The organism is Microbacterium sp. NPDC060132 (assembly GCF_042729675.1).
Taxonomy (GTDB): Bacteria; Actinomycetota; Actinomycetes; order Actinomycetales; family Microbacteriaceae; genus Microbacterium; species Microbacterium sufflavum.
In genome coordinates, this window is record NZ_JBHWXU010000001.1 from 1,053,606 (window position 1) to 1,109,316 (window position 55,711).

55 protein-coding genes and 1 pseudogene (2 of these 56 only partly in view) are annotated in these 55,711 nt (G+C 65.8%); 29 read left to right on the forward strand and 27 right to left on the reverse strand.

Annotated elements, in window-relative coordinates; translation table 11 throughout:
- On the reverse strand, positions 1-544 hold the start of the coding sequence (locus ACFWCH_RS05275; RefSeq protein WP_247982465.1) for a CCA tRNA nucleotidyltransferase. 884 nt of this gene lie to the left of the window's left edge; only the first 544 of its 1,428 coding nucleotides appear in the window; its start codon is at positions 542-544; its stop codon lies off the left edge, out of view.
- Between the two features lie 131 nt (positions 545-675).
- Here ACFWCH_RS05275 and ACFWCH_RS05280 point away from each other — a divergent pair, with 131 nt between their 5' ends.
- From ACFWCH_RS05280 to ACFWCH_RS05325, 10 genes are all read left to right on the forward strand, one after another.
- A complete protein-coding gene (locus ACFWCH_RS05280) occupies positions 676-3,249 on the forward strand; it encodes a fibronectin type III domain-containing protein (protein WP_378803064.1) in 2,574 nt (857 codons plus the stop codon).
- A 107-nt stretch (positions 3,250-3,356) separates the two neighbouring features.
- Positions 3,357-4,382, forward strand: a complete 1,026-nt coding sequence (locus ACFWCH_RS05285) for an Lrp/AsnC family transcriptional regulator (RefSeq protein WP_136045693.1) — start codon at positions 3,357-3,359, stop codon at positions 4,380-4,382.
- Positions 4,383-4,497: 115 nt separating this feature from the next.
- Entirely contained in the window at positions 4,498-5,988 is a 1,491-nt protein-coding gene (locus tag ACFWCH_RS05290; RefSeq protein WP_378803066.1) for an aldehyde dehydrogenase family protein, read from the forward strand.
- Positions 5,985-6,743 carry a gamma-glutamyl-gamma-aminobutyrate hydrolase family protein gene (locus tag ACFWCH_RS05295; RefSeq protein ID WP_378803067.1) on the forward strand — a complete coding sequence of 253 codons (759 nt, stop codon included), beginning with the start codon at positions 5,985-5,987 and terminating at the stop codon, positions 6,741-6,743. The genes ACFWCH_RS05290 and ACFWCH_RS05295 overlap by 4 nt, the downstream gene beginning before the upstream one ends.
- Entirely contained in the window at positions 6,740-7,207 is a 468-nt protein-coding gene (locus tag ACFWCH_RS05300) for a DUF3830 family protein (RefSeq protein ID WP_136033794.1), read from the forward strand. Before ACFWCH_RS05295 ends, ACFWCH_RS05300 begins: the two co-directional genes overlap by 4 nt.
- 46 nt (positions 7,208-7,253) lie before the next feature.
- Complete coding sequence (locus ACFWCH_RS05305; protein ID WP_378803068.1) at positions 7,254-8,339, forward strand: ABC transporter substrate-binding protein; 1,086 nt, start codon at positions 7,254-7,256, stop codon at positions 8,337-8,339.
- Entirely contained in the window at positions 8,336-9,163 is an 828-nt protein-coding gene (locus tag ACFWCH_RS05310; protein ID WP_136037433.1) for an ABC transporter permease, read from the forward strand. The genes ACFWCH_RS05305 and ACFWCH_RS05310 overlap by 4 nt, the downstream gene beginning before the upstream one ends.
- A gap of 2 nt (positions 9,164-9,165) precedes the next feature.
- Positions 9,166-9,966, forward strand: coding sequence for an ABC transporter permease (locus tag ACFWCH_RS05315; protein ID WP_206252167.1), 801 nt, complete (start codon positions 9,166-9,168; stop codon positions 9,964-9,966).
- Positions 9,966-11,009 (forward strand): ABC transporter ATP-binding protein, encoded by a 1,044-nt coding sequence (locus ACFWCH_RS05320; protein ID WP_136045690.1) that lies wholly within the window; start codon positions 9,966-9,968, stop codon positions 11,007-11,009. Before ACFWCH_RS05315 ends, ACFWCH_RS05320 begins: the two co-directional genes overlap by 1 nt.
- Positions 11,010-11,156: 147 nt before the next feature.
- Positions 11,157-12,926: an alkaline phosphatase family protein gene (locus ACFWCH_RS05325; protein WP_378803069.1), complete on the forward strand. Its 1,770-nt coding sequence runs from the start codon at positions 11,157-11,159 to the stop codon at positions 12,924-12,926.
- 32 nt (positions 12,927-12,958) lie between these two features.
- On the opposite strand, the pseudogene ACFWCH_RS05330 reads toward ACFWCH_RS05325, so the two are convergent.
- Positions 12,959-13,096: pseudogene (locus ACFWCH_RS05330) on the reverse strand (alkane 1-monooxygenase); the annotation flags it as partial.
- 31 nt (positions 13,097-13,127) lie between these two features.
- Between ACFWCH_RS05330 and ACFWCH_RS05335 the strand changes: the two are divergent.
- Positions 13,128-14,780, forward strand: coding sequence for a recombinase family protein (locus ACFWCH_RS05335; protein WP_378803070.1), 1,653 nt, complete (start codon positions 13,128-13,130; stop codon positions 14,778-14,780).
- 139 nt (positions 14,781-14,919) lie between these two features.
- Here ACFWCH_RS05335 and ACFWCH_RS05340 read toward each other — a convergent pair whose 3' ends face one another.
- Positions 14,920-15,369, reverse strand: coding sequence for a histone-like nucleoid-structuring protein Lsr2 (locus ACFWCH_RS05340; RefSeq protein WP_378803071.1), 450 nt, complete (start codon positions 15,367-15,369; stop codon positions 14,920-14,922).
- 410 nt (positions 15,370-15,779) lie between these two features.
- Between ACFWCH_RS05340 and ACFWCH_RS05345 the strand changes: the two genes are divergently transcribed.
- From ACFWCH_RS05345 to ACFWCH_RS05365, 5 genes are all read left to right on the forward strand, one after another.
- A complete protein-coding gene (locus ACFWCH_RS05345) occupies positions 15,780-16,211 on the forward strand; it encodes a hypothetical protein (RefSeq protein WP_378803072.1) in 432 nt (143 codons plus the stop codon).
- Positions 16,212-16,282: 71 nt separating this feature from the next.
- On the forward strand, positions 16,283-16,477 hold the full coding sequence (locus ACFWCH_RS05350; protein ID WP_378803074.1) for a hypothetical protein: 195 nt from the start codon (positions 16,283-16,285) through the stop codon (positions 16,475-16,477).
- Positions 16,478-16,493: 16 nt separating this feature from the next.
- Positions 16,494-16,973 (forward strand): hypothetical protein, encoded by a 480-nt coding sequence (locus ACFWCH_RS05355; RefSeq protein WP_378803075.1) that lies wholly within the window; start codon positions 16,494-16,496, stop codon positions 16,971-16,973.
- Positions 16,970-17,245: a hypothetical protein gene (locus tag ACFWCH_RS05360; protein ID WP_378803076.1), complete on the forward strand. Its 276-nt coding sequence runs from the start codon at positions 16,970-16,972 to the stop codon at positions 17,243-17,245. The genes ACFWCH_RS05355 and ACFWCH_RS05360 overlap by 4 nt, the downstream gene beginning before the upstream one ends.
- Positions 17,242-17,484, forward strand: coding sequence for a hypothetical protein (locus ACFWCH_RS05365; RefSeq protein ID WP_378803077.1), 243 nt, complete (start codon positions 17,242-17,244; stop codon positions 17,482-17,484). Before ACFWCH_RS05360 ends, ACFWCH_RS05365 begins: the two co-directional genes overlap by 4 nt.
- Before the next feature lie 195 nt (positions 17,485-17,679).
- Here the strand turns inward: ACFWCH_RS05365 and ACFWCH_RS05370 are convergent, their stop codons facing one another.
- From ACFWCH_RS05370 to ACFWCH_RS05390, 5 genes are all read right to left on the reverse strand, one after another.
- On the reverse strand, positions 17,680-17,847 hold the full coding sequence (locus ACFWCH_RS05370; protein WP_378803078.1) for a hypothetical protein: 168 nt from the start codon (positions 17,845-17,847) through the stop codon (positions 17,680-17,682).
- Between the two features lie 67 nt (positions 17,848-17,914).
- Positions 17,915-18,154, reverse strand: a complete 240-nt coding sequence (locus ACFWCH_RS05375; protein WP_301111301.1) for a hypothetical protein — start codon at positions 18,152-18,154, stop codon at positions 17,915-17,917.
- Positions 18,155-18,520: 366 nt separating this feature from the next.
- The gene (locus ACFWCH_RS05380; protein ID WP_378803079.1) at positions 18,521-19,468 is read right to left on the reverse strand and encodes an FtsK/SpoIIIE domain-containing protein; all 948 of its coding nucleotides are present in this window, start codon (positions 19,466-19,468) and stop codon (positions 18,521-18,523) included.
- A 148-nt stretch (positions 19,469-19,616) separates the two neighbouring features.
- The gene (locus ACFWCH_RS05385; protein ID WP_378803080.1) at positions 19,617-21,320 is read right to left on the reverse strand and encodes an FtsK/SpoIIIE domain-containing protein; all 1,704 of its coding nucleotides are present in this window, start codon (positions 21,318-21,320) and stop codon (positions 19,617-19,619) included.
- Positions 21,317-22,402 (reverse strand): hypothetical protein, encoded by a 1,086-nt coding sequence (locus ACFWCH_RS05390; protein WP_378803081.1) that lies wholly within the window; start codon positions 22,400-22,402, stop codon positions 21,317-21,319. The genes ACFWCH_RS05385 and ACFWCH_RS05390 overlap by 4 nt, the downstream gene beginning before the upstream one ends.
- A gap of 484 nt (positions 22,403-22,886) precedes the next feature.
- Between ACFWCH_RS05390 and ACFWCH_RS05395 the strand changes: the two genes are divergently transcribed.
- From ACFWCH_RS05395 to ACFWCH_RS05410, 4 genes are all read left to right on the forward strand, one after another.
- Entirely contained in the window at positions 22,887-23,309 is a 423-nt protein-coding gene (locus ACFWCH_RS05395) for a hypothetical protein (RefSeq protein WP_378803082.1), read from the forward strand.
- Between the two features lie 115 nt (positions 23,310-23,424).
- Positions 23,425-24,219, forward strand: a complete 795-nt coding sequence (locus tag ACFWCH_RS05400) for a DUF5677 domain-containing protein (RefSeq protein ID WP_378803083.1) — start codon at positions 23,425-23,427, stop codon at positions 24,217-24,219.
- Between the two features lie 274 nt (positions 24,220-24,493).
- Positions 24,494-25,120 carry a hypothetical protein gene (locus ACFWCH_RS05405; protein WP_378803084.1) on the forward strand — a complete coding sequence of 209 codons (627 nt, stop codon included), beginning with the start codon at positions 24,494-24,496 and terminating at the stop codon, positions 25,118-25,120.
- Between the two features lie 658 nt (positions 25,121-25,778).
- Positions 25,779-25,982, forward strand: a complete 204-nt coding sequence (locus tag ACFWCH_RS05410; RefSeq protein WP_378803085.1) for a hypothetical protein — start codon at positions 25,779-25,781, stop codon at positions 25,980-25,982.
- A 232-nt stretch (positions 25,983-26,214) separates the two neighbouring features.
- On the opposite strand, the gene ACFWCH_RS05415 is transcribed toward ACFWCH_RS05410, so the two are convergent.
- Complete coding sequence (locus ACFWCH_RS05415; protein ID WP_378803086.1) at positions 26,215-26,523, reverse strand: hypothetical protein; 309 nt, start codon at positions 26,521-26,523, stop codon at positions 26,215-26,217.
- A gap of 929 nt (positions 26,524-27,452) precedes the next feature.
- Between ACFWCH_RS05415 and ACFWCH_RS05420 the strand changes: the two genes are divergently transcribed.
- From ACFWCH_RS05420 to ACFWCH_RS05430, 3 genes are all read left to right on the forward strand, one after another.
- Positions 27,453-29,405 (forward strand): hypothetical protein, encoded by a 1,953-nt coding sequence (locus ACFWCH_RS05420; RefSeq protein WP_271982995.1) that lies wholly within the window; start codon positions 27,453-27,455, stop codon positions 29,403-29,405.
- Between the two features lie 165 nt (positions 29,406-29,570).
- The gene (locus tag ACFWCH_RS05425; protein ID WP_271982992.1) at positions 29,571-29,732 is read left to right on the forward strand and encodes a hypothetical protein; all 162 of its coding nucleotides are present in this window, start codon (positions 29,571-29,573) and stop codon (positions 29,730-29,732) included.
- Between the two features lie 30 nt (positions 29,733-29,762).
- A complete protein-coding gene (locus tag ACFWCH_RS05430) occupies positions 29,763-30,056 on the forward strand; it encodes a hypothetical protein (protein ID WP_271982989.1) in 294 nt (97 codons plus the stop codon).
- 830 nt (positions 30,057-30,886) lie between these two features.
- Here the strand turns inward: ACFWCH_RS05430 and ACFWCH_RS05435 are convergent.
- The 3 genes from ACFWCH_RS05435 to ACFWCH_RS05445 are packed head-to-tail and all read right to left on the reverse strand — an operon-like array spanning position 30,887 to position 32,812.
- Positions 30,887-31,543 (reverse strand): cation diffusion facilitator family transporter, encoded by a 657-nt coding sequence (locus ACFWCH_RS05435; RefSeq protein WP_271982982.1) that lies wholly within the window; start codon positions 31,541-31,543, stop codon positions 30,887-30,889.
- Complete coding sequence (locus ACFWCH_RS05440; protein WP_271982979.1) at positions 31,540-31,893, reverse strand: helix-turn-helix transcriptional regulator; 354 nt, start codon at positions 31,891-31,893, stop codon at positions 31,540-31,542. The genes ACFWCH_RS05435 and ACFWCH_RS05440 overlap by 4 nt, the downstream gene beginning before the upstream one ends.
- A 55-nt stretch (positions 31,894-31,948) precedes the next feature.
- Complete coding sequence (locus ACFWCH_RS05445) at positions 31,949-32,812, reverse strand: hypothetical protein (RefSeq protein WP_271982975.1); 864 nt, start codon at positions 32,810-32,812, stop codon at positions 31,949-31,951.
- A 165-nt stretch (positions 32,813-32,977) separates the two neighbouring features.
- On the opposite strand from ACFWCH_RS05445, the gene ACFWCH_RS05450 reads away from it, so the two are divergent.
- Both ACFWCH_RS05450 and ACFWCH_RS05455 read left to right on the forward strand, forming a co-directional pair.
- Entirely contained in the window at positions 32,978-33,736 is a 759-nt protein-coding gene (locus ACFWCH_RS05450; protein ID WP_271982972.1) for a recombinase family protein, read from the forward strand.
- Positions 33,729-34,358: a helix-turn-helix domain-containing protein gene (locus ACFWCH_RS05455; protein ID WP_378803087.1), complete on the forward strand. Its 630-nt coding sequence runs from the start codon at positions 33,729-33,731 to the stop codon at positions 34,356-34,358. Before ACFWCH_RS05450 ends, ACFWCH_RS05455 begins: the two co-directional genes overlap by 8 nt.
- A gap of 562 nt (positions 34,359-34,920) precedes the next feature.
- Here ACFWCH_RS05455 and ACFWCH_RS05460 read toward each other — a convergent pair.
- The 4 genes from ACFWCH_RS05460 to ACFWCH_RS05475 all read right to left on the reverse strand — a co-directional run bounded on the left by ACFWCH_RS05460 (position 34,921) and on the right by ACFWCH_RS05475 (position 39,379).
- Positions 34,921-35,580: an MAE_28990/MAE_18760 family HEPN-like nuclease gene (locus ACFWCH_RS05460; RefSeq protein WP_378803088.1), complete on the reverse strand. Its 660-nt coding sequence runs from the start codon at positions 35,578-35,580 to the stop codon at positions 34,921-34,923.
- On the reverse strand, positions 35,580-36,674 hold the full coding sequence (locus ACFWCH_RS05465; RefSeq protein ID WP_378803089.1) for a DUF262 domain-containing protein: 1,095 nt from the start codon (positions 36,672-36,674) through the stop codon (positions 35,580-35,582). Before ACFWCH_RS05465 ends, ACFWCH_RS05460 begins: the two co-directional genes overlap by 1 nt.
- A gap of 112 nt (positions 36,675-36,786) precedes the next feature.
- Positions 36,787-37,842: an LLM class flavin-dependent oxidoreductase gene (locus ACFWCH_RS05470; RefSeq protein ID WP_378803090.1), complete on the reverse strand. Its 1,056-nt coding sequence runs from the start codon at positions 37,840-37,842 to the stop codon at positions 36,787-36,789.
- A gap of 28 nt (positions 37,843-37,870) precedes the next feature.
- A complete protein-coding gene (locus ACFWCH_RS05475; RefSeq protein ID WP_378803091.1) occupies positions 37,871-39,379 on the reverse strand; it encodes a class I SAM-dependent methyltransferase in 1,509 nt (502 codons plus the stop codon).
- Positions 39,380-39,475: 96 nt separating this feature from the next.
- Here ACFWCH_RS05475 and ACFWCH_RS05480 point away from each other — a divergent pair, with 96 nt between their 5' ends.
- The 4 genes from ACFWCH_RS05480 (at position 39,476) to trxA (ending at position 44,749) form a co-directional block, all read left to right on the forward strand.
- Entirely contained in the window at positions 39,476-41,671 is a 2,196-nt protein-coding gene (locus ACFWCH_RS05480) for a DUF6049 family protein (RefSeq protein WP_378803092.1), read from the forward strand.
- The gene (murJ, locus tag ACFWCH_RS05485; RefSeq protein WP_378803094.1) at positions 41,668-43,284 is read left to right on the forward strand and encodes a murein biosynthesis integral membrane protein MurJ; all 1,617 of its coding nucleotides are present in this window, start codon (positions 41,668-41,670) and stop codon (positions 43,282-43,284) included. The genes ACFWCH_RS05480 and murJ overlap by 4 nt, the downstream gene beginning before the upstream one ends.
- A gap of 98 nt (positions 43,285-43,382) precedes the next feature.
- Entirely contained in the window at positions 43,383-44,357 is a 975-nt protein-coding gene (gene trxB, locus ACFWCH_RS05490; RefSeq protein ID WP_136033775.1) for a thioredoxin-disulfide reductase, read from the forward strand.
- A gap of 68 nt (positions 44,358-44,425) precedes the next feature.
- On the forward strand, positions 44,426-44,749 hold the full coding sequence (gene trxA, locus ACFWCH_RS05495) for a thioredoxin (RefSeq protein ID WP_136033773.1): 324 nt from the start codon (positions 44,426-44,428) through the stop codon (positions 44,747-44,749).
- A gap of 66 nt (positions 44,750-44,815) precedes the next feature.
- On the opposite strand, the gene ACFWCH_RS05500 is transcribed toward trxA, so the two are convergent.
- From ACFWCH_RS05500 to ACFWCH_RS05550, 11 genes are all read right to left on the reverse strand, one after another.
- Positions 44,816-45,466 carry a GNAT family N-acetyltransferase gene (locus ACFWCH_RS05500; RefSeq protein WP_378803095.1) on the reverse strand — a complete coding sequence of 217 codons (651 nt, stop codon included), beginning with the start codon at positions 45,464-45,466 and terminating at the stop codon, positions 44,816-44,818.
- On the reverse strand, positions 45,463-46,149 hold the full coding sequence (locus ACFWCH_RS05505) for a PIG-L deacetylase family protein (RefSeq protein WP_136033771.1): 687 nt from the start codon (positions 46,147-46,149) through the stop codon (positions 45,463-45,465). Before ACFWCH_RS05505 ends, ACFWCH_RS05500 begins: the two co-directional genes overlap by 4 nt.
- Before the next feature lie 24 nt (positions 46,150-46,173).
- Positions 46,174-47,061 (reverse strand): carbohydrate ABC transporter permease, encoded by an 888-nt coding sequence (locus ACFWCH_RS05510; protein ID WP_378803096.1) that lies wholly within the window; start codon positions 47,059-47,061, stop codon positions 46,174-46,176.
- Positions 47,061-48,035, reverse strand: coding sequence for a carbohydrate ABC transporter permease (locus tag ACFWCH_RS05515; protein ID WP_205812707.1), 975 nt, complete (start codon positions 48,033-48,035; stop codon positions 47,061-47,063). Before ACFWCH_RS05515 ends, ACFWCH_RS05510 begins: the two co-directional genes overlap by 1 nt.
- Positions 48,036-48,101: 66 nt before the next feature.
- A complete protein-coding gene (locus tag ACFWCH_RS05520; RefSeq protein ID WP_136033767.1) occupies positions 48,102-49,406 on the reverse strand; it encodes an extracellular solute-binding protein in 1,305 nt (434 codons plus the stop codon).
- A 24-nt stretch (positions 49,407-49,430) separates the two neighbouring features.
- Entirely contained in the window at positions 49,431-50,387 is a 957-nt protein-coding gene (locus ACFWCH_RS05525; protein WP_136045151.1) for a GNAT family N-acetyltransferase, read from the reverse strand.
- Positions 50,388-50,500: 113 nt separating this feature from the next.
- The gene (locus ACFWCH_RS05530) at positions 50,501-51,688 is read right to left on the reverse strand and encodes an exo-beta-N-acetylmuramidase NamZ domain-containing protein (protein ID WP_378803097.1); all 1,188 of its coding nucleotides are present in this window, start codon (positions 51,686-51,688) and stop codon (positions 50,501-50,503) included.
- Positions 51,689-52,145: 457 nt separating this feature from the next.
- The gene (locus tag ACFWCH_RS05535; protein ID WP_136033761.1) at positions 52,146-52,481 is read right to left on the reverse strand and encodes a tryptophan synthase subunit alpha; all 336 of its coding nucleotides are present in this window, start codon (positions 52,479-52,481) and stop codon (positions 52,146-52,148) included.
- 9 nt (positions 52,482-52,490) lie between these two features.
- A complete protein-coding gene (locus ACFWCH_RS05540; RefSeq protein ID WP_206252159.1) occupies positions 52,491-53,939 on the reverse strand; it encodes a sugar porter family MFS transporter in 1,449 nt (482 codons plus the stop codon).
- A gap of 60 nt (positions 53,940-53,999) precedes the next feature.
- Complete coding sequence (locus ACFWCH_RS05545) at positions 54,000-54,968, reverse strand: ParB/RepB/Spo0J family partition protein (RefSeq protein ID WP_136033759.1); 969 nt, start codon at positions 54,966-54,968, stop codon at positions 54,000-54,002.
- On the reverse strand, positions 54,968-55,711 hold the 3' portion of the coding sequence (locus tag ACFWCH_RS05550) for a ParA family protein (protein ID WP_378803845.1). 180 nt of this gene lie beyond the right edge of the window; only the last 744 of its 924 coding nucleotides appear in the window; its start codon lies off the right edge, out of view; its stop codon occupies positions 54,968-54,970. Before ACFWCH_RS05550 ends, ACFWCH_RS05545 begins: the two co-directional genes overlap by 1 nt.

Here is a 55,711-nt window from a genome sequence, read left to right on the forward strand (position 1 = left end):
CGCTGAAGCGGGCGGCCCGCAGCATGCGCAACGGGTCGTCGCCGAACGACACCCGCGGGTCGGCGGGCGTGCGGAGGACCCCGGCCACCAGATCCTCCACGCCTCCGGTCGGGTCGATCAGCTTCACCGCCGGCACCTGGAGGGCCATCGCGTTCACGGTGAAGTCGCGCCGCACGAGGTCGCCGTCGATCGTGTCGCCGAACTCGACCGTGGGCTTGCGGGTGACCCCGTCGTAGCTGTCGGCGCGGTACGTCGTGATCTCGACCTGCTCGCCCCGCACGCGCGCGCCGATCGTTCCGAACGCTCGACCGATGTCCCAGTGCGCCGAGGCCACGGGCTTCACGATCGCGAGGATCTGGTCGGGCGAGGCGTTCGTGGTGAAGTCGAGGTCGTGCGTCTCCCGGCCGAGCAGGGCGTCGCGCACCGGTCCGCCCACGACGGCGAGCTCGAACCCGGCCTCGGCGAACGCCTGCGCGAGGGTGCGGACGACGGGATTCTCGGCGAGCGCGCCGAGACGGGCGAGGCCGTCGGCCATGTTGAGCATGGGTTCCAGCGTACCGGGGCGCCCGCGTTCACCTCCCCGTCGTCTCGGCGTCAGGTGGCGGTCATCCGGCTTCGATGGGCTGGACGGGCCCCGTGCGGCTGAGCACGGAACCCCACCCACGAAGGACTGACATGACCTCCCCCACCCCTGCGGTGCGGTGGCGGCGTCGCGGACTCACGTCCGTCGCGCTGCTCGCCGTGCTCGGCGGCGCCGTCGTCGCTCCCGCGGCCCTCGCCGCACCCGACCCCGAGGTGCCCACCGGCTCGCTCATCACCGGCGACACCGCCTGGCACTATCTCGACGACGGCACCGACCCGTCGCCCGCCCCGGCCGCCCTGCGCGACTGGACCCTGCCCGCCTTCGACGACAGCGCCTGGAAGACCGCTCCGGGCAGCTTCGGCGCGAAGAACGGCAAGCTCGGCGCTGTCGGGCCGCAGACGCCGAAGACGCTCCTGAACCACTACCTCGACGGGGTGAAGGCGCCCGCGGTCCCGACGTACTTCTTCCGCACCACGTTCGAGCTCGAGGCCGGCGTCGCCGAGCAGGTCGCAGCCCTGCAGAGCACCGTCACCTACGACGACGCGCTCGTCGTGTGGATCAACGGCACGGAGGTCGCGCGCTACGTCGACGGCCGCATCACCGACACCACCAACGTCGAGTACGCGGGCGACTCCAACGGCGACCCGCTCACCAGCACGTTCAGCGCCGAGGGCGCACTGCTGCACGACGGCACCAACACCATCGCGGTGTCGCTGTTCCAGGACCGCGCCACCAGCTCCGACATCTTCTTCGACATGTCGTCGCTCACGCTCGTGCCCGCGTCCGACCCCGGCACCCCGGTGATCGCCCCGCCCACGCGGGTGATCCTCACCCCGACCGAGCGGCCCGAGGTGTCGCAGTCGTTCTCGTGGCTCGCGGGCGACGCCTCGCACACGGTCGGACAGGTCGAGATCGGCGCGGCGGCCGGCGGTGAGACGCGCGTCGTCGACGCGTACGACGCGGGGGTCGTGAACGGCAACCCGAACAAGCACTTCTCGGCCACCGTGACCGGACTCACCCCGGCGACGGAGTACCGCTATCGCGTGGGTCTCCCCGGCAGCTGGAGCGACTGGTTCACCTTCCGCACGGCCGACCCGAACGCCACCGACTTCCAGTTCCTGTACTACGGCGACGCCCAGATCGGTCTGGACACCACGTGGCCGAGCGTCGTGAAGCAGGCCGAGGCGAACGCACCGCGCTCGATCGGCTCCGTGCACGCGGGCGACCTGATCAACACGTCGAGCAACGAGAACGAGTGGCTCAACTGGTTCAAGGGCATGGAGGACTCGGCCGTCCGCACCAACGTGATGGCGGCCCCCGGCAACCACGAGTACTCCGGCGACAAGCTGCTCACGGCGTGGAAGGCCGCCTTCGAGTACCCGCACAACAACCCCTCGATGAGCTCGATCAGCGCCCTGGCCGACCTCGCGAAGGGCGACTCCCCCGTGGCGCAGCAGTACCGCGCGTTCTTCGAGCACTGGAGCGCGTTCGCCGCGGAGACCGCTTACTACACCGACTACCAGGGCGTGCGCTTCATCACGCTGAACGCGACGCGCGACACGACCTTCCTCACCCCGGCCGGCCTCCCGTCGTGCTCGGGCGCGGACTGCCCGTCGTCGCAGATCGGCACGCTGTGGACGCGGTTCCAGGCGGCGTGGCTCGACCTGCTGCTGCAGAACAGCCCGTCGAAGTGGAACGTCGTGACCTTCCACCAGCCGGTGTTCTCGGCGTCGGCCGGCCGTGACGAGCCGGTGCTGCGTGCCGAGTGGCTGCCCGTGTTCCAGCGCAACGACATCGACCTGGTGCTGATGGGCCACGACCACACGTACGCCCGCGGCTACGTGAACACCGACGCGACCGACACCCCCGGCCTCACCACGGGACCCGTGTACGTGGTGTCGAACTCGGGCGCGAAGCACTACGACCTGGAGACGCCGGAGAAGAACGTCTGGACCAACAACGGCGCCACCCAGGTGCTGCGCGGCGAGGGCGTGACCACGTACCAGGTGATCGACGTGTCGAAGAACCAGCTCGTGTACCGGTCGTACCTGGCGGAGAAGACGGCGTCCGCGTCGACCGACCTGCCCGTGGGCGCCGTGTACGACACGTTCACGGTGACCAAGTCCGACGCGGGCGAGAAGTGGGTGACCGAGGCCGGGGTCACTCCCCCGGTGACCGAGGAGCCGGAGCCCGAGCAGCCCGCGTCCGTCGAGCTGGGCGCGACCACGGTCGCGGCGGGCGGCACGGTCACGGTCTCGGGCAGCGGCTTCGCGGCGGGTGCCGAGCTGCAGCTGGAGCTCCGCAGCGACCCGGTGTCGCTGGGCACGGTGACGGCCGCGGCCGACGGGTCGTTCTCCCGCACCGTCACGATCCCCGCGGCCACCCCGGCCGGTGCGCACACGCTCGCCGTGATCCTGCCGGACGGCACCGAGGTCACGGCCGCGCTCACCGTGACCGCGGCCGCGGGCGGCGGGGCGACCACTCCGGGCCAGGGCGGCTCGGGCGGCGCGAGCGACGGCGATCTCGCGACGACCGGTGCCGACAGCGTGCCGTACATCGTCGCCGCGGTCGTGCTGCTCGCCGCGGGCCTCGGCCTGTTCGCGCTGCGCCGCCGTCGTGCGCTGGCGACGGAGGCCTCGACGGTGGAGTCCGCCGAGGCGGAGTAGCCGCCCGCGTGACCGAGGGCGCCGCCGGGGCTTCGGCTCCGGCGGCGCCTTCGCGCTTCGTGGTCCTGGGATAACCTTCACGTGCCCGAACCCGCGAAGGAGAACCCGTGCCCGCGAACGATGTGATGGCCGACGAGACCGACCGGATCGTGGCCGCGGCCCTGCAGGTGAACGGGCGGGCGTCGTGGGGTGAGATCGCGCGCGCCATCGACCTGCCGGAGCGCACGGTCGCCCGCCGTGGACAGCGTCTGCTCGACCGCGGCCTCGTACGGGTCTCCACCTACGTCGACCCGGCGAGGGTGCTGCACGCCCGGGCCGTGCTGTTCCGCATCACGACCGAGCCGCACGCGCTGTGGCACGTCGCCCGCACGCTCGCGCGGCGCACCGACGCCTCCTCGGTGTCGGTCCTGGAGGGCAGCAGCGACATCGCGGGCATGCTGCTCCCCCACGACGACGCGTCGATCCGCGAGCTGCTGTTCACCGATTTCCCGGAGGTCGACGGCATCGCGTCGATCAACGTCACCACGGTGCTGAAGTTCTTCCGCTCGGGGCACGACTGGCGGGTGGGCGTGCTGACCGACGAGCAGGTGCGCATGCTCGACGAGTCGTCGGGCTCGGAGGTCGATCCGGCCGATGCGCTGAGCGCCGACGAGGAGGCGCTGATCCGGCTGCTGCTGAAGGACGGGCGGATGCCGGTGGCGCAGCTCGCCCGCGCCCTGGGCCTCAACGTGACCACGACCCGGCGCCGCATGGAGTCGCTGAACCGGCGCGGCCTGATGCATCCGCGCACCGAGATCGTGCCGAGCCTGTTCGGGCTGGGCCTGGAGGCGCTCGTGTGGCTGCGCGTGCCGATGGACCGGCTGGAGAAGGTGGGCACGGCTCTGGCCGCGGCTCCGGAGGTGAAGTTCATCGTGGCGACGACGGGCACCTCGCAGCTGCTCATGAACGTGCTGGTGACCGATGCCGACGCGTTCTACGACTTCCTCACGGGACCGGCCGTCGCGGGGCACGACGGGCTCGAGGTCGTGGAGTCGCTCGTCGTGATCACCCCGGTGCTTCGCGGCTCGCTGATCGTCGACGAGGCGCCCGAGGCGCTGGCGCAGGACATGCCGACGGGAGCCATCCGACTATAGGCCGATTCTGTTACGGGAGTGTAAAGAAGTGGCGAGATCGTTCGCTATAGCTTGACCTAGTGGCGAAATAGGGCGAGTATCCTCTCCAGGGCCATCACCCCTGGAGAGGACGATCGTGTTCACGGCTACTGGAGACGACTGGGCGGACCGCGCGGCGACGCTCACCCTGCGCACCCGCATGTTCATCGACGGCGCGTGGGAGGACGGCACCGCCGAGCCGCTCGCCCCCGTCAGCCCGCGTGACGGTCGCGCCCTGCCGCCCATCGCCGCCGCCTCGGACGCCGACGTCGACCGCGCCGTCCGCTCGGCCCGCGCCGCGTTCGACTCCGGCGTCTGGTCGCGCGTCGCCCCCCGCGAGCGCGGGCAGCGCCTGATCGCGTTCGCGCAGCTCATCCACGACAACGCCGAAGAGCTCGCCCTCACCATCTCGCTGGAGATGGGCAAGCCCGTGCGCGAGGCCCTGCAGACCGAGCTGCGCGCCGTGGTGAACTGCTTCCGCTGGTACGGCGAGGCCGTCGACAAGGTGCTCGACGAGCTGCCCGTCACCGCGCCGGGCAGCCTCGCCCTCGTCACCCGCGAACCCGCCGGTGTGGTCGCCGCCGTCGTACCGTGGAACTTCCCGCTCACGATGACCGCGTGGAAGCTCGCCCCCGCGCTCGCGGTCGGCAACAGCGTGGTGCTCAAGCCCGCCGAGCACACCACCTTCTCCGCGCTCCGCCTCGCCGAGCTCGCGCACGAGGCGGGCATCCCCGCCGGCGTGCTCAACGTCACCCCCGGTGCCGGGCACATCGCCGGCCGGGCCCTCGGCGAGCACCACGACGTCGACGTCGTCACCTTCACCGGCTCCCCCGAGGTCGGCCGCCGGTTCCTCGGCTACGCCGCCGCCTCCAACGGCAAGCGGGTGTGGCCCGAGCTGGGCGGCAAGACCGCGAGCCTCGTGCTCCCCGACGCCGACCTGGAGCGCGCCGTGCGGGCGACCGCCGACGGCTGCTTCTACAACCAGGGCCAGATGTGCACGGCCTCGTCGCGGCTGCTCGTGCCGCGGGCGCAGCGTGACCGGGCCCTGGAGATCGCCGCCGACGTGGCCCGCACCACGCTCCCGGCCGACCCGTTCGACGTGGGCACCTCGATGGGCGCGATCGTCAGCGAGAAGCAGCTCTCCGGCATCGCCGGCTTCGTGGAGCGGGCACAGGCCGAGGGCGGCGAGCTGGCGGCCGGCAGCCCCGAGCGCTTCGCCGCGGTCGACGGCGGCAGCTACTTCGCCCCCGTCGTGCTCGGGGTCACCCCGCAGCACGAGGTCGCACAGCGCGAGGTGTTCGGCCCGGTGCTCTCGGTCATCGCGTACGACGACGTGGAGGAGGCCCTGGCCATCGCGAACGGCACCGAGTACGGGCTTGCCGCCGCGCTGTGGAGCACCGACCTCAACGCCGTGCACACCCTCTCGCGGCGCCTGCGCGCCGGGGTCGTGTGGGTCAACTGCTTCGAGGAGGGCGACATGACCATCCCGTTCGGGGGCGTCAAGGGCTCCGGCTTCGGGCGCGACAAGAGCCTGCACGCGATGGAGAAGTTTACCGACCTCAAGACCACCTGGATCGAGCTGTCGTGACCCGCCCGCTCATCGGCATCACCACGTGGCGCCGCCTCATCGACACCGACCTCGGCACGGGTCGCCCGGCCCACACGCTCGGTGCCGAGTACGCCGCGCCGGTCGAGGCGGCCGGCGGCGCCGTCGTCCTGCTGCCGCCGACCGGCGGGGTGGACGAGGTGCTCGACCGTCTCGACGGGCTGGTGCTCTCCGGCGGGGAAGACGTGCACCCCTCCCGCTACGGCGCCGCCCCGCAGGACGACAAGACGTACGACTCGGCCCGCGACGGCTACGAGATCGCCCTGGCCCTCGGTGCCCGCGACCGCGGCCTCCCCGTGCTCGCGATCTGCCGCGGCCTGCAGGTGAGCACCGTCGCCTTCGGCGGCTCGCTGATCGTCGACATCCCCGCCACCGAGCATCACCATCCGGTGCGCGGCGCCGACGAGCAGCTCTCGGCACGGCACCCCGTCGTGTTCGCCGAGGACAGCCGCCTCGCCGCCCTGTACGGCACGACCGAGCGGATCGTGAACACCATCCACCACCAGTCCGTCGATCGGTCCGCGCCCGGCCTGCGGCCCGTGGCCTGGGCGCCCGACGGCATCGTCGAGGCCGTCGAGACCGACGGCGACTGGCCCTTCTGGGCGGTGCAGTGGCACCCCGAGAAGATGATCGACCCCGATGAGGCCGCCGAGGAGCGCCCGCTGTTCGCGGCGTTCGTCGAGGCCGCCCGTGAACGAGCGGCGGAATCCTCCGCCGCGAAGAAAGGAACCCGATGACCAAGCAGATCTTCCTCGAGTACGAGAACGGCGTCCGCGCCGTCGCCACGCTGTTCGAGGACCTCGCCCCCCGCACGTGCGAGGCGATGTGGGGCGCGCTGGAGAAGCCGGTCACCATGCAGACCATGCACGCGATGTACGCCGGGCCCGAGGTCATGATGGGACTGCCCGAGGAGGCGCAGAACTTCGACCCTGAGGCCGTGCCCGCCGAGAACCAGCAGGTCGTGCCCGCACCCGGTGATCTGCAGTGGTACTGGCAGCGCCCGATGCAGATGGGCGGACTGCCGTTCGAGTGGTATGAGATCGGCGTCTTCTACGATCGTGGTGCCCGTATTCTCGGCCCGCTCGGATGGACACCCGTCAACATCTGGGCCGGCATCACCGAAGGACTCGCGGAGTTCGCTCAGGAGAGCGCCGCGATCCGCATCGACGGAGCGAAGCAGCTCACCCTCGGACGCCTCTAGGCGTCACCCCTCCCCCCGTGCTGGACCCATCCCGAAGGAGCAGTGCATGAACACCCGCAGAATCCTCACCGCCGGAGCGCTCGTCGCCACCGGCGCCCTCGTCCTCGCCGGCTGTGCCGCCGGTGACGACGAGTCCTCCGCGTCCGGCGGCGAGAAGGAGTTCGCCGGCGAGACCCTGGTCGTCACGTCGTTCGGCGGCGACTGGGAGAAGGCCTTCATCGAGGCCGTCGTCGACCCGTTCGAGGAGGAGACGGGCGCGAAGGTCGAGCTGATCACCCTGTACAGCGCCGACGCGCTCGCGCAGGTCACCGCCCAGAAGGCGAGCCCGCAGATCGACGTCGTGCACTTCTCCGGCGGCCAGGAGTTCACCGCCGCCGAGCAGGGCCTCATCGCGCCGATCGCCGCCGACGACCTGTCGGAGTCCGGCGACCTGATCGACATCGCGACCGCCGGTCTCGAGCGCGGCGAGGGCCCCGTCATCCAGCTCGCCCCGATCGGCCTGGTCTACAACACCGAGGCGGACGCTCCGGCGCCCACCTCGTGGGAGGACCTGTTCGACGACGCGTACGCCGGTCACATCGCGCTGACCGACTTCTCGAACACGTACGGCGTGCTGTCGATGCTGCGGGTGGCCGACACCCTCGGCGGCGGCATCGACGACCCGTCCGAGGCGATCTCGGAGCTCGGGACCCTGGCCTCGTCGGGCGACGCGATCGTGGTGCCGACCTCGCCCGACCTGCAGACCGCGTTCGCCCAGCGCGACACCTGGCTCGCCCCGTACGCCATGGACTACGCGGGCACGCTGCAGGACGCGGGTCTCCCGGTGGAGTTCATCGTGCCCGAGGAGGGTGCGACGGCGTCGCTCATCACCGCGAACGTGGTCGAGGGTCGCGACAACCCCGACCTGGCGAAGCTGTTCATCGACTTCGAGCTGCGCCCGGAGGCGCAGGCCGTCTTCGCGGAGAACATGCGCTACTCCCCGGTCAACACCAAGGCCGAGCTGTCGGACGAGGCGGCCGAGTCCGTGCTGACCGGCGACGAGCTCGACGACGTCGTCGTCTACGCGCCCGGCGACATCGCCGCGTCGCGTCAGTCGTGGACCGATGAGTGGAATGCGCTGATCACCAAATGAGCGTCCGAACCCGTAGGGAGCCCTGGCTCCTGCTCCTGCCGGCGATCGTGCTGCTCGCGCTCGCCTTCCTCACCCCGGTGGCCGGCATGCTTCTCATGAGCGTGCAATCGCCGGCAGGCGGGTTCACCCTCGACAACTTCACCCGCTTGTTCGCGAGCGAATATCACCTCCAGGCGGCGCTGCGTTCGCTCCGCCTGGGGGTGATCCAGACGGTGATCACGCTGGTCATCGCCATCCCGCTGTCGTACATCATGGCCAGGGCCGGCTCGAAGGTGCGCTCGTTCCTGCTGATCGTGGTGATCCTGCCGCTGATGACCAGCGTCGTGGTGCGCACGTTCGGCTGGGTGGTGCTGATGGGTCCGTCGGGCCTGATGATGCAGATCCCCGGTGCGGAGCTCCTCGTCGGCGGCACCCAGGGCTTCCTCGGCACCGAGACGGGCGTGGTGATCGCGATGGTGCAGGTGCTCCTGCCGTTCGCGGTGCTCAGCATCCTCGGCGTGATCTCCGGCATCCGGCCGCAGCTGGAAGAGGCGTCGCGCACTCTCGGCGCCGGCTTCTGGCGCACGCTGCGCCACGTGGTGCTGCCGCTGTCGGTGCCGGGCATCGTCGCGGGCGCCTCGCTGGTGTTCGTGCTGTCGGTGAGCTCGTTCATCACCCCCCGCTTCATCGGCGGCTCGCAGATCCCCGTGTTCGCGCAGACCATCTACGTCGACGCGACCACCAACCTCGACTGGGCGTTCGCGGCGGCGCAGGCCGTGCTGCTGTTCGCGGGCGTCATGCTCGTGCTCGCGGCCACGTCCCGGCTCGGGAAGCAGAAGGTGTGACCATGGTCCGTTCCGTTCCGATCCTCGGCCGGATCCTCGCGATCCTCCTCGGCGTCGTCGTGACGCTGTACATGCTCGTGCCGCTGCTCGTCGTCGCCGGCGCCTCGGTGGGCGAGAACCGCTTCCTCACGTTCCCCGGTCAGGGCTTCACGCTCGACTGGTACGTGGAGGCGCTCACCTCCGACACCTACCTGGAGCCGTTCCGCCTGAGCCTCGTGGTGGGTGTGACGGTCGCGATCGTCGCCGCGGCGATCGGCACGGCGGCCGCGCTGGCGCTCACCCGCTTCCGCGTCCCCGGCGGGGCCGCGATCCAGGCGCTGCTGATGTCGCCGCTGACGATCCCCACGATCATCCTCGCCATCGGTGCGCTGTCGATCGCGTCCCTGACGATCGGCTCGCCGAACGTCGGCGTGCTGATCGCGATCCACGTGGTCATCGCCATCCCGTACGTGATGCGCACCGTGACCGGGGTGATGACGCGCGCCGACCACTTCACCGAGGAGGCCGCGCGCACCCTCGGCGCCAGCACCTGGAACCGCTACCGGCTCGTCGTGCTCCCCATCGCCCGCCCCGGCATCGCGGCCGGCGCGTTCTTCGCCTTCAACATCTCGTTCGACGATGCGGTCATCGCCCTCTTCCTGCGCACCCCGCAGCTGGAGACGCTGCCCATCGCCATCTACGGCCAGCTGGAGTTCAGCACGTCGCCCACCGTGGCGGCCGTCTCGACCCTCATGGTCCTGCTCACCGTCGTCCTCATGATCGTCCTCGAACGCATCATCGGCCTGGGAAGGTTGTTCGTCTGATGACAACGCTCACCATCACCTCACTCACCAAGGACTTCAAGGGGACGAAGGTGCTCAAGGGCATCGACCTCTCGATGCGGTCCGGCGAGTTCGTCTCGCTGCTCGGTCCGTCGGGCTGCGGCAAGACCACGCTGCTCCGCTGCATCGCCGGGCTCGAGTCGCCCAGCAGCGGCACGATCGAGATCGCGGGACAGGACGTCACGAAGCTGCCGCCCGAGAAGCGGCACCTCGGCATGATGTTCCAGAGCTATGCGCTGTTCCCGCACATGAGCGTGGTCGAGAACGTGCGCTTCGGGCTGCGGATGGCCGGCGACAAGCCCAAGGCCGAGCAGAAGGAGCTCGCGGTGCGGGCGCTGGAGCGCGTGCAGATGGGTCACCTCGCCGACCGCATGCCCGCCCAGCTGTCCGGCGGCCAGCAGCAGCGCGTGGCCCTCGCCCGAGCGATCGCGTTCGAGCCGCGGGTGCTGCTGCTCGACGAGCCCCTGTCGAACCTCGACGCGCGACTGCGGGAAGACATGCAGGTGGAGCTGAAGGAGCTGCACCGCACCCTCGGCCTCACCACGGTGTTCGTCACGCACGACCAGGAGGAGGCCATGAGCCTGTCCGACCGGATCGTGCTGATGAACGGCGGCGTGATCGAGCAGGAGGGTGCGCCCGCCGAGCTGTACGGCTCCCCGCGCACCCCGTTCGCGGCGGACTTCATCGGGGCGGCGAACCTGCTCCCCGCGACCCGCTCCGGTGTGACCGCGACGGTCGACGGCACGGGCGTGCAGGTGCCGCTGACCGGTGCGGGCGCCGACGGCTCGGGCGAGGTGGTGCTGCGTCAGGAGGACCTGCACCTGGCGCCGACGGTCGGCGCGGACGCCCCGGTGGCGGTCGAGGTCGTGGCGCACGTGTACCGCGGTGCCGACGTGGTCTACATCGTCGAGTTCGCCGGAAAGCGGCTGCGCGTCGTCCGCCCCCGCCACGAGCAGCCGATCCCCGAGGGCCCCGCCGGCCTGGGCTGGCGCGACGGCGCGGTCCTCTGGATCCCCGCCGCCTGACCCGCCCTCGACCATTCACAACTCCGGAGTTCTCGGGCGACACGTCGTCTCCTGCGCTGCGATCCGGCCATGGGGCTCGATTTCTCCGGAGTTGTGAACAGCGCCCGACCCCTGCGGAGCCGCCCCGCCCGGTCATAGGATCGGCGCATGGCCGACGAAGACTCCCCCTCCCCGTCTCCCGCCCCCCGCGACACGTCCCGCCGCGGGTTCTTCAAGGTGGGGGGTGCCGCACTCGCGGGGGCCGTCATCGGCGGGGCCGGAGGCGCGGCGATCGGCGCGTCCGTGGCGGGGAGCAACCCGCGCGACGGCTTCGCGACCGGCGATGATCCGTTCGCCGCCCTCACGCCGCGGAAGGAACCGGGCTTCGACCACGTGGTCGTGGTGATGGGCGAGAACCGCTCGTTCGACAACCTGCTCGGCTACCTCTACACGAAGGACAACCTGCCGAAGGGCGAGACGTTCGAGGGTCTCGCGTTCGGCTCGCACAGCAACACGGCCGCCGACGGCACCGTGGTCGATGCGCATGTCTACCAGGGCGACACCGACCGGATCATGAGCCTGCCCGACCCCGACCCGGGCGAGGAGTACCCGCACGTCAACACCCAGATCTTCGGCACGGTCGACCCGAAGACCAACGCCGACCTGTTCGTCGACCAGATGTCCGCGCCGTTCAACGCCCCGACGCACGGTGAGAAGGCGACGATGTCGGGCTTCCTCGAGGACTACATCATCAACTTCCGGCGGCTCCGCGGCGGCACGGAGCCGAGCGTCGACGAGGCCCGGCACATCATGGGCTCGTTCTCGCCCGAGATGCTGCCGGTGCTGTCGACCCTGGCGTCGGAGTTCGCCGTGTTCGACCACTGGTACGCGGCCGTCCCCTCGCAGACGTTCTGCAACCGCTCGTTCTTCCACGCGTCCACCTCGCACGGCTTCGTCACGAACCAGGCCGGCGGCGGCTACAAGAAGTGGATCGACGCCCCCGCGGCACCCACCGTGTTCAACCGGCTGGAAGACGCGAAGGTCAGCTGGAAGATCTACATCGACAAGCTGCAGCTCGTGTCGTTCACGGGCATGCTGCACGCCGCGGTGCTGGAGAAGTACTGGCGCACCGAGCACTTCGGCACGATGGAGGACTTCTACGCCGATGCGAAGAACGGCACCCTCCCCGCCTACGCGTTCATCGAGCCACGGATGGTCTACGACCACAACGACTTCCACCCGCCGTTCGGGTCGCCGCGGGAGAGCGTGGTCGACGGCGAGCCGGTGTTCGACAGCGCCATCTCGGACGTGCGCGCCGGTGACCGCCTGATCCACGACATCTACGAGGCGGTGCGCACGAGCGCGACGCCCGACGGCTCGAACGCCGTGAACACCCTGCTGCTCATCACGTTCGACGAGCACGGCGGCTGCTACGACCACGTGCCGCCGCCCGCCGCCACGAAGCCGACGCCCGACACGAAGGCCGGCGAGATGGGCTTCACGTTCGACCGTCTGGGCTGCCGGGTGCCCGCGATCGCGGTGTCGGCGTACACACGCCGCGGCACCATCATCCACGACGAGATGCACCACGGCTCGGTCACCGCGACGCTGTCGCGGTTGCACGGCCTGAAGCCGCTCAACGACCGCGACCAGTCGGCGAACACGCTCATGAACGTGGTGAACCTCGACAGGCCGCGGCATCCGGCCGACTGGCCCGTGACCACCCCGGCCTACACGCCGCCGAACCCCGAGGAGGGCACGCCGCAGCCGAACGAGGCGGACCACCTCAAGCCGCTGACCCCGCCGGCACGCGGGCTGCTCGGCCTGCTCATCGCGCGCTACGGCACGCCCGGCGAGCCCGAGCCGCAGACCTTCGCCGACGCGTACAAGCTCCTGCACGAGCACGGCGAGGAGCTGTTCGGCCCCGCGAAGGGCTGATCCGAGCCGCGGACGGCGCGGGGCGACCGGCGTCAGGCGACCGGGTCGCCCTGCACGGGTCCCTCGGTGTTCGGCTTCCACCCGAGCGCCGGGGCCACGTGCTCCGCGAACGCCTCCAGCACGTGCAGGTTGTACTCCGGGCCGAGCTGTTTAGGTATCAGCAGTTGTACAATCGGCAAAGGGTGATCGCGAGGGGAATCCATGTCTACGACCAAGAGCAGAGCCGCCATCTACGCTCGCATCTCGCGTGATGCTGAGGGCGAAGAGTTCGGTGTGACTCGACAGATCGACCTCTGCCAGGCCCTGGCCGCCGATCGCAAGCTCACCGTCGCTGAAGATCACATCTACTCGGATAACGATGTGGGTGCCTCCGAGAGGACCGGAGCGAAGAAGCGCGAGAACTACGAGCGGATGCTTGAGGATGCCCGAGCGGGGAAGTTCGATGTGATCCTCACATACTCGATCACTCGTCTCACTCGCCGCGTCCGAGAGTTCGAGGAGCTGGTGACGCTCCACCTGGAAACCGGCGTGACCTACGGCATGGTGGATTCCAAGAGCGATCTGGATCTCTCAACTCCTGTGGGTCTGTTCATGGCTCGAATGATGGCGAACATGGCGACCTTCGAGTCGGATGTGATTTCCCAGCGGCAGATCGCCACCTTCGAGCACAACGCCTACCAGGGCAAGCCCAAGCTCCAGAGGCAGCGACCGTTCGGCTGGAAGGCGGACGGCGTAACTCTGGAGCCCGAGGAGGCCGACCGGATCAAGGACGCTGTGGCCAAGATCCTCCAAGGTGCTTCCCTGTCGAGCATCCGTGACGAGTGGATGGCGGCTGGTGTGCTCACGGCTGCTGGCAATGAGAAGTGGGAGCACAGTGTGCTCAAGCGCGTGCTCACGGGCTGGCGCACTGCCGGTATCCGCACCTACCAGCGGCAGCCTCTCTACAAAGACGGCGAGCTAGTCAAGGGCGCCTGGGAGCGGATCATCAGCCCTGAGGATCGGGAGCGGGCGCTCGCCATGCTCGCGAAGCGTGCCCGCCGAAAGGTTCGAAAGCACAAGTGGCTACTGACTGGCTTCGTCCGCTGCGCTGAGTGCGACGGGAAGATGTACGGCCAGCTCACTGGGACGCCGACCTACTCCTGCAAGGCTGGCAATGGCCATGTGGCGATCACCGCCAGTGCTCTCGAAGATCATGTGCTCGCGGCCCTGGCCGATCGAGTGTGGAGGAAGGAGCAGGCCGGAACCCTTGAGGACGATACCCCCAGGACATGGCCGGATGAAGAACGGCTCAAGGAGGTTCTACAGAAGATCGAGGAGAACCGACTTGACTGGGCCAGGGGCGAAATCCTGAAAGAGGACTACAACGCCATGCGAATAGTTCTCGCGGATCAGCGAGAGCGCCTGCGCAAGGAGCGCGAAAAGTTCTACTCGACCACGGTCAAGCCCACGGTGAGCCGCGCTCGGAGGGGCGAGATGCTTGAGTGGGCGCTCGATTTCATGAATCATGAGTCCGCTCCCAAGCGCGGGAAGAACCCGATGGAGTCCGAATCGTTCAATGCACCCTGGGGAGCCGCGGATCACGATTCTCTCAGAGGCCTCCCTCCTGCCCCTGAGCGTGATCCCGACTCTCTGCGCTCGCCTGATCTTGAGTGGGAGTTGGAGTTGGACGCTCAGCCCGCCAAGGAAGTTGCAGGGGTTGAGGCATCGGTCGACGAGGACTACTTCGCAGAGCAGAGGGAGATGGCGCTCCGTCGAGAGCTCAAGCGCGTCTTCGTGAAGAAGGGCAACCGGGGTCGGGCCGGCTGGGGCCGTAGTGCCTTCCTGGAGCGTGTCGAGATCGAGTGGATGGACTGACGGCCAGCACGCTGCACACATGAGGCCGGGGCAACGATGCCCCGGCCTTCGTCGTAGCTGCCCGCTCCTGCGCCCATCGCCTCGTGATCGATCGATGACACCGACCTCCCGTGCTCGGCGCTGAGATCGCCTCTTATGGTCAGCCGTCCGTGAGTGCGTGCTTCGCCGCGAGGTCGTAGCTCGGTAGGCCGAAGTGTCGCTCATAGATCTCTCGGTACTCCTTCGCCAGTCGCCCCATCTGGTTGTACTCGATGCCCTGCTGAGTCAGCCACTCCCGCGCGGCGATGGTGTCATAGGGCTTCTTGCCTAGCCGGAGGTTCCGCTTCGCTTCGGCTTGGAGCAGCTTCGCCATTTCTCGATCCGCCTCGTCTGAGGCTAGGGGCGGCTCACCGTTGAGAGAGTCCAGCGCTTCGGCCTCCTGCGCCCTCTCGATGTAGGGCATGAGGAGCGCCGCAAGCTCTTCCTCGTGGGCGGAGGTCAGATCGATTGTGTACTCCTTGCCACGGAATCCGAACCGGACTGTTCCGCCCTCGCCGGGAGGGATCGGGGTTCCGTCGAGGTCATCGACCTTCATCACTACATCTGCCATGCCTCCATTCTAGTCCGGATGTGCGAGTGAATCGAACGAATCTCAGAGATTGAAGCGAGTCAACTCAATCCCCCGAGTGGCGCGACACGCCGAGTTCTCGAAGGTGCCCAAAATATTCTTTTTGAGAGAAAGTGCAAACCGTGGCATCTGACCCGCAGAATCACGGGGCAAAACGGTGCATCGGGCCAGTGCCCGTTGTGGGTGGCGGAGCGGTTGTCGATTTCGGCTTGAATCTCTGAGATTCGTCCCATAATGTTGAAGACACAAGCCGCCGGGGACACGGAAACGAGAAACCGGGCTGGTGAGTACATACAGACCTCGGCGGTGCACAGGCTCCGTCCGACCCACAGAAAACCGGCTCACGAGAGCCACCAAACAAACCCCGCCCACAAGGGCAGAAAGCAGTCAACATGTCCAAGTTTGCAGAGTTCTCTGAACTCCCCACCCCCGGCTACATCGTCAAGGAAAAGGGCCGGACCTACCTGAACGACGACGCTGTGAAGGCGGTCAAGAAGAAGCCCGGCACCTGGATCGAGCTGGCCGAAGGTCACCTGATGGACAAGGCGTACCTCGGAACTCTCGAGGGCCAGGCCGCCAAGATCGACAACCGTCTAGAAGTCGAGTTTGTGCCTGAGAAGCGTGATCGGAACCCGAACACGCCATCGGGAATCCCAAGCTACTCCTACAAGGGCCGAGTGTTCCTCCGCTACATGGATGCGGTGGCAGAGGCCCAGGCCGCGGAGCTGGCGCGGAAGCGGAAGGCCAAGGAGGCCAAGAAGCGAGCGAAGCGTGAAGCGCGGGAGCTTGCCGAGCTGGAAATGTCCGAGCAGGAAGCCGCCTGACCCCGAGCAGTACCGGGGCCGCTACTCACAGTGGGTAGCGGCCCCTCCCATGACTACGGATTGGAACGACCATGACCACCAAGAACTACGCCGAAGCTGGCGCTGAACTCACCCTCAACACTGTCCACGATGGCTACACCTACACGGTCACCGGCGTCCTGAGCGCGCCGATTGCCACTGCGCCTGCGAGCGAAAGCGAGCTTCTCGCAATGCTCAGCGTTGTCTTGGATCGCAAGGTCACCCGCACCCCGGTTGCCGACGCCTAAACAGATTGGAACGACCATGAACAAGAAGCAGATGAATGCAGCGATCGACCGAACGCTGGCTGAGAAGATCCGGCTCATCGTGGAGGATCCGGATTTCCCGCTCAATGAGGAGATCGATCCCTCCGACCCCAGGAAGCTGGTTCGCGCGATTTGGCAGAAGACAGGGCTCGTGCCAGAAACTCAGTCCTTGTTTCTCCTCTGGCGACTCGCGGCCAGTGAACTCTACGAGTTTGAAGCGTTGAACAACTCTGAGGATGGAGTCGAGTACGCCCTCCTTCGTGAGTACGCCAACGGCTTTTGGGATCGCTCGCAGGCGCTGGAGTCCCCGAGAGACACTCCGGTGCTCCACCGATTCCACCTCTATGCGGACATCTTCGACCTAGACGAGGATGACCTCAAGGTGATCTCAGACAAGGCTCTTGAGACGGTCGAGGCCAGTAAGTGGCTGACCATCGATTACCGATCTTGGCAGGTCGCTCAAGGGCTGGCCGCGTGATGAACAAGCAGCGCGTGTACCTGACCGCTGAGGCCGTCGAAGCCGCTAGACAGAATCCCGGTTTCTCGGTTCTCCTCGGCGAAGGGCGGTATGTCTCCCAGTCGTACCTCCCGCGGCTTGTCGCTCAGATCGAGGAGATGGACGATGGGTTCGAGATCGGGTGGTCTGTCGAGGCTACCCATCGCCATACAAACCCGGTATCTGGTCGCATCAGCTGCACCCGGCTGGGGCGGGTATATCTTCGCTGGACGAAGACGGCAGTCACCGCATGAAGGTGATCCTGATCGCTCGCAAGCTCAGCCGCCCCAAAGCGCTCTTCGGCATGTCCGAGGAGGATGCCATGGCGTTGTGCTCCGATCCTCGCAGCAAAGGGCAGCGCTGGATGACCGTCTTTGCTCCTATCGAGGAGTGGCAGGTCAATGGCGCGATACCCACCCGAGCGAAGATCGAGGATACGGGCAAGCTCGACGGGCTGATCAAAGAACTAGGCCTGACCAAGCATGCAATCTAGGAGGAACGAGAAAGAGCCCCCGGCTGAATAGCCGGGGGCTCTTTGCGTTGGTGCGGGGAGATCACCCAGCGAGGTGATCAGCGAGCCACTGGGCTCCTTCCCGGAGATGCGGGCGGCTGATCTCCCAGCCGTCTTGGACTGCTTGCAGGGCGATCTCGATAGCTCGCCTCAGCAGCTCTAGGAGATCCTGGAAGATCATTCGCTTTTGTCCCTCACCGAGTAGAGCAAGGGCACGCCATTGCCGACGATCACCGAATAGACCTCCTGGCCCTGGGCCTCAGCGTCGGCCAGGGCCTTCTTGAACTCGGGCAGCATCTCGGGCTTGATGTGCCTGTGCGCCTCAGTTGCGTCGTAGGTAGCCACGGGCAGTTCCTTTCGCTTGGAGAAATGAAGAAGGGCCGGGGATTATCCCCGGCCCTGTCTGGTCCGATCAGTCCTGCTTCTTGAGGACATCGATGCGATCGGCCAGCTCGCCGATGACCTTGAGCGCAGCGTCGCGCTTGGCCACGGCCTCTTCCTTCGACTTCGCGTAGAAGGGACGCGAGCGGTTGGCGTCATCCACGAGGCCGCCGACCTCGTGGCGGAGACGGGAGAAGAGGCGGCTGAGATCCTTGCGGTCGAAGCTCTCGGCCTGGGGAGCGGTGGTCTGGGTCTGCGTGGGGTTTGCCATGATGTTCTTCCTTCTGATCTGGGTTTTTGGAGTGGTGAACATGGCCAACATTATTAAGGAACTAGGAGGAAGCAACCCCTAGGCAAAAATAGTTCTGAACTGGGTTTTCCTATGGCTCGGAGGTCGGTTTTCCTCATGGTTCCGAGGATGCAGAAAGGCTGTTCTGAGCGCGCCCGCTACAGCCCCGATGTGATCGACCCTCTGGCCTGCCCTCGACTGTCTCGCGGGCAACCATGGGCTAGAAGTGGTCATCCTGGATAACGACACACGAGCGATCGTTCCTGGAGGAAAGTGCCACCATCGAGCAGGCATGAAAGAGGGCGGCGATCCAGCCGAAGCCGAACCGCCGCCCTGGGTGGTTATGGATCAGTTGCGGTGAGGATCGAGGTAGTCAGTCCTCGGGAACTTCCTCACCAGCTCGGCAACCTCCTCGTCTGAGGTATGGGCGAAGTGGACCTTCTTGGGGCTACCCGTCTCGTCTGAGACATAGGCGATGCCAGCAGTGAGGTAGTCGTTGGCCTTGGTGGCTACGGGGATCGCCGTGGAGTCGAAGCCGCGATCAGCAGCGCCCACCCCAAGAAGGCGGTCGTTTGCGTACTTGCTGTCCTGACCGAACAGGGCGGGCCGGAAGTTGTCTCGCATCCTCCCCAGAAGATCCATCTCAACAGCTTGCGTGGCTGCGAAAACATAGACGCCCACAGAGCGCCCCATGGACAGAATCTTCGAGAGCTGGCCTTGGGCATCCTCCGCCAGCTCTCCCAGCGTGATGGTTGCGGCGCTAAGGACTGTGATCTTCTCGCCGTACTCCTTGTTCTTCGCGGCTGCCTCCCGACCAGTCTGTGCCATTTTCTGGAGGCTGAGCAGGAGACTTGCGAACTCCTCGATGATGAGCACAGCGGTAGGAGCCGGAGCGCTCCTATCCTCGGCGCTCTCGAAGGAGACAGTGCGAGCATCGAGCACACTAGTCAGCTCCCCGTGGACCTCGTCAATCACTGAGATCGCGTCGACCGTCTGGTCAAGAGCGATGTCCTCAAAGAGGCTGGACTGTCGGTAGACGCGTAGCTCGGATGCCTTTGGGTCGATGCCGTAGAGCCTGACCTTGCCCTCCTCAACGAAGGGCGCGAGCTGACGGATGAGGCCATGAACCACGGAGCTCTTGCCGGAGCCGGGACGCCCAAAGAGCATGGCGTGGCCGTCAGGGAGATCGAGTTTCCAAGCGCTGCCCTCTGTGTCGAGTGCGAGGGGGACGGATGCTGGAGTCTCGGCGGGGTACTTCGAGAAGAAGTTCTTGAGTCGAGCATAGATTTGTACCATCGGATTACTCCTCTGTAGTGCTCCTTCCTAGGAGCGTCTAGGTTGAGCCGGGTGGCTCACGGAGCTATATCAAAACGGTGAAGATCGAGTCCTAAAGGGCATAGCAAAGGGCCGGGATCCGTGCGGATCCCGGCCCTTTCGAGTCGGCCTAGAGGATTCTCGAATCAGCCTCCCCTTCGATCTCCTCGATGGTGAATGTCTCCAGTCCATCGTTGAAGAAGTCCAGCTCATCGGTGATTGCAAGCTCGTCTCGCTCCAGGCTCTCGATCACCGTCTCTGCATCGACGCCTGCCTTGAGGTTGTCCATGATGAGCGCGGAAATGTCCTCATCCCCGGAGTAGGCGAAGCGCACCTTGACGGGCACTCCCGTCTCTTCCTTGACGAAGCCGATACCGGCGTAGGCGTACCTGTTCGCCTTCGTGCTGAGCGGAATCTTCGTAGAGTCGAAGCCCATGGCCCGGGCTCCCTCTCCGAGGTAGAGGTCGTTGAAGTACTCGGAGAGCTGGCGGAACATGATGATGTTGGCGAAGTTGCCTCGCATCCTTCCCAGAAGCTCCTTGTCGACCTCCTGGGTGGCTGCCACGACATAGATGCCGAGGGATCGACCCTGAGCAAGGATCTCGGTGAGCAGCGTCATGGATGCCGCGCCCTCCTGCTTCATGCCCTTGAGGGCGATGAGCAGGGATAGGAACTCGTCGATCATCAGCACGATCATGGGGTTCTCGCGAGTCGCCTCGAGGGAACGGCCAAGGTTCGCGTTCGCCACATCCACGGTCTTCGTCTTGGCCCGCATCTTCATGAGGGTGTGGATCTGCTTGATGACTGTTTGAGCGTCGGTGTTCTCGTAGACCACATCCTTGAAGAGTGTGGAGTACTCGTAGGGTTTCAGCTCGGATGCCTTTGGGTCGATGCCGTAGAGCTGCACAGTCCCGTTGTTCACGAAGGGCGCGAACTGCCGGACCATGCCGTTGAGGGGGCTCCCCTTCCCACTTCCTGTCATTCCATATATGAGTGTGTGGTGCATCGGGAGGAACCAGGCCTTCCCGTTCTGCCGGATCGCAAGCGGAAGCAGATAGGGCGCCCCTGCGGGATAGTTCTCGAAAAACTCGATACCTACCTTGTGAGCGGTAAGCACATCGAGCGGCTCCGTCCTATGGGCGGCATAGCTCAGATAGAACGCGTTGCCGCTCGGAAACTCCTGGAGGCTGTGGAGACCGAGCTGTGAGGCCATCTTGCCTTCGAGCTTCCGCACATCGGCCGGGTCTCGCCCGTCGAGGGGCACATCGATGCGGAAGTGATTGCGCTGGAGCTGGCACGCTATGCGCTTCTCCCGCTTTTCCTTCTGCTTCTCAGTCTCATCCTCTGGCACCTTCTCCGCCTTCTCCACCACGCTCTGCGATTCCGGCAGCTCGTACACGGTGAAGAACTTGGATGCCTCTGACACCTGTTGCTTGACCTTGTAGACCTTGCCTCGGGCCAGTCCTCGGTTTGCCTTCGCAAGCGACCGGACGGCCCGGGGGTGTGGCGAGAGCCAGGCAGGATCGTAGGTGTATTCCTTCGATTCCCGGGGGTGCATGTGGGCATTGGAGTCGGTGTGCGCTGTCACCAGAGCAGGGTTCGCAAGTAGTTCCCCCTCGATTTCGAAGTAGACCTTGGTCTGCACCTTGAACCAGGTGGCTGGATTCAACCCACGCTTGCCCCGGTAGTTGAGCCAGCGCTGTTTGAGCTTGACGAGGGCCGCGAGGCCGAAGCGCAGCACGAGCGCAACCACCACGAGCACTGTGAGGATCAGCGGCAATAGCTCGATTAGCCGGTCGAATAGTTGAAATAGGGGTGCGAGTAGTTCGCTCATGATAGCCCTCCTAGGGGGACTCGGTTGTTGTTCTTGAGGGGGACTCCGTTCCTGTCGCGGATTGGAAGTAGGGTGAGTTTTCCGTCTCGGATGAGGTTGTAGCCAGTCGCATCCACACGCTTCAGAAGGCTTGGAACATCGTTGTCGATGTAGAAGTAGACGCCGCGCTCGTAGATCAATCCGAGTTCAAACTCGCGCTTGAAGGTGGCGAGAATCGAGTCATAGTCGGCCCAGCTCTTCTTGCTGATCTCGACTTCCATGAGGATGTTCTTGGCATTTCGGTCTGTCCGATCACCGTCGAGCACAACCGCGAGGTCCGGCTGATGGACCGCCTTGAGCTTGCTTCCTTCGCGCAGCGGAGTGCCGATCGTGAGCAGCGCGGGCTTCGATTCCACGATGTCTGACCACTGAAGCCGGCCCTCGCTCGCGGCCTTCTCAGCAGAGCTGAGCATGGCATTTCGCCACCTTCCGAAGTCAGCTACACCATCCTTCCCGGCCTTCTTCTTCAGCATTTCGCGCACTGGTGAGTAGGTGGCTCGCATCATTTTTTCGCTCACGAGCTGTTCGAGAGCGACTGGTTCAATGCCCAGGGAGTCCTTGAAAAAGCCTTCAGGAGAGATGAGTTGAGCCCCTACATGGGCGATCATTCTGTAGTGGTAGAGCCGCTTGAGGGACAGGCCAGCCATGTAATCCACATAGTTCATCGGGTAGCCGAAGCTCCAGGCTGCGCCGACTCCTCGCTTAGTGATTCCGTAGTGAGTTGCCCTCGTGGCGGTGTTTCGGAACCGCTGGAGAGCACCGAGGCGGACAAGTTTCTCAAGCCGTTTGTCCGTTCCTCCGATGGTCGGTAGCTCTCCTCCAGGCGCGAATCTGGAGGCGTCTCGGTAGCTGAGCACAGAGAAAGCTTCGTGATCGGCAGCAGGAAATGCGGCCGCAAACGCAAGTAGCTCGGCGTTCTTCTCAGTGATTCTCTCGCCCGCGTTGCCGTGGGTGCTGATCTTCTTGCTCGGCTTCGGCTGTTCCTCCGGCGCGCTTACGACAGCTTCGGGCAGGACAAGTTCGGGGATTGTTGGCAGTCCCATGGCTGGCTCTCCTTCGGTTCCGAGGGCTCCTACTGTCTCCTCGGATCTCGGTTCGAGTTCCTTTTGAGCCCTTCGCTAGCCATATCGTTTTGCCTATTCGAATCGCGGTTCGCTCACCCATTCAGGTGATGGTTCAACGGGCTTCGAATAGAGATCCGTGTAGATCTCGCGCCTGTGGCGACAAAAAGCAAGGAATGATGTCTACCTCGCTTTGCTCAGAGGAAGACACTCCTACTTCTCCTATGGATGAGCCCCGCCGAGCCCGAGCCCGCCCACTCCTTCCAACAGGCTTCCAACACCGTTGTCAGCAGCCTCCAGCAAGCCTCAGTAGCCTCAGCCTCAGCAGCAGAACTCAGCCTCAGCAGAACAGCAGTAGCCAGATCAGCAGCAGTAGCCAGCAGCCTCAGCCTCCGGCCTCGGCTCAGTCAGCTCAGCAGCAACAGCAGCAATGGTGTCGCGCCACGGCGTCGGTAGGGTTGAGGCCATGAGCGACGAAGACAGGAACACGACCGGCTGGTTTTTGCCCTCCGAGGTAGCAGAGGCAATGCTGATCAGCGAGCAGGAGTTCTTGCGTGCCTATCTCGACGGGCCGGATGACGAACTCGTGTACTGGAATGGTGAGCCCCGAGTTCACTGGTTCTCTCTTCTGCGCTGGGTGGAGCAGTACTACTACGAAACCAGCGAGGTCAGCCCTGAAAGCCCGATGGTGAAGTGGCACACCGACAGGGGCGCCGACCCAGCGAAGACCGTGGAGAGCCAGAAGCGCCACGACGCTATCGAAGGTGCTCGTATGCTCCTCGAAGAACTGCTCGGCATCGATGACTGGGTGGACGGCATCAGCCGTCGAGTGGCTACCAACTGGAACATGGAAACCCTCGACTACGAGGTTGAGACGATCCTCGATTAGTGGTGTGACACACCCCTGACTGGTCGCAAGTGCGCCGATGGATTCTCGGCCTCTAGGGCAGTGTTTGGCGTCCGCCAGCGGTGGTGTCGCACTACGGCATCGATACGCTCATGGCATGAGCAAAGAGATCGAGCAGGCAGAGGCGATCTTCGATCGCTTCGAGACCATCTGGCGAGAACGCTACGGCGAGGCTGGTCCCGTCATTCAAGTAGCTGAAGGCGAGAAGGTCGCGGAGCGTTTTGAGGTGGGCCAGTTCGGCTACGGCCTCATGGCCAGCATCATGCGGACTGGCCGCGCGTTGGTGATCCTTGCTCAGGCAGGCTACGCAGTTGAGTCAAGTGCGATGTTCCGCTCCCTCCTCGATCAGGCCATGGCCCTCGAAGCCCTGCTGATCCACGGTGTGCATGCCGTCCACGCCTTCGGCCTTGAGCACAAGTTCAACTTCGAACAGCTCCTGAAGGCCGCGGACGAGGGTTTCCCTCTGGGGCAAAGCGACCGAGAATACATCTCGCAGTTCCTCGCGATGGCGGAAGCGCTGCCGAGGACCAAGGAGCTCAACCAGGCGCAGAACGGAATCAAGACCTCCACGATCGGGCGACAGCAGGGGCAGTGGGAAAAGTACCTGTATCAGATGTGGCTCTTTGCTACTCCGCTCTCCAAGCCGAGCATGAAGCTCGCGGACATGTATTCACAGGCCGAGCGAAACGCTGGAGGATTCAGAATGCTCACCTTCCTCGATAGCGACCCTGACGCAACGGTTGACCCGAGGCTCGTGCTCCAGATGGTGCTGCCCGGTGCCCTCCTCGCTTTCGCCTTGTCGCTTCGAGACTCTGCCTTCGCAGAGCAGGTGCGGACAGAGGCTGCGGGCTTTGACCTCCCCATCGACCCTAGGTTCGAAGGCGGAGAGTAGCCTCTCCGCTCCTTGCCGTGGTGAGCCGCAACCCTAGGAAGAGCTAGACGGCTCGGGGAAGTGTGCGGCGATATGTAGCGCTGATGCTGTCATGATTTCCGGCATCGACATGTAGTGCTCCTTGATCAGCCGGGGGCGCGGGTCATTTCTTCATCTCATTCTCCCCGCGCCTCCGGCTTTCTCTGTGTCTGGGGGATTCTCCGATCTTCACCGTTTTGATATGGATCTCGACTCGCCGCGCTCGGTGGCGATCTGAGATCAGGAGATCACTCCCATGACTAACCCCACGAACGCCCTCGCCCAGATCCAGAAGGACAAGAAGCCACGCTGGTGGAATCTGCTTCGCGGCATCATTGCTGGCCTCGTCGTCGCGCTTCTGCTCGCGATCCTCGCACCGTTCCTCTCTCAGCCCTCATCCGCCGCTGACCTCTCCAACGGAGCGTTCTGCGTGAAGGTGACTAACGATACGGAGCCTGACATCTTCGGCATGGCTGGAGCGAAGAACTGTGGCGAGGCGGAGGTTCCACCCGTTGTGACTCCACCGGCACCAAAGCCCGACCTTCACCTCACGAGCTGCACTTCGAGGACAGATGGACTCGGTCGATTCCATTCTCTTCGAGTCGATTGGACCAGCAGTCAAGCGGCCGCACAGATCAGCGCTACCATCGACGGTCAGCCGATTCAGCAGGCCAGCATCACCACCACAGGGCCGGTTGCGGGGGCGTACTCGCACTTGCTGACCCTGGATATGGCTCAGCTCGAAGCGCTCACCGGCAAGACTGGCGGCTACTCAGCCAAGATTCGCGTTGACTCCAGAATTGGCAATGAGGTTTCCTATGGAGGCGTGACCTTCTCCATGGCTTCCCTCGGAATGAACCCGAGCTGCACTCTCGGCCTCTGATCACAAGAGGAACCGCCCGGCACTCCCACAGTGCCGGGCGGTTTTGTATGCCCGAAGCGAGCGGCCCAGATGCCGTCTTCGGAGCATGCTGAAGGAGACTGAGATCGCAGTCTCAGCGCGCAGCCTGGAGCATCGAGGGGGTCGATGCTATGGCCTGTGCCTCAGCCCGTAGCCTGCGACCTAGGGCTGAAATCGTCCAGCGCGGTTGACGATACATGACTCCTGGTTTCCTGGCACGAGTCGATGATCTGAGCCCATGTGTCACACCACGGCTCGATGTCGTAAGTGCGCCGATATGGCTTCCGTCAAAGGAGGCACCCCCATGAGTACCCTGCACCAATCAGCACGAACCGGGCGCTGGCAGCGCTGTGTGGCCAAGAGCCATTGCCCCTACGGAGAACACAAGAGCGTCCCCGATCTCGCTCGGTCTGGAGGCGCGGAGATCGAGCCCAGCGGCCACGGCCAGACCCAAACTGTTTCGCCTCTTCTCGGCGGTGTCTACACTGTCGGCACGGGCCAGCGTACCCAGCACTACCGGGAAGACGGATCGAAGCTCACCCCCAGGGAAGCGCGAGCGCGGAGGAATCGAATCCGCCGACTCATGGGAGCAGTCGGCAGTGCTTCGAAGCGAGCAGCGAGGCGGCAGCTCAAGAGCACCATGACCCGGGCGAAGCTCCGGGCGCAGTGGGCGGTGCAGGATAGTTCCTCCGCGATGCTCCTAGGGATTGCCCGGGCACTGGAGGCTACGGCTGAGGGCTTCCAGCGCGAGGTCGATGCTCTGGCGGCAGAGTTCGGGGATGAGTGGGAGCTTCAGCTAGCCGCCTTCGAGGAGATCATGAATCCTCCCGGCGCGGACTGTTGAGCGCCACCCCCTCGCCCGAGACTGCGATCTAAGACGCTCCCAACGATCTCGCGCACAACCTGCCCGCCTGAGCACCATCGACGCTTAGGCGGGCAGCGCTGTGGAGCGAGCGCGGAAAGCGCGAAGAGTGCGAAGAGTGCGAAGAGTGCGAAATGACTATGTCAATATGAAGCGGCCCAGGGGTGACGGCTTGATCTGGCCCAAGTGAGGTCTCGGCCGGGAGGGGCCTGGGTTAGATCCGTGTGCGTAGCGCGTCAGTGATCTGTTCGGTGGTGGGTGTTCCCTTGAGTCCGTGTGGGGTGGCGTAGACGCGGCAGGCGAGGTCGCTGGTGCGGCCGTCTGAGGGGAAGATGTCGGTGCCGTTGATCGTGATCGTCGGCGAGCCGGCGAACGGGGTTTCGGCTGCTTCTTCGGGAGTGCGCAGCAATCGGGTGGTGACGAGGACATCGGTGCGTCCCAAGGCTGTCAGCGCTTCCCGCGCGCGGGCTTGCGCGCTCTCCCAGCTCGGGCATTCAGCGATGTGCAGGATCTCAACGGTCATCTCCTCATTATCCTCTCCTCCCTGGCCCGGGGCGCTGGTCTCGAAACGCTCCGGCGGGACACCGGCGACGCGAACGCCTACCGGACCCTCCGACGATGCACCCGGAATCGTCTCGTCAACGCATTCACCGACAGGCCCTCGACCCGCGCCGCGCCCGGATCTCCGAATAGGAACCCTAGGAAGGCGAGGAGCCATAGGAGCGAATCGCCACCGATCCCGGCCGCTGCTGATCCCGAGTCGCTGATCCTCCTACTGGTGTGCGGCACCACGGCTCGGGCGATTCTCGGATCATTGTGGTGTCACACAACTTCCTCCTCAGCTCCTAATGAGATGCCGACTTGGAACCTACGATCTGGGCCGACACGGGGCCGTCTCGACCACCCAGAGGGGCAGGAACCCCGATCTCATCGATGCTCTGGCAGGAATCCTGGGGTGTGTCGGGGTGCCGATGGTGTGCCGGGTTCCCGACACACCCAGAACCGCGATCTCATCGATGCTCTGGGCTGAGTGTGTCGGTGTGTCGGGTATTTCAGGACCAACCCTCTACACGAGATCTGGAGTAGTCCACTTCTTGTAGAGGAGAAGTAGCTGCCGAAATGACGACACACCGACACAGGGGGGCTACAGCCCCGATATAGCTGCCTATCTGGCGTGCCGTGCCGCCGACACACGCAGTGGCACACGGCACACCATACAGATGTGCGACACCACTACAGACCTTCACCGTTTTGATATGGCAGTTGCGCAGCTCGGCGCTGGGGCTTTGGGGTGGTTCCCAAATGCTTACGGCTCGGAGCGGTGGATTGAGTTTGGCCTCCAGTGCCTGTGTGTCCTCTCCACCGCCCCGGGCCGTTTCTTTCATTTTGGCCGTTTTGATATACCTCTTGTTCCCCAACCAGGAACAGACGCACTTAAAACCTGGAGGACCCATGTCCAATAAAGATGTTGCCGCTCAGCTCGCTCAACTCCGTATTGAGGAGGGCGACCGGATGGAAGTCTTCTGCGAGAACTACAAGCCGTACGGCGGCTGGGATAGCGACGCATTGAAGGATGCTTACCTGGCTTCGCTGTCGGGCCAAGAGATCGCTGAATCCGCTGCACCGGCAGCCGCAACCAGCACCGATCGTAAGAAGTCACCCGCCAAGAGGGTTGCTGATAGTGATGGGCTCATCCCAGAGCGCTACGACGAATCCGGGCTCGGCGATGCCTTCATCGAGGCGCACCCCGAGCTGATCTGGAATAGCACTCGACGCACCTGGATGCGCTACGACGAATCCCGGGGGGTCTGGGATTTCTTCGGTAGCGAAGCCGCCGAGAAGATGATCGATGTGTTCCTCAAGAAGGTTCAACGGGACGGCGAGGAAGCCTTCGGCAAGGATGACTTTGCTGCCGGGAAGCGCCTAGGAGATCAGCGCACACAGGAAGCGGTGGCGAAGAAGATCAAGACCAAGCGGCACATCGAGCAGCGGCACCTTGACTCCGACCCCTACCGCCGAGTTTTTCTCAATGGGGTCTTCGATCCTCGATTCCCAGAAAAGGGCATGGCTCCCTTCGATCCCGAGCTTTACGCCACTCGTTGCATAGCGCTCAACTACAAGCCGGGCGCAACTCATCCCAGAGTCAAGGATGTCTTGGCACCCCTGCCTGATGATGCCCACGAGTGGTTCCAGCTCATGGCCGGCCAGTCCTTGCTGGGCTTCCAGCCCGCCGCCGAGTTCGCCATATTCCTCCACGGTCCCACGGCTGGCAACGGCAAGTCGATGGAGATTGATTGGCTGGAGTCAACGGCAGGAAAGTACATCGAAGAGGATCCGGATCAGAGCGGATACTCTGCCAGACCAGATCAGGCGACGCTCCTTGCCGGGGATAACTACGACCTTGTCAGCTTCGAGGGTCTGAGCCAGGCGATCATCGAGGAGCTGCCCGACAAGCACATCCACTCTTCTCCCTTCAAGCGGCTCATCGGCACCGACAGTTTCAAGGGACGGCAGATCCGAGAGAAGCACCGGATGATCCACAACCGAGCAACCCTCTGGATCACCTGCAACATTTTCCCCTCCATCGACAGCTCCGACCAGGGCGTTATCCGGCGGATCAAGATCATTCCCTTCACCAAGAAGTTCGTGGACACCCCCGAAGAGCTGAGCAAGTACCCCGCTGGGACTGCATTCCTGAAGGATCCCAGCCTCAAGAAGATGGTGAAAGAGGACACGGCACTCAAAGAGGCGTTGCTTGCCTTTCGGATGGCCGGGGCAATCCGCTGGTGTGCAGCACCAGAGTCCAAGCGTGCCGCCCTCGAGGGAGCCGTCCCGGCAAGTGTTGCCCGGGCCACTGCGGCCCAGCTTGAGCGGGAAGACACTATCCAGGCATGGCTCGATGACTGCATCATCTTCGATCCCCGCGAGGACGAGAACGGCGAGACCCTGGCTCCCGCACACTACTGCCTCACCATGGACCTCTACCGCAGCTATAGCGCTCATCTGAAGGCAAGCGGCCACGCTTACGGCGTGAAGCTCAACACCTTCCAGGATCGGTTTGAACTCAACTTGAAGGTGCAGGCGAGCCAGCTGCAGAAGGTACGGGGAAGAGTGAGCGGACTATCTCACTCTCGCTACGAGACAGCCGATGGGGAGTTCGAGAAGCCCGGCGCAACGCCTCGCCATGTGAAGGGAATCCGCTTCCGCACCGTACTGGACGACAACGAGATCAAGCCCGGTCTGACCGCCGAGGAGATCAAGCGACTCAAGCTCATCGATCTCGTGAACCAGATGACGCTTGCTGGGATCACCGTCGAAGACCTCGCTGAGGCAGTGGAGAACGATCCCCGAATACTCGTGCCAGCAGATGCGTCAATCGATGACCTCGAAGGCCTGGATGACTGAGTAGAGGAATTACATCCGAATGTGTGTCTACGCCCTGATCTTCACCATTTTGATATTGATCCGTAGGACCACTAACCCCGGGCATTCGCCCCGGAAAGGAAACCATGAGAAATGAGAATCTTAAACGCCTCAGAGACCACCGTCCCCTACGGATTCTATGAGGGCATGGACCTCCAGGAGTTCGCTCAGGAGCACCACTTTGCAGCCGCGCGGCTCATGGAGGAAAGCCGCTTCAAGATCGAGTTCCCCGATCAGTACTACGACCTCGATCTCTACCTACGCCAGGCACGACGGGCTTATCGCTTCGCTGGGCTTCGCTACCGGTGATGTGACACCACGACTGAAAGGAGAAGGATCATGCACACAAATCAAGACACTGCTCTCACTACTCGCTCTCTCAGGGAGCGGGTCGAGTCTCGGCTCACTCATCTCGATCTCGGCAGCTACGACTTCGCTTGGCTCGATAGCCGGAATGTCGAGAAGATCACGGGTGAACTTCGGTGGCTCGAAGATGCTGCGGCTGAGTGCCGGGTGGAGGCTGCGGCTGGCGATGCCTCTCAGTTCGAGGGCTACGCGGAGACCCTGATCGCGAGTGCCGAAGCCTACGAGGAGGTACTTGAGGTCGTCCAGATCGAGAGCCACCTTCGCTGACCACTAACCGCCGCGAGGGGCCGCGATCCGTAGTGGATCGCGGCCCCTTCCCTTTGTCCCGAGGCTCATCTTCACCGTTTTGATATAGCTCCCGAGCCGATGGACGGCTGACCTTAGGAAGGAGCAAGACAATGCTAGAAACCGCTGAAGTGACTGGGAACTTCGTACTGCCGACACCCCGAGGCGGCGAGACAGAGCTAACCCGCGAGCAGTACCGCTATCTCATCGATGATGGTGGGCTCACAGCTCGCCAGCTCACCACGCTGACCGCTGCATCTCAGATCCTCGATCATGTCAGCACCGATGAGCCTCTGAGCTTCGCCCAGATCGTGGGGCGTATCCATGAGGATCAGGATGCTGTTCCTTCGAGCACTGAGCGCAGGGCGCTCGATGCTCTTCTTGCGGCTCAGCTCATCAGCCGGAGGGGTGGCGGGTGGACGACTCGCTATGTCTCCCCGGGCCGTCGAGTCCGGTGATGAGTGTGCGACACCACGGCTCGCCATGTTCTCGCGCTCTCGCTCTGAGCCTTCGGCCATTGCGAAGGCTCGGAAGCTCACGCCCTGGTGGCTCAGATGCTTTATCCCGGGCTACCGCTTCGGCTTCGAGCTGACTGCGTTGCCGGATCAGTACCGGGTGACCTACGCCCGCTGGAACAAGTACCGGGGAGCTGTGAATAGGAATCTCGTTCCCCGGCTCACGCTTACGCCGGATGAGTTCTGGGAGTGGTACGCCTGGCTCGATGGAGGCAAATGCTGACTCGGTGTGTGACACCACGGCTGAGGGCCGCGATCTGTTTTGGATCGCGGCCCTCATGCTGTTCAGGTCAACGGTCAGTCCTCGGCGTCTTCCTTCTCCAAGTCCTCAAGGACTTCGAAGGGCGACTCGACATCGCCGCGCCATGCTTCGATGCCTTCTCGAATCGCCAGCACAGCGACAACCAGCGCAGCAACGGAATCGGCCCACCACCAGCCGAAGAGGCTGTTGAGGACAAGGCCGACGAAGACGGCGCCCGAGAGATAGATGCAGAGGATGAGCTGCTTGGCATCTGCCATCACGCTCTTGGAGTTCAGCTCTCGGCCCGTGCGAACCTCATACCAAGCGAGGAGCGGCATGACGACGAGGCTCAGCGCTGTGATGCCCAGGCCGAGGGGGCTATGCTCCGGCCCCTCCTGGTTCACCAAGCTGAGTACGGCGTCGACGGTGACATAGGCGGCCAGTGCGAAGAAGGCGAGGCCGATTGCCTTGACGGTGACCTTCTCCCAGCGCTCAGGATCCTTCCTCGTGAACTGCCAGGCGATGGCGGCAGCAGAAAGAACCTCGACCACCGAATCGAGGCCGAAGCCGATGAGGGCGGCGGAGGATGCCAGGGTGCCAGCCCAGATAGCGACTACGGCTTCGATGATGTTGTAGGTGATCGTGAAGCCGACGATGAACCGGACTCGCCTGTGGAGCCTCGCCCGGCGCTCGGTGGTCAGTGCCGCCATCATGCTTCGACTCCGCAGCATCCAGGAACGGTGCAGGACGAGTCAACGCAAGGAGCGTCCTCCTGCACGGCGAGGCTCACATCGAGCAGAGTCATCAGTGCCGCTGTCAGATGCGGATCTGCGATCTCGTAGCGAGTCTGGCGCCCTTCGGGCTCTGCCACGACGATGCCGCAATCCCTGAGGCAAGTGAGGTGGTTCGAGACATTGGATCGGGTCAGCTCCAGTGATCTAGACAACACGGCAGGATAGCTCGGCGCTTCGAGGAGGGCCAAGAGTATCCGCGAACGAGTGGGATCGGCCATAGCGCGGCCAAGCCTGTTCATCACATCGAGGCGGGAAGCAATAGTCAGCATGCGATGACTATACAGTCTTTGCTGACCTATTGTAAAACTGGCGAACCAGTGCGTCTCAGTCCGAACCTGAGCCAGACGACACAGGGATCACGACTCCCGAAGTGAACCATTGGACCAAGGTTGCAGCGAGGATCACAGCTGCTCTCGCTTCCTCCAGGGTGGCATCCGCATAGTCAGGTCGTCCGTGGCGACTCTCGTGGCCTCGCCAGATTGTCCGGAGCATCATGGCCAAGCTCTTTGCCCCGGGGGCCTTCGCGCTGTCGCGGAATACCAACTGCCACTTGGGGGTGTCAGCCTCGAGGATCGAGAAGAGGTTTGCGAGCGTAGGCTCCGGTCCACCGACCGGGATGACAGAGAGGGCCGCTGTTTCGACCGCCACAACGGCGTGGCTGTAGGCCACCGAGGCTCGGGGGCTCGTGCCGTAAGCGTCGAGCCAGGCTTCCTGCAGCTTGAGGGAGGCGGCGTCCTTTGCGCTGAGCGCTGCGCTCATGGCCTTGCGCACTCCATCGGGCACTCTCTTGACGAGTCTCGCCTTCGTGCCGTTCCACCGGATCACCGTCCAAGCTGAGCCGCCGTTGCTGAGCACCAACTCCAGTGGGTGTGCCTCTGCGTAGGGCGCGTAGTGAGTAGTGCTCGCGAAATAGTCGAGGAGGTTGGTGAAGGTCGCGTCATCGAGCGTACGCAAGCGAGGAAGCACAGTGTCCTTCCAGCTCAGGAAGGTATCTGCGCGGAACCCGACATCCGCATGGGCAGCGTTCTGGAAATCGATGAACCTGTGCGAGTAGACATAGCCCCGCTCCTCGCCGACGGCGTTTCCCAACCATCGGAACACCGCTTCCCGCAGGTAGCCGGGGAACTCTTCGATCAGTGCGTCCTCATGACCGGTCGGGATTACGGGACGCCACGCTTCTTCGCTCACGGGATCAGGGTATCGACTCGCTCGACATTCGAGGCGCGATCGTGGGTCCTTCGTCTGTGTCTGGAGCGGATCACTTAACGAGCGTTAGTTGTGAACCGTTAGTTGATATGACCTTGCGGCACCACTAAACGGTTGCCATTTAGTACGACTAACAGGAGGCACAAGATGTCGGAAGAAGAGAGAGATCCCATCGATTGGGGCTATGTCCGAGGCTCGACCGAGAAGCAGAAGAGCACGCTGATTAGCCAGCGAGATGCCATGGTCGCGGTCGGCGTGAGGCCAGAGCACATCCTTGTGGATGACGCGACCACTGGCAAGACGAACATAACCAAGCACGGCACCGCCTGGGAGGAGCTGCAAGGCAAGCTCCGGAAGGGAGATCGCCTCGTAGTCCACTCCCACACTCGGCTCGGTCGCAAGAACCACGAAATCATCTACGCGGTTGGCAATCTCATCGAGCGGGGTATCAGCGTCTGGGATCTCAAGGCCAACAAGGTCTATGACGATCTCGACAACTTCGAGCAGATCCTCAACCTCAACATGAACAGCGCCTTCGGCGACAAGGAGCGGGTGGAGATCTCGACTCGGACTAAGACCGGCCTCACAACTCGCACTGATGCGGGATTCAAGCTCGGACAGAAGCCGAAGCTATCTCGGAGCCATGTCTCCTACATCCACACCCTCCGCGAGGAAGGCCACGGACTGAAGTACATCGCTGGCGCGGTGAAGGTCTTCAGCAAGAAGCACGGCAAGGAGATGCCGATCAGTCCAACCACTGTGGCGAAGGTGCTCAACGGCACCTACGGCATGACGGTTGAGGAGTGGCAAGCCACCAACGACAAGGCGCGCGAAGAGATGTACAAGACCGCCGACGCCCTACGCCGGGTCAACCAGCTCAAGAGAGAGGAGAAGAGCGATGACTGAGACAACTACCACAGAACCCACGCGAGAGGAACTAGAGCAGCGGCTGGAAGCAGTCATGCTCGCGAATCTTCGGGAAGAGCTGGAGCTGATTGCTCTACACGACTTCGACTTCGGGTCTGAGTTCCGAGGTCTTAAGAAGTTCCGGGATGAGCTGATCGTCGATGAGGTCGCTACACGGATCACAACTGGTGAGGCGACGATCGGTGAGCTGGCGAGACAGCTCGGCGTCGACAGGGTGACGGTCTACAGATGGCTGAGGCAAGCGGGTGCGGAGCCAACTCCGCGGCGGCGGGTATCCATCGAGCAGCGCGCCGCTGATCTGAGAGCAAGGCTGATGGAAGGTCAGAGCGTATCGCTCATCGCGGCGGATCTCGGTGTCAATCGATCGACAGTCCATCGCTGGCTGAGGCATCTTCGAAAGGGTGGCGATTTCCCTGAGACTCCGCGAAGCCGGACCAGCTATACCGGACCGCGACCACAGACTCTTCTCCAACAGGACGAAGCGATGCGGCGCAGAGCAGACGGTGAGACAGTCAAGTCGATAGCCGCCAACATGGGCGTGACTGTCAACACGGTCTTCCGTTGGATGCGTGCTGCGAAGAAGGAGGCCGCTGATGTCTGAGCGATTCCACAACCCTCGCCAGGATCGAGAGATCCCTCGCTACAACGGGGCTACCCCAGAGGCTCGGCCTCAAGCTCAGCCGTCCCGATTCTACGATCCGCGCCAACAGCCCAAGCGTGTTGTGCTCCTCCGGGGCTCCTGGTGGGTCTGGCTTTCAATCGGCATCGGTCTCGCTGTCGTAGCCGGTGCGCTCTTTGGAGGTGGTGGCAATGGCTAACAAGCTGAAAGGCCAACCCAAGAGGATCGCTCGCTCGTTCTATGGGTGGCTACCCTGGCACACCAAGCTCCTCGTGCCGGTTGTCGTGTTCACGGCGCTCCTGTTCGGGGTGGCGTGGGTGGCAGAGCTATTCATCTGACCGATATGGACACCCAGACGGATCGCTCGATCTGTTGTTGAAGGTGTTCAAAGTGTTGAAGGCCGGGGATCAATCGATTCCCGGCCTCCGTCATGCCCTCAGCGCGCCTAGGCTGCGATCTCAGCCTGTCCTAGACGGTTCTCGACAGTGTGTGCGTGGCGACGAGGAGGGACGCTCACATCACGATTCTCACTCAGTACAGCTGTCTATTTTTGGGGCAAGGGCGTGGCGAGGTGCTTGCCCATCGACGCCGCATTCCGCACATCATCGGTGAAGAGCTCAAGGAGCTCCAGGGTGTCCTTTCGTAGAGACCTGAAGTCATCCAACGAAAGGTCGAGGTGCTCTCCGTGGGCAATCGTGTTCCGCTTGTGGACGAGATCCGTGTCTATCCGCTTGGCCCTCAAGGAATACAAGGGTCGCTTCTCGAGGCCGAGGCGGTCAAGGATGTCGAAGAGAACGCGCGACGAAAGATTGCTCTCGCTCTGAACGAGCCCCTCAGAGAGGGTTGCGCCCTTCGAGAGTCCGGTCCGCATGAAGGAGGCGAACTGATTGTGAATGAGAGGCGCGGACGCCTCCTCGATGGCCGTCATCTTCGTCTTCAGCGCGTTGCCGAGAAAGGCTTCACTCAGCGACTCGTAGGGGATTGACTTGGTGTTGACATACCGGACATACAACTGAGCGACGGTCTTGATCCACCCCTCCCAGTGGGCATAGAGAATCACAACACCGGAGCGAAGGTTTGCCCGCTGGTCAGCGCCCGAAGACTGCTGCGCCAGCTGTAGCGTCGTCGTCAGCTCTCTTTTGCGCCAAACGATCTCATCGTCGATCGCCCGATCGAGAGCCTCGACGGTGCGGATTTTTGCCATCAGACGCTGATGATCTCGCGTCCGGCAGGAACCATCAAGCTCAATCGTGCTTCGGTGGACTTGCCCGTGGCGAAACGAGCTGTCATCTGCGGCAGCTCCCAGAACTCAATCGCGCAAGCGCGCAGATCGGTCCGCGTGTTGGTGCCGACTCGCAAGAGGTATCCGAGACTTACTGCCAGCGCCTCAAACGACGAGTTCAAAAAGCCACCCCTGAAGTCTTGTTTCGTCGCGTCCCAACGCCCGAGGATCTTCTCATCCGCCCCCGCTAGCAGATCGAAGGTTTCACCAAAGATTCGCTCCGCTTCCGTCTTGTAGTCATCGTTGAAGTTGATCGCGAGGTCAATAGAGAAGGCCTCAAGGCCATCCTGGAAGTTGCGGATGCTGCGAATCTCCTCGTCCGACTTCTCATGAAGGAAGAGGAACCGCAGGACCAGCTCTTCGTCGTACTTCTGCCTGAGGAGGTTTTCCGGCAGTCTGGTCAGCGCTGCGAATGACTCGTGCGCCGCGAGGCTTGTGAGCCACTCCACGAAGTCGGAGTTGACCCCCACGAGTTGGGCATTCCTGATCTCTTGGCTGGAGAGTTTGGAGCCGAAGGAGTTTAGGCGTTGGAAGAGATCAAACTTCGTCTTCGGGTCCGACTCCCTCTGCACGATCTTGAGATCAATCTTCGCCCGCTTGATGTCTCGTCGCTGGGCAGGGGTCAGCGCTTTAGAATCGTCCGCATGCTCCCACACGAGGCCACCCAGCGAAGGCAGGTACTTAGTGCTCGCCAGCGTCAGCGGAGGGAACTCATTCGTATCCAGTAGCCCCTGAAGCTGGAGGAGCGTGCTGATTCGCTGAAGACCGTCGACCAACTCCCAGCGTCCGTCCTCATCCTGCGCAACAAAGATCGAAGGCAGCGGAATTCCGATCAGGATGCTCTCAATGAGGCGGGACTTCTGATCGTCGTTCCAGCGGAAGAGGCGTTGGAACGGGGGCCGGATGATCAGATCGCCATCCATATACATGTTCGTGAGCTCACCTACGCTCATCGGATAGCTGTCCGTCGAGATGGTTCTTCTCGCGGCTACGAGCTCCGATTCAAGATTTGTCATGGTGCCTCACTGATCCTGACCGATTCGTTGTCGATGTTGCGCCCATGCTATCGGGACACTCTCGAGCGCTCTCGATCCAACCCGAGGCATCCTTGCATCCTCTAGAAATCACTCAGATCGCGTATCCCTCGACTGGGCCCTCTGTGTTGGGCTTCCATCCGAGCGAGGGCGCTACATACTTCGCGAACGATTCCAACAGCGATGTACAATAGCTGACACCGAGTTGGTTGGGGATCGTGAGCATGAGGGTGTCGGCGGCCATCACGGCCTCGTCCGCGAGCAGCTGCTGGATGAGCACGTCGGGCTCCGCGGCGTAGGTCTTGCCGAACGTGGAGCGGAACCCGTCGATCACGCCGATCTGGTCGCCGTTCTCCTCGCTGCGCAGCCCGAAGTAGGCGCGATCCATGTCGGAGATCAGCGGGAAGACGCTGCGGCTCACCGACACCCGCGGGGTCCCGGTGTGCCCGGCCTCCTTGTACGCGGCGCGGAACAGGTCGATCTGCTCGCGCTGCAGCTCGTGGAACGGCTGTCCCGTGGCCTCGGTCACGAGGGTCGAGCTCATCATGTTGAGGCCCTGGCGTCCGGTCTCCTCGGCCGTGGCGCGCGAGCCGGAGCCCCACCAGATGTGGTCGCGGAGGGTGGGCGACTGCGGCTCGATGGCCAGGTACTGCCCGGCACCCACCATGCGCGGGTCGCCCGGGGCGAGGCGCTCCCCGTCGATGGCGCGCAGGAAGATCTCGAACTTCTCGCGCGCCAGCACACTGCCGCGCTCCGGGTCCTCGGTGTCGCGGAAGCCGAACGTCTCGTAGCCGCGCAGCGCGGTCTCGGGTGAACCACGGCTCACGCCGAGGGCGATGCGGCCGTCGGCGATGAGGTCGAGCGCGGCGGCCTCCTCCGCGAACTGGAAGGGGTTCTCGTAGCGCATGTCGATCACGCCGGTGCCGACCTCGATGCGCTCGGTGCGCGCGGCCATGGCGGTCAGCAGCGGCATGGGGGAGGCGGCCTGGCGCGCCCAGTGGTGCACGCGCACGTACGCGCCGTTCACGCCCAGCTCGTCGGCCCCCTCCGCGATCTCGATCGTCTGCTTCAGCATGTCGCCCGCGGTGCGGGTCGCCGAGCCGGGCACGTCTGCGTAGTGCCCGAAGGAGAGGAATCCGAAAGCCTTCATGATGTATTCGAACGCATGGATGCCGCGTCTATTCCCCCGGTGTCAGGAAGCCGTCCCGCACGAGGGAGCGGATCTTCGGCTCCAGGTCGGCCCACAGGTCCGCCAGCGGCACGTCGAACAGGTCGGCCAGCGCGCCGACGATCTGCGCCACCGTGAGCTCCCCGTCGCACGCGCCGACGAACCCGGCGAGCGCGGAGTCCACCCCCACCGTGCGCGCGAAGCCACCGCCCTGCCGCAGCTCGATCACGCTGGGGTCGTCGTCGCCCGGCATGAGGTGTCTGGCCTCGGTCACGTCGGGCGCCACGAGCAGCGTCGACGGCAGCCCCGCCGCGAGCACGTCGTGCGCGGCGAGCCCCGCGGCGAGCGCCGCGCCCACGTTCGACACCGACTGTCCGAGCCGTTCCACCCGCCGCAGAGGCTCGCCGTCGCCGCGGCGCAGCAGCACGTACCCGAAACCGACCGCGGTCACGCCGCGGGCCGCGAAGTCGTCGAGCCATGCGGTGAGCAGCGGCACGAACGCGGCATCGCGGGGCGTGGTGCCTCCGTCGCGGATCCACAGTTCCGCGTACGCCAGGGGCGTCAGCTCCTCGCGCTCGATCACCCACAGGTCGAGGTCGGCGGGCACCCACGCCTCGAGCCGCGCGAGCCCGGTGACGCCCTGCCGCGACTCCCAGTTGCCGAGCAGCTGCGCGATGCCCCCGCGGGTGAGATGCGCCGGGGCCGCGCGCACGAACGTCTCCACCAGCGCGTCGCCGACGAGCCCGCCGTCGCGGTACTCGTACGCGGGCACGCCCTCGGTGCGCGGGGTGATCACGAACGGCGGGTTCGACACGATCAGGTCGAACGCCTCCCCCGCGACCGGGTCGAACATGCTGCCGTGACGGAAGTCGATGTTCGTCACGCCGTTGAGCTGCGCGTTGAGCTCGGCGTAGGCGAGGGCGCGGCGGGAGATGTCGGTCGCGACCACCGTTCCCGCGCGCCGGGCGACCAGCAGCGCCTGGATGCCGCAGCCCGTGCCGAGGTCGAGCGCGCGCTCCACCTGCACCGGCACGACGGTCTCCGCGAGGGTGCGCGACGCCCCGCCCACGCCCAGCACGTGGTCGGCGGGCAAGGGGCCGTCCAGCGCCACCTCGTCGAGGTCGCTCGCGATCCACCACTCGCCCACCCCGTCGGCGTCGACGAACGACTGCGGGCGCAGCAGCGCGCACGGTGCGACCGTGCCGCCCTCGACGCGCGCGAGCGCCAGGGCCACGAGGCCGTCCACTCCGAGCGTCGGGAGGGCCGACGCGACGGCGGCCTCCGGCTGCGGGAGCCCGAGCACGAACAGGCGGCCGAGGGTCGCGAGCACACCGTCGTCGTCGGCGATCGCGCGGAGGATCGGCTCGCGCATGCCGCGGCCGAGCGCGTCGTCGGCCTCCGTGCCCCACAGCTGCCGGAGCGGGTCCGACCGCAGGTCGGCGGCGTCGAGATCGGCGGCGAGGCGGGCGCTGCGGACGGGGTCGGGGACGGGTGCGGGGGCGTCGGACACGGCCGTCACTCTACGCGTCTTCAGGGTTCTCCTCCCTCGCGCCTCCTAGAATCGCAGGGTCAGTACTCACGATCCGCCCCTCCCCGGCGTTCGAGGAAGACCTTCATGACCGCGATCACCCCCCACACGGGCCTCCGTGTGCGCCTGCGACGGCTGGCGGCCGCGGTGATCGCCGCCTCCGTGTGCGCTGTCGCGGTTCCCGCGGTCGCGGCCGCCGCGGATCAGAAGAGCGACGACGACACCCGCACGGTCGAGCTGCACGTCTCCGCAGGGCTGCGCGGCGTGGTCGCCCCCGGCACCTCCACGTCAGCGGTCGTCACGATCACCAACGGCACCGAGACCGAGCTGAGCGCCGGACGGGTCGAGATCGAGCTCGGCAGCACGCCCCTCACCACCTCCGATGCCGTGAGCGACTGGCTCGACGACGGTGAGACAACCGGCTCCTTCGTCTCCCTCGGCGACGAGGCGTCGAAGGCCGCCGACCCGGACGGCATCGCCACGACCACGGTGTTCGTGCCGCAGGAGACCATCGAGACCCTGGCCCCCGGCGTCTACCCGCTGCGGGCGGCACTGACCGGGGCGCGCACGGGCGACACCGGCGGCGAGCGCGCGGCCACGTGGGACACCACGGCTACGAGCGTGCTGGTGGTCAACGCGCCCTCGGCGAGCCCGGTCGGCGTCCTCGTGCCCGTCACCGCGACCCCGGCCGGCGGGGCCCTGCTGACGGCGGAGGAGCTCACGACGCTGACCGCACCGGAGGGCGCGCTCACGGCGCAGCTCGACGGGGTCTCCGGCACCACGGCCGTGCTCGCGATCGACCCCGCGATCCTCGCGTCCATCCGCGCCCTCGGCACCGCGGCACCGGAGTCGGCGAGGGAGTGGCTGACGCGGCTCGACGAGCTCCCCAACCCCCGGTTCGCGCTGCAGTTCGGTGATGCCGACGTCACGGTGCAGGCGCAGACGGGCCTGAGCGCGCTGTTGTCCCCGCTGCCGTTCGCCGCCCTCCTCGACCCCGCCGCGTTCCCGCAGCAGCAGGCCACCGCCGAGCCCACGTCCGCGCCGGGGTCGACACCGAGCCCCTCGCCGGGGAGCACGAATGCGCCCGCCCTGCCCGACGACGCGACGCTCACCGAGGTCGACGGCGCTCTCCCCCGCATCGTGTGGCCGGAGCAGGACCTCACCCAGGCCGACGTGACGGCGTTCGCGGGGTACCTCGGCCAGGGCACGACCACGGTCGTGTCGTCCGACACGGTCGGCGGACCCACCGCCGCACACGCCACCGCGGGCGGACAGGACCTGCTGGTGACCGACGCCGCGACGTCCGCTGCGCTCTCGGGCGCCGCCGGGGCGTCGGATCCGGTCGTGCGGCAGCGTCTGCTCGCGGAGGCCGCCGCGCAGCTGTTCCTGGCGCAGGGCGCCACGGGCGGCGCACCGCTGTTGGTCGGACTCGACCGCGACGAGACCCGCACGGCCGACGCACTGCGCGACGCGATCTCCGCCGCCGACTCCGTCGGGTTCGAGCTGTCGACGGTCCGCGCCGCCGCTCCCGTCGCGGTCACGCTGCCGGAGGCGGCCGCCGCCCCCCGCTCGGCCGACCTCGTGAACCTGATCACCGACGAGCAGTCGCTCACCGCGTTCTCGTCGATCCTGAGCGAGCCCGACGTGCTGCTCGCCCCGGAGCGGATGCGCATCCTGCGCACGATCGCGGTGGGGTCGTCCGACGCCGCGTTCGCCGAGAAGGTCGCCGCCCACCGCGCCCGCACGACCACGACCCTGTCGAGCGTGAGCATCCCGCCGTCGAGCACCATCCAGCTCCTCACCGCGAACGCCGACTTGCCGATCGCGGTGCGCAACGACCTCCCGTGGCCGGTGACCGTGCGGCTGTCCGCCTCGCCGAGCGACCCGCGCCTCGAGGTGAAGCCCATGATCGAGACGGTCGTGCAGCCCCAGTCGAGCACGCGGGTCAAGGTGCCCGTGTCGGCGCGGGTGGGCAGCGGCGAGCTCGACCTCCGGCTCAGCCTGTCCAGCCCCACGGGCGTGCCCATCCAGTCCGAGCAGTCGGTGCGGGTGGCGGTGCGCGCGGAGTGGGAGACGATCGGGCTCGTGGTGTTCGGCGGCCTCGCCGTGCTGCTCATCGCCCTCGGCGTGGTGCGCACGGTGCGCCGCAAGCGCCGGGAGGCCATCGAGGAGCACGCGGTCGAGGTGGCCGTCGACGAGCTGATCGAGGAGAAGGAGGCCGAGGCGGCGGCGCAGGAGCGCGCACTCGACCGCGACGCCCCGCCGACGAAGGAGACCCCGTGACGAGCCTCGGACGCGCGAGCGCCATCATCGGCGCCGGCACCCTGGTGTCACGCCTCACCGGTCTGCTCCGCAGCATCGTGCTGGTGGGCGTGCTGGGCGCCGTGGGCTCGGAGGCCGCCGACGCCTTCACCTTCGCCAACACCCTGCCCAACAGCGTGTTCTCGCTGATCTCGGTCGGCGTGCTGACGGCGGTGATCGTGCCGCAGATCGTGAAGGCCACGGCCGACGCCGACGGCGGCAACGCGTTCATCTCGAAGCTGTTCACGCTCGGCACGGTCGTGCTGGTCGCGACCACCGCTGTCGCGACGATCGCCGCGCCGTGGCTGGTCGTGCTCGTCGCTGGCCGGGCGCCGCTGGAGGCGCAGGCCCTGGCGACCGCGCTCGCCTACTGGTGCCTCCCGCAGATCCTCTTCTACGGCCTGTACGCGCTGCTGGGCGAGGCCCTCAACGCGCGACGCATCTTCGGCCCGTTCACGTGGGCACCGGTCGTCAACAACATCGTCTCGATCATCGGCTTCCTGATCCTGGGGGCGCTGTTCGCCCCGGTGCCGACGAAGGCGGCGGAGTGGACGCCCGCGATGATCGCCACGCTCGGCGGCACGGCCACGCTCGGCATCGCGCTGCAGGCGCTGGTGCTGCTCGTGTTCTGGCGGCGCACCGGGCTGGCCCTCAAGCCCGACTTCCACTGGCGCGGCGTGGGCCTCGGCACAGTCGGCAAGCTCGCCGGCTGGACCTTCCTGATGGCGTTCGCGAGCCTGGCCGCCGGCGTGCTCCAGGGCAACATCGTCAGCGAGGCCTCCGGTTCGGGCGCCTCCGCGACGGTCACCGCGAACGCGTGGCTGATCTTCATGCTGCCGTACTCCGTGATCGTGCTGTCGATCGGGACGCCCTACTTCACGCAGATCAGCGAGCACGCCGCGGCCGGACGCGACCCCGAGGTGCGCGCCGACATCTCGCGCAGCATCCGCACGCTGCTGTTCTTCATCGTGGCGGCCGTCGCCGCCGTGGCCGCCGCTGCGATCCCCGCGTCGCGCGTGTTCACGAGCTCCGCGCCCGACGCCGAGGCCGCCGCGCTGGTGCTGCTCTGCTATCTCGTGAGCCTGATCCCGCTGACGATCCTGTTCATCGTGCAGCGCACCTTCTACGCCTACGACGACACCCGCACGCCGTTCTGGTTCACGATCTTCCAGTGCGTCCTCATCGTCGCGACGGCGCTGCTCGCGGGCGGGCTGTACCAGGCCGGGGTGATCCCGATCACGATGCTCGCGGCCGCGGTCGCCCTCGGCCAGTCCATCGCGAGCACCCTGCAGACGATCGTCGCGACCTGGCTTCTGCATCGTCGCCTCGGCGGTCTCGGCGTGCGCACGTGGGCGACCTCGATCGGCCGCTTCGCTGTGGCGGCGATTCCCGCGGGCTTCGCCGGGTGGGGCGTGTTCCAGCTGATGGGCGGCGCCGGCGGCTGGACCGCCTCAGACAAAATCCAGGGCGCCGTGGGCACGGCGATCATCGGCCTCGTCGTGGTCGCGGTCTACATCGCGCTGCTGGCGGCGATGCGGGCGCCCGAGCTGAAGGCGGCGGGCGGCCTGGTGCGCCGTTTCCTCCCTGGTCGCTGAGGCCCGCGCGCGCCTGCCGCTGGGGAATGCCCCGCGGTTACCATGGGTTGAAGCAGTCGGACGTCTTTCGACGGCACCGCCTTTCTAACGGAGATCACATGCGTCAGGTCATCATCATCGGCTCCGGCCCCGCCGGATTCACGGCTGCCATCTACGCCGCACGCGCGAACCTGGAGCCGCTGCTCATCGCGAGCTCGGTCGAGGTCGGCGGTGAGCTGATGAACACCACCGAGGTCGAGAACTACCCGGGCTTCCCGGAGGGCATCCAGGGCCCCGAACTGATGGCCAAGTTCCAGGAGCAGGCCGAGAAGTTCGGCACCGAGGTCCTGTACGACGACGTCACCGAGCTCGATGTCGCCGGCCCGGTCAAGAAGGTCACGCTCGGCTCCGGCGCCACGCACGAGGCGAAGACCATCATCTATGCGACGGGCTCGGCCTACCGCAAGCTCGGCATCGAGGGCGAGGAGCGCCTGTCGGGCTTCGGCGTGTCCTGGTGCGCCACGTGCGACGGCTTCTTCTTCCGCCAGAAGACCATCGCGGTCGTCGGCGGCGGCGACTCGGCGATGGAGGAGGCGACCTTCCTCACGCGCTTCGCCGACAAGGTGTACGTGATCCACCGCAAGGACACGCTGCGCGCCTCGAAGATCATGCAGGAGCGGGCGTTCGCGAACGAGAAGATCGAGTTCGTGTGGAACAGCGAGGTCGCGGAGATCCTCGGCGAGACCGCGGTCACCGGTGTGCAGCTGCGGTCCACGGTCGACGGCTCGCTGCGCGACCTGCCCCTCGACGGCCTCTTCATCGCGATCGGCAACGACCCGCGCACGCACCTCGTGCACGACAAGCTCGAGCTCACGTCCGAGGGCACGATCTGGGTCGACGGCCGCTCCTCCCGCACCTCGGTCCCCGGGGTGTTCGCGGCGGGCGACGTGATCGACCCGACCTACCGTCAGGCCATCACCGCCGCCGGCACCGGCACGGTCGCCGCGCTCGACGCGGAGCACTTCCTCGCCGATCTGGAGGACGCCTCGGTCGAGGTCCCCGCCGCGGAGGCCGCCGAGGTCATCACGGCCTGATCAGCGCCGGGAACACTTTCCCCTCGCCCGTTGTTGTAGCAGGCGAACCTCGAACAAGGAGAACTCTGATGAGTGCAAAGGCAACGAGCCAGGCGACCTGGGAGCAGGACGTGCTGCAGGCCGATGGTCCCGTGCTGGTGGACTTCTGGGCCGAGTGGTGCGGTCCGTGTCGTATGGTCGCGCCGGTGCTGGACGAGATCCAGGCCGACAACCCCGACAAGATCACCATCCTCAAGCTCAACGTCGACGAGAACCCCGAGCTCGCCATGAAGTACCAGATCACGTCGATTCCGGCGATGAAGGTCTTCCACGGCGGCGAGGTCAAGACGACCATCATCGGCGCCAAGCCGAAGTTCGCCCTCGAGAAGGATCTCGCCGACTTCATCGGCTGATCCTCCCCGGACGACGAGAAGGGGCCGCACCTCCCGGGGGTGCGGCCCCTTCTGCGTCCCCGCCCCTCAGTGCCGCGAGGTCACGTCGTCGAGGAGCATCCCGAACGTCACGCCGTCGTCCGTCCGATGCAGCTCCGCGAAGCCGAGGCGACGGTAGAACGCGATGGCGCCGGTGTTGCGCGTCCCGGCGGTCAGCTGCATCCCCGGCACGCCCCGGTCGCGCAGCAGCGTCGCGAGCGTGTCGATCAACCGTCGCCCCCACCCGTGGCCCTGCGCCTCGGGCAGCAGGTCGATGTGCAGATGCGCGGGGTAGCGGTCCACGAACGGCACCGGACCCTCGCCGATCCTCCGGGCGAACGCGACGATGGTCGCATCCCTGCCCTCGTCGGCACGGTCGCCCCGGTGCTGCGCCTCGCGGGGAGGCCACCACGCGTGCCGGAACCACTGCTCGTACGCGGTCGTGTCGGGCGCGCACACCACGTACCCGACCACGCGGTCGCCGGCGTCGAGCACGAGACACGTCTCGGGGCTCCACGCCGCGTAGGGCAGCGCGAACACCTCCCCCAGCAGCCGTGGCGAGCGGTAGAGGCCCGTGGCGTCGGCGCCCGAGTCTCCCGTGCGCAGGCACACGGCGGCAAGGTCGTCCTCGTCGCCCACGCGGAAGGGCCGGAGGCGCAGACGCACCTCCGGCCCTTCGGTCGAGCGCTCGGGGCTCACGGCCCTGCCAGCTCGGCGCCCTTGTCGCCGCGCTTGAAGCCGCACGCCCGGGTGGTGCCGGCAAGGCAGCCCTTCGCGAGCATGTTTGCGCTGTAGTAGTCGATGTACCGGAACCCGTAGGTCTCTCCGCGGGCGAAGGCCTGGCCCTGGATGGCCGCCCGCCAGGTCTCGAACGCGGCGTCGGGGATGTCCACGTACAGGTCGGGCGTGAAACCCTCCGCGTCTTCCCAGTTGTCCGCGTGCAGGAACTGCGAGATGCCGTGGCGTCCGTACGGGCTGTCCACGGGGAGAGACGCGAGGAACCGGCCGCGCTCCGCGAGGATCGCCGCGCGCTCGTGGTCGCGGTGGATGCTCGTGGTCCAGTGCGTGATGAGGATCTCGGGCTTCTCCTGCCGGATGATGTCAGCGATCTGCTCCGCGGCGGAGTCGTCGTCGGGCAGGAAGCCGTCGGAGTAGTCCAGCACGCGGAACTCGGCACCGATCGCCGCCGCGAAGGCCTCGCCCTCCGCCACCTTCTGCTTCCGGTACTCGTCGGGCGCGATCGTGGGGTGGCCCCGCTCGCCGTAGGTGCACGCGAGGATGATCGCCCGGTCCCCCTCCTGCACCATCTTGGCGAGGGTCGGACCCGCCGTGAGGTCCATGTCGCCGATGTGCCCGCCGATGGCGAGTACGGTCCTACCCATTGTCATCACTCCGTTTCGTGGGGGTCACTTCATTCCGCTGAGCATGACGCCGCGGACGTAGTACTTCTGCAGGAAGAGGAAGATCAGCAGCACCGGGAGGGTGCTGATGACGATGCCGGCCATCACGATCGGCATGGTGCGGTTCGGGTCGATGAAGCTCTGCAGCATCTGGATGCCGACGGGCAGCGTCATCAGGTCGGGGTTGGCGGAGGCGATCAGCGACGACCAGATGTACTCGTTCCACTGGCCGACGAACGTGATCACGCCGAGGGTGATGGCCACCGGCGTCGCCTGCGGCAGCACGATGTTGAAGAACAGCCGCCACTCCCCCGCACCGTCGATGCGCGCGGCCTCGAGCATCTCGTCGGGCACGCCCACCATGAACTGGCGCATCAGGAAGATGCCGAACCCGCTGACGAGGAACGGCAGCATGAGCGAGACGATGTTGTTCGTCATACCGCCGAACCCGCCCTGGCCGAGGATGTTGTTGCCGCCCACCAGCGGCCAGTTCAGCATGATCAGGAAGTCGGGGATCAGCAGCAGGAACGGCGGCAGCATCATGGTCGCGAGCACGAACCGGAAGATCACGTCGCGACCGCGGAACCGCAGCTTCGCGAGCGCGTAGCCCGCCATCGCGGAGGTGATGAGCACCGACGCGGTGACCACGAGCGTCACGACCGTGCTGTTGAAGAACAGCTTGTCCAGCTGCAGCTGCTCGAACGCGGCGGTGTAGTTGTCCCAGGTCCAGTTCTCCGGGAAGAACCGGTACGGGAAGATGCCGTACTCACCGGGGCCCTTCAGCGAGCTGAAGACCGTGTCGAAGAACGGGACCACCATCATCACGCCACCGACGGCGACCACGAGGTAGGAGATCCACGGGAACGGGTGGCGCTTGCGCTGACGGACGCCCATCAGTCGTCTCCTCCGGTGCGACGGCTGATCCAGAGCTGGAGCAGCGTGATGATGAAGATGATCAGGAAGAGCACCATGGCCATGGCGCTCGCGGTGCCCCAGGCGCCGAACTTGAACGCCTGCTGGTACATCTCGAACGCGGCGACGTTCGTGGCGTTCGCGGGTCCGCCGTCCTTGGTCATCACGATGATGAGCGCGAACGACTGCAGGCCGGCGATGCACTGGGTGATGAAGACGAACACCAGGGAGGGCCGCAGCAGCGGCAGCGTGATGCTCCAGAACGTGCGCCAGGAGTTCGCGCCGTCGATCTCCGCGGCCTCGTACATGGTCTTGTCGATGCCCTTGATGCCCGCCGTGAGGATGAGCACGGCCGCGCCGATCGAGGCCCACGCCTGCACCACGGCGACCGCGGGGAGGGCGAGGTTCGGGTCGGACAGGAAGCCGATGGAGTTCACGCCGAGGGCGTTGAGCACGGCGTTGATGAGGCCGGCCGGCTGGTAGAGCATCTTCCACACGTTGCCGATCGCGACCACGGTGGCCACGACGGGGAGGAAGTACAGGAACCGCCAGAAGCCCTGGAACTTGAGGCGTTCGATGAGCTGGGCGACGACGACCGAGCCGCCGACCGCGAGGATCACGGCGATGATCGCGAACAGGAACGTGTTGATGAGGATCGGCTGCACGAACGTGCTGTCGATCTGCAGGATCTCCAGGTAGTTCTGGAACCCGGTGAACTCGATCTTGGTGAGGTCGTATCCGCCCCAGGTCGACAGCGACAGGAAGATCGCGAAGAACGTGGGCAGGATCAGGAAGACGGTGAAGAACAGCAGGGAGGGCGCGAGGAACAGGTAGCCGGCACGGGCTTCGCGGCGGAACCGACGCGAACGCGGCTTGGCCTTCTTCCCGACCGTCGTCACCGCGATCGTGTCCTCCGCGGCTTCCTGCGCCGCCGTCATGAGAGTGGGGTTGGCCATCGGCCCTCCGTGGGTGGTCTCGGGGTGGAGGGCGGGGACGCGCGTGGTCCCCGCCCTCCGGTGGTGCTACTGGGCGTCGATCTCCTTGACCAGCTTCGAGAAGGTGGTCTTCACGTCGGCGCCGTTGACGATGATGTCGTTGAGCGCCGTGTTGGTGGCGGTCTTCGCCTCGTAGGCGTTCGACGCGTTCGACTCGGCCATCGCGTAGTCGGCGGCGGCGTAGATCGCCTCGAGGTTCGGCTCCTCGGCGAGGTACTTCGGCCCGAGGATCTCCGCGTCCGTGGTGCGCGGCGGGATCAGCCCCTGCGTGGCGAGGAAGTCGCCGAGGGCGGTGACGCCGTCCTCGTTCTCGTGCGAGTTGAGCCAGCTGAGGAACTTCCAGGCCTCTTCCTGGTGCTGGCTGCCGGAGTTCACGCCGGTGAAGAAGCTGTAGGCGAGGGAGCCCACGTCACCGGTCTCCGGGCCGGGCACGGGGGCGACGCCGACGTTGGCGTAGTCGTCGCCCATCGAGGCCTTCAGGCTGCCGATCCACCAGCCGGCCTGCACGGCCATGGCCACGCCGCCCGTGGGGAACGCCTTCGTCGGCATGATCGAGGTCGAGGTGGCGCCGGTCTCGGCCAGGTCGGACTCGAGCTGCATCACGTCCTCGGCCTTGTCGTCCATGGCGGACTTCCCGTCGGCCGCGAGGAACTCGCCACCGGCGGAGTCGAGCAGCGACAGGAACGGGTGCACCGTGTGGTTGTCGCCGTCCTGGATGAGGGAGAGGCCCTGCACGATCGTGTTGCCCGAGCCGTCCTTCTTCGTGGTGGCGTTGGCGGCCTCGACCAGCTCGTCCCAGTTCGCCGGCGGGGCGTCGTAGCCCGCGTCGGCGAGGAGCTGCTTGTTGTAGAACAGCGCGTACGTGTTGAACTCGGTCGGGTATCCGAGGATCTCGCCGTCACCGGTCGTGACCGAGGCGAGCGCCGCGGGGCTGTAGTTGTCGGTGATGTCGGCCGCGACGTCCTTGGGCGGAGCGGAGAGCACGCCGTTGGCCTGCAGCTGCCCACCCCACAGGGAGTACGAGCTGACGATGTCGGCGCCGCGTCCGCCGGTCTGGCGCACGTTGAGGGTGGTGAGCAGCTCGTCGAAGTTGACGGCCTGCGAGGTCACCTGGATGTCGGGGTTCTCCTCGTTCCACTGGTCGATGAGGTCGCCGATCCCGGTCTTGAACGGGTCGCTGCCGTAGTGGCTGAGGAAGGTGAGCTTCACGACGCCGTCGTCTCCGCCCCCTTCCGCCCCGGTGGTGCATCCGGCGAGGGCGAGCGCGGCCGCGCCCGTGAGCGCGACGGTGGTCACCAGGCGTCGGCGGTGACGCTGTGCTGCAGACTTCATGTGATTCCTCTCGGGTGGGCCGCGTCAGGCGGCGGTGGGGGCGTGCAGGATCGTGAAGGTGCGAGTGATCTCGAACCCGGTGTTCAGGTACAGGTGTCCGGCGGCGGAAGTCTCCTCGGTCCACAGGAACCAGGCGCTGTGGGCGCCCAGGGCGCGCATGCGCTCGAGCGTGAGGTGCAGCAGGATCTTCCCGAGTCCCGTGCCGCGGCTCTCCGGCAGCACCCCGAACGGGCCGAAGCGCTCCAGCACGTTCTCGTACGTGCCGTGCATGGCCCAGCCGAGCATGGCGCCCTCGGGGTTGCGGCAGACCATGATGCGCTCGAGCGACTGTCCGCCGAGCACGCCCTCGCGGATACCGCGCGACCAGTCGGCGTTGAAGGTGCCGGCGATCTCGATCAGGTCGACCAGGTCGTCGCCCGTCGGTGAGAAGAACGTCCAGCCCTGGTCCCGGAGCTCGGCGATGCGGGCGCGCACGTCGTCGGGCATGGCGTAGTCGTTGAGCGTGCGGTCCATGGCGACCGAGGTGTACTGCGTCTGGAAGCCGGCGGAGCGCAGGAACGCGTCGGCTTCGGGGTAGCGGTCGGCGTCGAGCCCGGGGAGGAAGTAGTTGGGCGTGTACGACGAGAAGTAGACGGTCTCGACGCCGTGCCCGCGCAGCCACTCCTTCGCGGCGGCCATCAGGGTGGTGGCGATGCCGTGGCGTCGGGCGGACGGGACGACGAAGAAGAACGGGATCCAGCCGGAGGTGGGCTCCAGGTCGTCGCCGTCGGCCGCGATCTGGCGGCGGACGGCGTAGACCGCGCCGACGATGTCGCCGTCGGACTCGGCGAGGAAGAGTCCGTCGGCGTCGAAGTTGCGGTCGAGCAGGATCAGGTCGCGGAACCGCTCGTAGCTGATGCCGTCGGCGGGCGCCGCTTCGGTCCAGGCTCGCGCGATCTCGGGGCCGTCTCCCGCGCGGAAGGTCCGGACGATGCTCTCCATTGATATCTCCTCGGGTGAAGGGGGGTGCGGCAGCGCGATGGGAATGAAAGTACATTCACCGTCGCGTCGATGTCAATAAGTTTTGGTCACGATTAACATGACGGAAATAGTTTTCAGCGCGGGTAGAGCAGCACGTCGTCGCCGTACGCATCCGCGACTCGCTGAGGCCCCGTGGACAGCGCCGCCAGGTCCCGCCCGGCGTTCAGCGCCTCACGGAGGCTGGTGGACCCCCACAGGCGGTCGAGCGCGTAGCCGGAGTCGCCTGGATCGAGCCGCTGTCCCGCATCCAGGCTGTGCACGTCCTCCGGCGCCGACGTACGGGCGGCCTCCAGCACCGCCAGGGCGGTCCCCACCGGGTCATACGCCCGGTGGTCGGTGATGTGCAGCTGCACGCCCCGAGCGGTCTCCCCCACGTGCTTGTGGAACGTCGGCTGGAAGGCGATGTCGCGGAACAGCACACCCGGCAGGTCGCGCCCGCGCAGGTCCTCCGCGAACGCGGCCGTCAGGAACGGAGCGCCGATGGTCTCGAACGGCCGCGTGGTGCCGCGCCCCTCGCTCAGGGTCGTGCCCTCGACGAGCCCGGTGCCGGCGAACGCGTACACCGAGTCGAGCGTGGGGATGTTGGGCGACGGCGGCACCCACGGCAGTCCGGTGGCGGTCCAGTCCCGCGTGGGGTCCCAGTCCGTCAGCGTCACCACGTGCAGGTCGAGCTCGAGGCCCTCCGCGGCGAGGTCGCGGCGCGCGAAGAGGCGTGCCAGCTCCCCGGCGGTGAGGCCGTGGCGCTGGTGGATGTCGCTGCGCCCCACGAAGCTCGTGAAGCGCTCGCCCTCGATCCCGGGGCCCGCGAGCACGGCGCCGCCCAGCGGATTCGGTCGGTCGAGCACGGTGAACGGCAGCCCGAGGCGCGCGGCGCTGCGCATCGCGTCGTACATGGTCCAGATGTAGGTGTAGAAGCGCACCCCGATGTCCTGCATGTCGAAGGCGAGGGCATCCACGCCGGACGCGGCGATCATGTCGTCCAGCGCCGCACCCTCGGTGAGGTAGGTGTCGCTGAACGGGAGCCCGGAGCGTTCGTCGCGCTCGATCGCGGTGCTCTCCCCCGCCTGCACCGAGCCGTCGAGACCGTGCTCGGGGCCGAACAGGTGATGCAGTCGCACACCCGCGGCCGTGAACGCATCGATGTTCCGGGACAGGTCGGGCATGGTCCCGGTGAAGTTGGTGAGCAGGCCGATCCTGCTCCCGGGGATCAGGTCGGCCCGGTCTGCTGCACGCTCCGCTCCGATGCGTAGGCGTGACGTCATGGCGAACTCCCTTGTCTTTCATGAACACACGGAAGTGCCGGTCAGTGCCCGCCCCGCCGCGTTGCTGTCACCTTTTTACCAGCATGAAGCGATTTATGAAAATCATGTTCAGAAGTCTTGTGCGTCGCGCCCGTCCCTGATCATGCGCCTCCGTCGCCCCGGCGCCGGCCGCGCCCCCACCTCGCACTGCCCCCACACCGCCCCCCGCGCTGCAGCGCGCCCGGCCCACGCATCCCCCGCGCCGCCGCATCGCGCCCGCCTCACGCATCGCCCGCCCCGCCACGTCGCGCCCGCACGCCCGTGCATCGCCCGATGCCGTCCCCTCGCCCGCCCAGCCCACGCATTTCCCGCGCCGCCGCATCGCGCGCACACGCCGTTGCACCGCCCCACGCATCCACGCGTGTCGAGCCTCACCGCCGGTGCGTGCGGACGCCGAGCGGAGGAATCGAAAGAGCCGTCAGGAGGCGTCGGCGATGCGCGGATCCCACCGGCGGTGGCGCTGCTGTTCGTCGAGCAGTCCCCACACCGCCGGGGTGAGCTCCGGGTACTCCAGGGCGATCTGTCGCAGCACGCGGTAGTGCCGCGCGGCGTTGGGTCGCACGCCGTCGTTCGCGGCGATGTTGTCAGCGCGGAGCAGGTACACCACGAGCTCGTCGACGCTCGGCAGCTCCTCCATGAACTCCCACGGGTCTTCCCCGCCCAGCAGCCGCTCCTGGATCAGCACGGCGAGTTCGTCGGCCGCTTCGGCGCGCAGCACTTCCAGGCTGGCGCGGCGTGGGACGGACTCGGTCATCCGTCCAGCCTACGCGCGTGCCGGACCCCGTCGGCGCTCGACCTTCGCGTCCTCGGTCATGTCCTCGAGCTCCCGGCCCTTGGTCTCGGGCACCTTGAAGAACACGAAGAAGAACGACAACAGAGCGAAGAACGCGTAGAACCCGTAGGCGAAGGTGAGTCCGATCTCCGCGAAGGCCGGGAACGTCGTGGAGATGAAGAAGTTCGCGACCCACTGCGCGGCGGCCGCGACCGCCAGGGCGCCCGCGCGGATCGAGTTCGGGAAGATCTCGCCGAGGAGCACCCAGACGAGCGGTCCCCAGCTGGCGCCGAAGAACACCACGAATCCGTTGGCGCAGACGAGGGCGACGGTGGCCCAGGGGTCGGGCAGCGTCGCGGTGCCCTGCGCATCCAGCGTGCCGAAGGAGAACGCCAGCGCCATCAATCCGAGGGTGACGGTCATGCCGACCGAACCGACCAGCAGCATGATCCGTCGACCCACCTTGTCGACCAGGAGGATCGCCACGATCGTCACCACGATGTTCGTCACGGAGGTGATCACCGAGGTCAACAGGGCGCTGGACTCGTCGAACCCGACCGACTGCCAGAGCGTCGTGGAGTAGTAGAAGATGACATTGATGCCGACGAACTGCTGGAACACCGACAGCAGGATGCCGATCCAGACGATCGGCTTGAGCCCGAGGCGATTCCCTCGCAGGTCACGCAGCGACTCGGCGCGCTCGGTGTCGATCGTCCCGGTGATCTCCTTGATCTTCGCCTCGGTGTCGATCGTGCCCGTGACGGTCTGGAGCACCTCTGCGGCGCGTTTCGTCTCGCCCTTGCGCACCAGGTAACGCGGCGACTCCGGCAGCCGGAGCGAGACGAGCCCGTAGACGAGCGCGGGAATGGCCGCGACCATGAACATCCAGCGCCAGGCGGTGAGCCCCCACAGCGGCTGATCCGCTTCGCCGGCGATTCCCGCGAGCAGCGCGTCGGAGAGGAGGGCGGCGAAGATACCCGTGACGATCGCGAGCTGCTGCAGCGAGCCGAGTCTCCCACGGATGGCGGCCGGCGACACCTCGGCGATGTACGCCGGAGCGATGACCGAGGCTGCCCCCACGCCCAGTCCGCCGATCACGCGCCAGATGATGAGGTCGACCACGCTGAAGGCCAGACCGGAGCCGATCGCGGAGACGAAGAACATGGCGGCTGCGACGACCATGACCGGGATGCGCCCGAACTTGTTCGAGATCGGGCCGGCGAACCAGGCGCCGACCGCGCAACCGATCAGCGCGGACGACACGGCGAAGCCCTTGAGGCCGGTACCGAGGTCGAACCCGGACACGTCGCCCGCGAGAGCGTCGACGGCACCGTTGATCACCGCGGTGTCGAAGCCGAAGAGGAAGCCACCCAATGCCGCGGCGATACTGACCGCGATCACACGGCGCTTGATGCTCGCCGCGTCAGCTGCTCTGCTCATGACCTACCCCCGCATCGTCAAGATGACGCGAGTCTAGGCCCTCCCTGACACCGTGCGGGGTCAGCGCGCGGAGCCGTACCCTTCTTCGCCCAGCTCCTGCAGGATGCGGTTGAGGTCCTGGATCGACGCGAAATCGATCGTGACCTGGCCCTTTCGCGTCCCGAGCGAGATCTTCACCCGCGTGTTCAGGCGATCGCCGAGCTTGCCCGCCACCTCGTCCAGATAGGCCCGTCGCGCTCCCGGCGTGGCCTTCGGGGTCTTCCCCGCGCTCGGCTGCGCCTTGGCGGCGACCTCCGTCGCGCGCACCGACAGGTCTTCGTTCACGACCTTGTCGGCAAGGCGCTGCATCGCCTCCGGCGTGTCGAGACTCAGGATCGCGCGGGCGTGACCGGCCGACAGCACTCCTGCTGCGACGCGCTGCTGCACGGGGACGGGCAGTTTGAGCAGGCGGATGGTGTTGCTGATCTGCGGACGAGACCGGCCGATGCGGGTTGCGAGCTCTTCCTGGGTGATGCCGAAATCCTCGAGCAGCTGCTGGTAGGCCGATGCCTCTTCCAGCGGGTTCAGCTCGGAGCGGTGCAGGTTCTCGAGGAGCGCATCGCGCAGGAGGTCCTCGTCGGCGGTGTCACGCACAATGGCCGGGATCGCGTCGAGCCCGGCTTCGCGTGCGGCCCGCGTCCGACGCTCCCCCATGATGAGTTCGTAGTCGCCGTCGCCGTTCTTGCGCACGACCACCGGCTGGAGCACCCCGAACTCCCGCACGCTGTGCACGAGTTCGGCCAGGTCCTCCGGGTCGAAGTGCGTCCGCGGCTGACGCGGGTTCGGCACGATCGCGTGCGGGTCGACCTGCACCAGGTGGATGCCGGGGACCGCCTCGAGGGTAGCTTCCGCAACCGCGGCTGCGCCGGAGTCGGTCGTGTCCGGGCGCAGGCTCGCGCCGGGGAAGAACACGTCGACGGGTCGCTCCGCCTGATCCGCGGTCGGAATGAGGGCACCGATGCCCCGGCCGAGTCCAGTGCGCTTCGCCATTACTTCTCCTTGCTCTGCGTCACACGGGACGCGATCTCGACAGCGGCCTCGCGGTAGGCGATCGCGCCGGCGGACTGCCCGTCGTACGCGATGACCGTCTGGCCGAAACTGGGGGCCTCGGACACGCGGACCGACCGAGGGATGACGGTGTTCAGCACCTGGGTGGGGAAATGCGTCCGAACTTCTTCCGCAACCTGCTGCGCCAGCCGGGTACGGCCATCGAACATCGTCAGCAGGATGGTGGAGAGGTGCAGAGCCGGATTGAGGTGCTTCTGGATCATCTGGATGCTTCCCAGGAGCTGGCTCAGACCCTCCAGCGCGTAGTACTCGCACTGGATGGGGATGAAGACCTCGGAGGCTGCGGTGAAGGCGTTGATCGTCAGAAGCCCGAGCGACGGCGGGCAATCGATGATCACGAAGTCCACCGGGTGGTCGACGAGGTAGTCCTGCAGAGCGCGTCGGAGCCGATGCTCTCGCGCGACCTGCGCCACCAGCTCGATCTCGGCGCCCGCCAGGTGGATGGTGCTCGGAGCACAGAACAGTCGTGGGTTCTCCGGGCTGGGCTGCACGATCTCCGCGAGCGGGAACTCATCGATCAGCACGTCATACACGCTCGGCGTGTCCGCGTTGTGCGGAACCCCGAGTGCCGTGGACGCATTCCCCTGGGGGTCGAGGTCGATCACGAGAACCGAGGCACCGAGTCCGGCCAGCGCGGAGGCGATGTTCACCGCACTCGTGGTCTT

What these genes read in the sequence shown, in the direction of transcription:
- ACFWCH_RS05280 (WP_378803064.1), top strand. Translation starts at nt 676, where the DNA reads ATGACCTCCCCCACCCCTGCGGTGCGGTGGCGGCGTCGCGGACTCACG.
- ACFWCH_RS05300 (WP_136033794.1), top strand. Translation starts at nt 6,740, where the DNA reads ATGACCAAGCAGATCTTCCTCGAGTACGAGAACGGCGTCCGCGCCGTC.
- ACFWCH_RS05305 (WP_378803068.1), top strand. Translation starts at nt 7,254, where the DNA reads ATGAACACCCGCAGAATCCTCACCGCCGGAGCGCTCGTCGCCACCGGC.
- ACFWCH_RS05310 (WP_136037433.1), top strand. Translation starts at nt 8,336, where the DNA reads ATGAGCGTCCGAACCCGTAGGGAGCCCTGGCTCCTGCTCCTGCCGGCG.
- ACFWCH_RS05315 (WP_206252167.1), top strand. Translation starts at nt 9,166, where the DNA reads ATGGTCCGTTCCGTTCCGATCCTCGGCCGGATCCTCGCGATCCTCCTC.
- ACFWCH_RS05320 (WP_136045690.1), top strand. Translation starts at nt 9,966, where the DNA reads ATGACAACGCTCACCATCACCTCACTCACCAAGGACTTCAAGGGGACG.
- ACFWCH_RS05325 (WP_378803069.1), top strand. Translation starts at nt 11,157, where the DNA reads ATGGCCGACGAAGACTCCCCCTCCCCGTCTCCCGCCCCCCGCGACACG.
- ACFWCH_RS05335 (WP_378803070.1), top strand. Translation starts at nt 13,128, where the DNA reads ATGTCTACGACCAAGAGCAGAGCCGCCATCTACGCTCGCATCTCGCGT.
- ACFWCH_RS05340 (WP_378803071.1), bottom strand. Translation starts at nt 15,369, where the DNA reads ATGGCAGATGTAGTGATGAAGGTCGATGACCTCGACGGAACCCCGATC.
- ACFWCH_RS05345 (WP_378803072.1), top strand. Translation starts at nt 15,780, where the DNA reads ATGTCCAAGTTTGCAGAGTTCTCTGAACTCCCCACCCCCGGCTACATC.
- ACFWCH_RS05350 (WP_378803074.1), top strand. Translation starts at nt 16,283, where the DNA reads ATGACCACCAAGAACTACGCCGAAGCTGGCGCTGAACTCACCCTCAAC.
- ACFWCH_RS05355 (WP_378803075.1), top strand. Translation starts at nt 16,494, where the DNA reads ATGAACAAGAAGCAGATGAATGCAGCGATCGACCGAACGCTGGCTGAG.
- ACFWCH_RS05365 (WP_378803077.1), top strand. Translation starts at nt 17,242, where the DNA reads ATGAAGGTGATCCTGATCGCTCGCAAGCTCAGCCGCCCCAAAGCGCTC.
- ACFWCH_RS05375 (WP_301111301.1), bottom strand. Translation starts at nt 18,154, where the DNA reads ATGGCAAACCCCACGCAGACCCAGACCACCGCTCCCCAGGCCGAGAGC.
- ACFWCH_RS05380 (WP_378803079.1), bottom strand. Translation starts at nt 19,468, where the DNA reads ATGGTACAAATCTATGCTCGACTCAAGAACTTCTTCTCGAAGTACCCC.
- ACFWCH_RS05385 (WP_378803080.1), bottom strand. Translation starts at nt 21,320, where the DNA reads ATGAGCGAACTACTCGCACCCCTATTTCAACTATTCGACCGGCTAATC.
- ACFWCH_RS05390 (WP_378803081.1), bottom strand. Translation starts at nt 22,402, where the DNA reads ATGGGACTGCCAACAATCCCCGAACTTGTCCTGCCCGAAGCTGTCGTA.
- ACFWCH_RS05395 (WP_378803082.1), top strand. Translation starts at nt 22,887, where the DNA reads ATGAGCGACGAAGACAGGAACACGACCGGCTGGTTTTTGCCCTCCGAG.
- ACFWCH_RS05400 (WP_378803083.1), top strand. Translation starts at nt 23,425, where the DNA reads ATGAGCAAAGAGATCGAGCAGGCAGAGGCGATCTTCGATCGCTTCGAG.
- ACFWCH_RS05405 (WP_378803084.1), top strand. Translation starts at nt 24,494, where the DNA reads ATGACTAACCCCACGAACGCCCTCGCCCAGATCCAGAAGGACAAGAAG.
- ACFWCH_RS05410 (WP_378803085.1), top strand. Translation starts at nt 25,779, where the DNA reads ATGACCCGGGCGAAGCTCCGGGCGCAGTGGGCGGTGCAGGATAGTTCC.
- ACFWCH_RS05415 (WP_378803086.1), bottom strand. Translation starts at nt 26,523, where the DNA reads ATGACCGTTGAGATCCTGCACATCGCTGAATGCCCGAGCTGGGAGAGC.
- ACFWCH_RS05420 (WP_271982995.1), top strand. Translation starts at nt 27,453, where the DNA reads ATGTCCAATAAAGATGTTGCCGCTCAGCTCGCTCAACTCCGTATTGAG.
- ACFWCH_RS05425 (WP_271982992.1), top strand. Translation starts at nt 29,571, where the DNA reads ATGGACCTCCAGGAGTTCGCTCAGGAGCACCACTTTGCAGCCGCGCGG.
- ACFWCH_RS05430 (WP_271982989.1), top strand. Translation starts at nt 29,763, where the DNA reads ATGCACACAAATCAAGACACTGCTCTCACTACTCGCTCTCTCAGGGAG.
- ACFWCH_RS05435 (WP_271982982.1), bottom strand. Translation starts at nt 31,543, where the DNA reads ATGATGGCGGCACTGACCACCGAGCGCCGGGCGAGGCTCCACAGGCGA.
- ACFWCH_RS05440 (WP_271982979.1), bottom strand. Translation starts at nt 31,893, where the DNA reads ATGCTGACTATTGCTTCCCGCCTCGATGTGATGAACAGGCTTGGCCGC.
- ACFWCH_RS05450 (WP_271982972.1), top strand. Translation starts at nt 32,978, where the DNA reads ATGTCGGAAGAAGAGAGAGATCCCATCGATTGGGGCTATGTCCGAGGC.
- ACFWCH_RS05455 (WP_378803087.1), top strand. Translation starts at nt 33,729, where the DNA reads ATGACTGAGACAACTACCACAGAACCCACGCGAGAGGAACTAGAGCAG.
- ACFWCH_RS05460 (WP_378803088.1), bottom strand. Translation starts at nt 35,580, where the DNA reads ATGGCAAAAATCCGCACCGTCGAGGCTCTCGATCGGGCGATCGACGAT.
- ACFWCH_RS05465 (WP_378803089.1), bottom strand. Translation starts at nt 36,674, where the DNA reads ATGACAAATCTTGAATCGGAGCTCGTAGCCGCGAGAAGAACCATCTCG.
- ACFWCH_RS05470 (WP_378803090.1), bottom strand. Translation starts at nt 37,842, where the DNA reads ATGAAGGCTTTCGGATTCCTCTCCTTCGGGCACTACGCAGACGTGCCC.
- ACFWCH_RS05480 (WP_378803092.1), top strand. Translation starts at nt 39,476, where the DNA reads ATGACCGCGATCACCCCCCACACGGGCCTCCGTGTGCGCCTGCGACGG.
- trxB (WP_136033775.1), top strand. Translation starts at nt 43,383, where the DNA reads ATGCGTCAGGTCATCATCATCGGCTCCGGCCCCGCCGGATTCACGGCT.
- trxA (WP_136033773.1), top strand. Translation starts at nt 44,426, where the DNA reads ATGAGTGCAAAGGCAACGAGCCAGGCGACCTGGGAGCAGGACGTGCTG.
- ACFWCH_RS05505 (WP_136033771.1), bottom strand. Translation starts at nt 46,149, where the DNA reads ATGGGTAGGACCGTACTCGCCATCGGCGGGCACATCGGCGACATGGAC.
- ACFWCH_RS05510 (WP_378803096.1), bottom strand. Translation starts at nt 47,061, where the DNA reads ATGGGCGTCCGTCAGCGCAAGCGCCACCCGTTCCCGTGGATCTCCTAC.
- ACFWCH_RS05515 (WP_205812707.1), bottom strand. Translation starts at nt 48,035, where the DNA reads ATGGCCAACCCCACTCTCATGACGGCGGCGCAGGAAGCCGCGGAGGAC.
- ACFWCH_RS05520 (WP_136033767.1), bottom strand. Translation starts at nt 49,406, where the DNA reads ATGAAGTCTGCAGCACAGCGTCACCGCCGACGCCTGGTGACCACCGTC.
- ACFWCH_RS05525 (WP_136045151.1), bottom strand. Translation starts at nt 50,387, where the DNA reads ATGGAGAGCATCGTCCGGACCTTCCGCGCGGGAGACGGCCCCGAGATC.
- ACFWCH_RS05530 (WP_378803097.1), bottom strand. Translation starts at nt 51,688, where the DNA reads ATGACGTCACGCCTACGCATCGGAGCGGAGCGTGCAGCAGACCGGGCC.
- ACFWCH_RS05535 (WP_136033761.1), bottom strand. Translation starts at nt 52,481, where the DNA reads ATGACCGAGTCCGTCCCACGCCGCGCCAGCCTGGAAGTGCTGCGCGCC.
- ACFWCH_RS05540 (WP_206252159.1), bottom strand. Translation starts at nt 53,939, where the DNA reads ATGAGCAGAGCAGCTGACGCGGCGAGCATCAAGCGCCGTGTGATCGCG.
- ACFWCH_RS05545 (WP_136033759.1), bottom strand. Translation starts at nt 54,968, where the DNA reads ATGGCGAAGCGCACTGGACTCGGCCGGGGCATCGGTGCCCTCATTCCG.